A 57671-nucleotide genomic window follows, 5' to 3' on the forward strand; every position below is an offset into this window, starting at 1 on the left:
CAGGGTGAACTCGGATGGCAGCCGGGCGTGTGTGGCGTGAGCCACGATGCGCGCCTGGGGCGTCAAGCCGCGAGACTCCGCTTCGGCGGCGGAAGCCAGCACGAGAGCCGAGGCGCCATCACTGATGGAACTCGAGTTGGCGGCCGTTACAGAACCGTCTTTGGCAAACGCCGGCTTCAGGTGCGGGATTTTGTCCGGTCGGGCATTACCCGGCTGTTCGTCGGTATCGACAACCGTTTCACCACCTCGACCAGAAACAGTGACCGGCGCCATCTCGTTCCGGAACCAGCCGTTCTCGATAGCCGCCAGCGACTTGTTCAGCGAGCTGATGGCGAACTGGTCCATGGTTTCCCGGCTGATGTTCAGCTTGTCTGCCGTGCGCTGGGCGAACACACCCATCAGGCCGCCTTCGTAGGCGTCTTCCAGACCATCCAGTAACATGCTGTCCATCACCTGGCCGTGACCCATGCGCATTCCGGCCCGTGCCTTGGGCAGCAGGTACGGGGCCTGGCTCATGTTTTCCATGCCACCGGCAATCATGATGTTGTTGGTTCCGGCTTTGATCTGGTCGTGGGCCATGATCAACGCCTGCATACCGGAGCCGCACATTTTGTTGATGGTGGTGCAACCGGTGCTGTCGGGAATACCAGAGGCGCGGGAGGCCTGTCGGGCCGGTGCCTGGCCGAGACCACCCGGCAGCACGCAGCCCATGATGACATCCTGTACGTCAGCCGGCTGGAGGCCTGCTTTTTCGATAGCAGCTTTGATGGCTACCGCGCCGAGTTCCGGCGAACGCACGGAGCTGAGGGCACCCATCATGCCGCCCATTGGGGTTCTTGCTGAGCCTGCGATTACTACGTCGTTTTTGTTCATGTTTGATGTCCTCTGATTCCGGAGTTTGAGGACGCGGCGAGGTCATTCAGGGACTCGCTGTGAATACGTCCGTATACGCTCGACCAAAACATCCATGTTTTGGACGGTCCATGAAAGACTTCTCCACGCCCTCGGCAAACTTTGGAGATTGCCGCCTTTATTCTTTGTTGCTCGCTCAGGCCTTACCCAAAACTGAGCGGGCAATAATTTCTTTCATAACTTCAGACGTACCGCCGTATATCCGCTGCACCCGGGCATCCATGAACGCCCGAGAAATCGGGTACTCGGTGGTGTAGCCGTAGCCGCCGAACAGCTGCAGGCAACCATCAGCCACCCGGCACTGCATTTCAGTAGCGCTGTACTTGGCCATGGAGGCGGTTGGGGCGTCTAATTCACCGCGTTCGTAGGCTTCCACGCACTCCCGCACAAAGGCCCGGTTGACCCGGTACTCGGTTTCCATACGGGCAATCTCAAAGCGGGTGTTCTGCAGCTGGGCAAGCTTCTGGCCAAACAGCTCGCGCTCCTGCGCATAAGCAATGGTGAGATCCAGCGCGCCTCGGGCGGCGGCTACGCCAAGGGCGCCAATCACCAGCCGCTCGCGAGGAAGCTCCCGCATCAGGTACATAAAGCCCTGCCCTTCCTCACCCAGCAGGGCGGAGGCAGGAACCCGCATGTCCGAGAAGAACAGCTCCGAGGTATCGCCGGAATGCTGGCCGATCTTGTCCAGATTTCGGCCCTTGCTGTAGCCCGGAAGCGAGGTATCCACCAGGAACAAACTGATGCCTCGGGCACCGGCGCTCGGATCCGTCTTGGCCGCAACGATCACCATATCGGCGTGCTGGCCGTTGGTAATGAAGGTCTTGGAGCCGTTCAGGATGTAGTCGTCGCCGTCCTTCACTGCACTGGTGCGAATGGCCTGCAGATCGCTACCAGCGCCCGGTTCGGTCATAGCGATAGCGCCCACGGCTTCGCCAGACACCATTTTCGGAAGCCACTGCTGTCGCTGTTCGTCGTTACCGATGTGGGTCAGGTAAGGGGCAACGATGTCGGAATGCACCATCACGTTGGTGGACAGCGCGCCAAAGCCCAAGCGTGCCATCTCTTCGCCGACTACCACGGAGTACTGGAACGGTGCTCCGCAGCCCTCGAACTCTTCTGGCACATCCACACACAACATGCCGGCGTTGCCAAGTACGTTCCACAGCTCCCGGGGTACGATGCCGGATTTTTCCCAGGCTTCGTAATGGGGCTTTACTTCGGTTTCCAGCGCCTTGATAACGGAATCCCGAAACAGGGCCAGTTCTTCTTGATCGACAGGGGTTGTCATTGTTCTCTCCCGCAGGGTACTGCTGTTACTTCGGGGCCATGCGCAGGGCACAGTCCAGGCGAATCACCTCACCGTTCAGGATCGGGTTGCGCACCATCTGATCCACCATCATGCCGAATTCTTCCGGGTTACCCAGGCGCCTCGGGAATGGCAGCGTGTTGGCCAGGCTCTGCTGAACTTCCTCAGGCATGCCCGCCATCATCGGAGTCATGAACAAGCCCGGGGCAATGGTGTTGACGCGAATCCCCTCACGGGCAAGCTCGCGAGCCGCCTGCAAGGTCAGCGACACCACGCCACCCTTTGACGCACTGTAGGCAGCCTGGCCGATCTGGCCCTCGTAGGCGGCCACTGAAGCGGTGTTGATGACCACGCCCCGCTCGCCATCGGCATTGGGCTCACGCTGAGCCATCTCAGCTGCAGCCAATCGCATCATGTTGAAGGTGCCAATCAGGTTGACCTCAATCACCTTGCTGAAGTTCTCCAGCGGCATCACACCCTCACGGCCAAGGATCTTGGCGGCCGGGGCAATACCGGCGCAGTTCACCAGAATGCCACAGGGCCCATGGGCTTCACGGGCTGCCGCAAAAGCGGCTTCTGCACTGCTGGTGGAGGCGACATCACATTGGGCAAACACCCCACCGATTTCGGCAGCAACCTGCTCGCCCCGCTCGGCATTCATGTCGAAAATCGCAACTTTACAGCCTACGGCAGCCAGCGTTCGCGCCGCGCCCTCACCCAGGCCGGAAGCACCACCGGTCACAATGGCGGGTACGTTTTTGAATTCCATCATCTTCTCCTGTTTTCGGAATTTGTTTTTGTGCTCAATATGATCAGAAAACACCTTTACGTTTACGTAAACTTTATCTAACCTAGACAAAAAAAGGAACTCAACATGACCACCAAAGACACTTACACCATCAGCGACCTCGCCAAAGAGTTTGACGTTACGACCAGAACAATCCGCTTTTACGAGGCGGAAGATCTGCTCAAGCCCGCCCGCCGAGGTCAGACCCGCATCTTCAGTAAAGGTGACCGGGTTCGGCTGAAGTTGATCCTGCGGGGTAAGCGCATGGGGTTCTCCCTGGCAGAAACAAGAGAACTGTTCGACCTGTACGACAACAGCCTTAAAGGCAGCGAGAAACAGCTTTTGCTCATGCTGGAAACTCTGGCACGCAAGCGTGAACAGATAGAGCAGCAGAAGAAAGACATCGAAATGATGGAGCAGGAAATGGACTCCGCCGAAGCGCGGTGCCGTGATGCGCTGGCCGAACTTCAGAAGAAAGCCGGTCGAAAAGCAAGCTCGTCCAAGGAATCAAAAGCAACAGAGGCCGGGTAAGCCGCACTCCAAGTGCCGCACCCCGCCCAAATCAATACACGATTACTGAACATATAGAACAAGAAGGTAAGCCCAATGAAATCACAGTACTCAGAGCTCAACTTTGGCCTTGGCGAAACCCTCGACATGCTCCGCGAGCAGGTCAACAGCTTTGCCGCCGCCGAAATCGCCCCCCGCGCCGAAGAAATTGACCGCACCAACGAGTTCCCCATGGACCTGTGGCGCAAGTTCGGTGACATGGGCCTGCTGGGCATTACCGTCAAAGAAGAATACGGTGGTTCCGACATGGGCTACCTGGCCCACGTGATCGCCATGGAAGAAATCAGCCGGGCGTCTGCCTCCGTCGGCCTGTCCTACGGCGCCCACTCCAACCTGTGCGTGAACCAGATCCACCGCAACGGCACCGAAGAGCAGAAGCAGAAATACCTGCCCAAGCTGGTGAGCGGTGAGCACGTCGGCGCCTTGGCCATGTCCGAACCCAATGCCGGTTCCGACGTGATCTCCATGAAATTGCACGCCCGGGAAGAAGGCGACCACTACGTGCTGAACGGCAACAAAATGTGGATCACTAACGGCCCGGATGCACACACCTACGTCATCTACGCGAAGACCGACCCGAAGGGCGGTTCCAAAGGTGTGACTGCCTTCATCGTTGAACGTGACTACCCGGGCTTCAGCCGCCACCAGAAGCTGGACAAGCTGGGCATGCGCGGCTCCAACACCTGTGAACTGGTATTCCAGGACTGCAAGGTCCCCAAGGAAAACGTGCTGGGCGGTGTCGGCAACGGTGCCAAAGTCCTGATGAGCGGCCTCGACTACGAGCGACTGGTGCTGTCCGGCGGCCCGTTGGGCCTGATGCAGGCGGCGATGGACGTGGTAGTGCCGTACATCCGCGAGCGCAAACAATTCGGCCAGGCCATCGGCGAGTTCGAACTGGTACAGGGCAAAGTCGCGGACATGTACACCTTCATGAACACCGCCAAGTCCTACGTCTACATGGTCGCCCAGTCTGCCGATCGTGGCGAAACCACCCGCAAAGATGCTGCCGGCGCCATCCTCTACTCCGCCGAAATGGCCACCAAACTGGCACTGGACGCCATCCAGCTGCTGGGCGGCAACGGCTACATCAACGAGTACCCAACAGGCCGCCTGCTGCGGGACGCGAAACTGTACGAAATCGGCGCGGGCACTTCCGAGATTCGCCGCATGCTGATTGGTCGCGAGTTGTTCCTGAATAAATAAGGTTTCAGGACTCCAACTCCCAAGTACGTCGAGGGGGTGGGGGTTCGGCCTTCCGGGAGTGTCTGTGGCCAAGGATGGCCACAGCCAAGCACACAGGGATGTGGCCTTTGGCGCCTCCCGGAAGACGGAACCGCCAGCCCCGGATGCCCGAACAAAAGAAGGCCGGGAAAATGACCATACTCCAGAACAAAATAAACCCAAGATCGGAAGAATTTCAGGCCAACCATGACTCCATGGCGGCCGCCGTCGCAGACCTGCGGGAAAAAGTCGGAAAAATCCAGCAAGGTGGTGGCCCCACCTATCAGGAGCGCCACACTTCCCGGGGCAAACTGCTCCCCCGCGAACGCATTAACCGCCTGCTCGACGACGGCTCCCCGTTCCTCGAAATCGGCCAGTTCGCAGCCTACAACGTTTACAAGGATGAAGTCCCTGCCGCAGGCGCTATCGCCGGCATAGGACGAGTCTCCGGCGTCGAATGCATGATCGTGGCCAACGACGCCACCGTGAAAGGCGGCAGTTACTACCCGCTGACCGTCAAGAAACACCTTCGGGCCCAGGAAATCGCCCAGCAGAACCGCCTGCCTTGCATTTACCTGGTGGACTCTGGCGGCGCCAACCTGCCCCATCAGGACGAAGTCTTCCCGGACCGGGACCACTTTGGCCGCATCTTCTACAACCAGGCCCGCATGTCCGCCGAAGGCATTCCCCAGATTGCCGTGGTCATGGGCCTGTGTACTGCCGGTGGCGCTTACGTGCCGGCCATGGCCGATGAATCCATCATTGTGCGTAACCAGGGCACCATCTTCCTGGCCGGCCCACCATTGGTGAAAGCGGCCACCGGCGAAGTCGTCACTGCCGAAGAACTGGGCGGTGCCGACGTGCACTGCAAAACCTCCGGTGTAGCTGACCACTACGCAGAAAACGACGCCCATGCGCTGGAAATCGCCCGCCGCTGCGTGTCCAACCTGAACCTGCGCAAGCCCGTACCGGTGGAAGTGAAGAAGCCCAGCGAACCGCTGTACGACGCCAACGAACTTTACGGCATCGTCGGCACCGACCTGCGCAAGCCGTTTGACGTGCGCGATGTCATCTCCCGCATCGTCGATGGCTCCGAGTTCGACGAATTCAAACGCTACTACGGCCAGACCCTGGTCACCGGCTTTGCCCACATTCACGGCTACCCGGTGGGCATCATTGCCAACAACGGCATCCTGTTCAGCGAAGCCGCCCAGAAAGGCGCGCACTTCATCGAACTGTGCTGCCAGCGCAACATCCCGCTGCTGTTCCTGCAGAACATCACCGGTTTCATGGTGGGCCAGAAGTACGAGGCCGAAGGCATTGCCAAGCATGGCGCCAAGATGGTGATGGCGGTGGCCTGCGCCAACGTACCGAAGATCACCGTACTGATCGGCGGATCGTTCGGTGCGGGCAACTACGGCATGTGCGGCCGCGCCTACAACCCGGACTTCCTGTGGATGTGGCCGAACGCCCGTATCTCCGTGATGGGTGGCGAACAGGCCGCCGGCGTACTGGCCCAGGTCAAGCGCGAAGGCATGGAACGCAAGGGCCAGGAGTGGAGCGCCGACGAAGAGGCCGAGTTCAAGCAACCCATCGTCGACAAGTACGAGGAACAGGGCCACCCCTACTACGCCAGCGCCCGTCTGTGGGATGACGGTGTGATTGACCCGGCCCAGACCCGGGAAGTGGTCGCCCTGAGTCTGTCGGCCACCATGAACCGTCCCGCCGAGCCAACGCGCTTTGGCGTGTTCCGCATGTAATCGAGGAGACATCGTATGTCAGAACAAGAAACAGCGGTTCTGCTCCGGCGCCGCGATGCGGGTGTCACCGAAGTCGTGTTGAACCGCCCGGACAAGCGCAATGCCTTTGACGATGTGATCATCCAGGAGCTGATCGGTGCACTGGAAGAAGTGAACGCCGACCCGGACACCCGGGTGGTTGTCCTGCGCTCCGAAGGCAAGCATTTCTCCGCTGGTGCGGACCTGGGCTGGATGCGCCGCATGGCGGACAACAGCCATCAGGACAACCTGGACGATTCCCGGGAACTGGCGCGCCTGATGAACGTACTGAACCACCTGTCCAAGCCGGTGATTGGCCTGGTTCAGGGCGCCGCTTTCGGCGGCGCGGTAGGCTTGGCGGCCTGCTGTGACATCGTCATCGCCACCGAGAAATCCAGCTTCTGCCTGAGCGAAGTGAAGCTCGGCCTGATCCCCGCCGTGATCAGCCCCTATGTGGTCAGAACGATTGGCGAGCGACAGGCCCGCCGGTACTTCCTGTCCGCCGAAGTGTTCTCCGCCCGACAGGCACAGGATTTCGGCCTGGTTCATATCGTCTGTGACGACTTGGACGCCATGGATCAACACTGCGATGAACTGATTCAGCAACTCGCCCACAACGGCCCGAAGGCCATGACCGCGGCCAAGGACCTGATCTTCGCTGTCAGCCAGAAACCGATTGACACCGCCGTGATTGAAGACACCGCCCGGCGCATCGCCGACATCCGCGTGAGCGACGAAGGCCAGGAAGGCCTGGGCGCTTTCCTCAACAAGCGCAAGGCCAACTGGGTTCCGGAGGTATAACAACCATGTTCAGTAAAATCCTGATAGCCAACCGGGGCGAAATCGCCTGCCGGATCATCCAGACCGCTCACCGCATGGGTATCCGCTGCGTGGCGGTCTATTCGGACGCCGATGCCAATGCCCGCCATGTGGCCATGGCCGACGAAGCCTTCCACATTGGCCCGGCATCAAGCTCTGACAGCTACCTGCGTGGCGAAAAGATTATCGAAGTCGCCAGGCAGAGCGGCGCCCAGGCCATTCACCCGGGTTACGGCTTCCTGTCGGAAAACACCGAATTTGCCGAAGCCTGCGAAGCCAACGACCTGGTGTTCATCGGCCCGCCCTCCTCCGCCATCGCCGCCATGGGCTCCAAGTCCGCCGCCAAGGCAATCATGGAAAAAGCCGGTGTACCCCTGGTGCCCGGTTACCACGGCGATGATCAGTCTGTGGAAACCCTGCGCAGCGAAGCCGAGAAATGCGGCTTCCCTTTGCTGCTCAAAGCCGTTGCCGGTGGTGGCGGTAAGGGCATGCGGGTGGTCGAGAGCCTGTCTGAATTTGACGATGCCCTGGCCGCCGCCCAGCGGGAAGCCCGCAACGCCTTTGGCAACCCGGACATGCTGATCGAGCGCTACCTGACCCAGCCACGGCACGTGGAGATTCAGGTGTTCTGCGATCAACACGGAAACGGTGTTTACCTGGCGGAGCGGGACTGTTCCGTTCAGCGTCGCCACCAGAAGGTTCTGGAAGAAGCCCCGGCCCCCGGGCTGAGCGAAGAAACCCGCAAGGCCATGGGTGAAGCCGCGGTTCGTGCCGCGCAAGCCATCAACTATGTGGGTGCTGGCACCGTGGAGTTTCTCTACGATGTGGACGGCTCCTTCTTCTTCATGGAGATGAACACCCGCCTGCAGGTGGAGCACCCCGTCACTGAAATGGTCACCGGCCAGGACCTGGTGGAATGGCAGCTGAAAGTGGCCTGGGGCGAGCCTCTGCCCCTGCAGCAGTCTGACGTGAAAACCCGTGGCCATGCCCTGGAAGCGCGCATCTACGCGGAAGACCCGGACCACGATTTCCTGCCCGCCACCGGCCACCTGCGTTACCTGCGCACTCCGGATGAAAACACCCATGTGCGGGTAGACACCGGCGTGACCGAAGGCGACGACATCAGCATCCATTACGACCCCATGATCGCCAAGCTGATCGTTTGGGACGAAAATCGGGACCAAGCCATCAACCGCATGGTGCAGGCCCTGGAGAACTACCGGATTGCCGGCGTCAAGACCAACGTGCGCTTCCTGCACGCACTGGCCGACGCCCAGCCGTTCCGGGAAGCGGACCTGACCACCGGCTTTATCGAAGACCACCGGGCCTTGCTGTTCCCGGAACCAAAGCTGGATGCCCACAAGGCACTGGTGCTGGCCGCTGCGTTCATTCAGGAGCAGCACAAACCTGCTGAGTCTGACTCCACCGATCCATTCTCCCCGTTCAGCCGCCGCAACAGCTGGCGCATGAATTCCGAGTACGCCCAGCCCATGCAGTTGCAGGTCGGTGACGAGATCCACGATCTCAAAATTCTGGAGCGGAACGATGGCTACCAGGTATTTGTCGGCGACAGCGTCTACAGCCTGACCGCCCGCCTGGACGACGACTACCTGCAAGCGGTAATCAACGGCCATCGCATCAGCGTTCACGGGAATCTTCACGACAGCCAGCTGGTTCTGTTCTGTGAAGGAGAAACTTTCCAGTGCACCCTCTACAGGGAAACCTACCAGTCTGAAGACAGCGCTGGTGAAGGCAGCCTGGCAGCACCCATGAACGGCGCCATCGTGGCCGTTCAGGCTGAGGTGGGCGATGCCGTATCGGCCGGCCAGACCCTGGTCATCATGGAAGCCATGAAGATGGAGCACGCCATCAAGGCACCGGCCGATGGCATAGTCAGTGAAATCTTCTTTGCCGAAGGTGATCAGGTGTCCGAAGGCGCCGAACTGATCGCCATCGATATCCAGGAAGAGGACACAGAATAATGGCCCTACCCCAGAAAGTCAGATTGGTGGAAATGAGCCCCCGGGACGGACTCCAGAATGAGCCCGGCCCGGTGATCGCCACCGACATCAAGACTGGCCTGATCGACCGGCTGGCCGACTGCGGCCTGAGCCACATCGAGTCCGCCAGCTTCGTCTCCCCGAAGTGGGTACCGCAGATGGGCGATGCCGCTGAAGTCATGGCCGGCATCCAGCGCAAGCCGGGTGTCTGCTATTCCGCACTGACCCCCAACCTGAGGGGCTTTGAAAATGCCCTGGCGGCCGGGGTAAACGAGGTGGCGGTCTTCGCCGCTGCCTCCGAATCCTTCAGCAAAAAGAACATCAACTGCACCATCGCCGAGAGCCTGGACCGCTTTGTACCGGTGATCGAGCAGGCCCGGAAGCATAACGTTCCCGTGCGCGGCTACGTATCCACCGTGCTGGGCTGTCCCTATGAAGGCGAGATCGCACCGGAGAAAGTGGCAGAGGTTGCCAGGGGATTGTACGAGATGGGCTGCCACGAAGTGTCCCTCGGCGACACCATCGGCGTCGGCACCCCGCTCAAAGCCAAGCGCATGCTGGAAGCCGTAGTCAGACACGTCCCTATCGGGAATCTCGCCGCCCACTTCCACGACACCTACGGCCAGGCACTGGCCAACCTGTATGCGGTGCTGGAAGAAGGCGTCTCGGTGATCGATGCATCGGTCGCCGGCCTGGGTGGTTGCCCCTACGCCAAGGGTGCGTCCGGCAACGTAGCCACGGAAGATGTGCTCTACATGCTGCAGGGGCTTGGCATCGAGACCGGCGTGGATCTGGACCGACTGGTTGCCACCGGCGAGTGGATCTGCGGCCAGCTTGACCGGCACAACGGGTCGAAAGTCGGTCAGGCACTCGCAGGCAAATGCAAACAGCAGGAGGATGCCGAATGAGTCTCGACAAGGATGTGGTCGCCCTGGATCTGCCGATCCCGGAACTTTCCGATCTGCCAGAGGACACCCGGAAGTACTTTGAGATCTGCCAGGAAAAGCTGGGCATGATCCCGAACGTGCTCACCGCCTACAGCCAGAATCTCGCACAGCTAGACGGCTTTAGTCGCCTATACAACGAGCTGATGCTGGGTGAAAGTGAACTCAGCAAGCTGGAGCGGGAAATGGTCGCGGTGGTGGTCTCGTCCGAGAACAAATGCTTCTACTGCCTGGTGGCCCACGGTGCTGCCGTGCGGGTGCTTAGCGGCGATCCGATGTTGGGTGAGCACCTGGTGATGAATTACCGGAGCGCCAGGCTCGACAAGCGCCAGCGGGCGATGCTGGACTTCGCTTCCGAGCTGACCCGCTCACCATCAACCGTTACTCAGGAACATGCCCAGGCCCTGCGAGAGGCCGGTCTGAGCGACCGTGCCATCTGGGACCTGAGCAATCTGATCGGTTTTTACAACATGTCCAATCGCGTTGCGATTGCCAGTGATATGCAACCCAACCCTGAATATCACAGCCAGAGTCGCTAGCAGGTTCTGCCCTGCTTGCCCTCGACTACAAAAACAATGGAGGCAAAGACAATGAGCATGACGTTACCAAGCTACACCAGCGGCACTTCCGAAGCCCCACTGCTGGGCATTACCATCGGCGAGATGCTGGACCGAACCGCCAAGCAATACCCGGACACCGAGGCGCTGGTGTGCCTGCACCAGGACATCCGGTGGACCTACAAAGAATTCGTTGAAAAAGTAGATGAGGCTGCCCGGGCTTTCATCGCCATCGGCGTAAAACGTGGTGACCGGGTGGGCATCTGGTCGCCCAACCGCTACGAGTGGACCGTGACCCAGTTCGCCACCGCCAAGGTCGGGGCTATTCTGGTCAACATCAACCCCGCCTACGGTATGCACGAGCTTGAATATGCCATGAACCTGGCGGGCATCAGCGTGCTGGTCACGGCCGACAGCTTCAAAGCATCCGATTACCGGAAGACCCTCTATGAACTGGCACCGGAGCTGAAATCCAGCCAGCCCGGCAAACTGAAGTCCGATCGCCTGAAGGATCTGCGGGCGGTGGTCAACCTGGATACCGACAAGCACGAGGGCATGTGGACCTGGAACGAATTCGTTCAGCTTGCCAGCGACGTCAGCCAGGACGAGCTGGACAAGGTCCAGAGCCAACTCCAGTTCGACGATCCGATCAACATCCAGTTCACCTCCGGTACCACTGGCAACCCCAAAGGCGCCACCCTGACCCACCACAACATCCTGAACAACGGTTACTTCGTGGCCGAAAGCCAGCGCTTTACCCACGAGGATCGACTGGTGATTCCGGTGCCCCTGTATCACTGTTTCGGCATGGTGATGGGCAACCTGGGCTGTATTACTCACGGTGCGACGATGATCTACCCGGGCGAAGCCTTCGAGCCCAAGACCGTGCTGCAGGCAGTGCACCAGGAAAAGGCCACCGCCCTGTACGGTGTGCCCACCATGTTCATCGCCGAACTGGCGGAGCCGGAATTCGAAACCTATGACCTGTCCACCCTGCGCACCGGCGTCATGGCAGGTTCCATCTGCCCGGCCGAGGTCATGAAGCAGGTCAATGGCAAGATGAACATGAAAGAGGTTCAGATTGCCTACGGCATGACAGAGACCAGCCCGGTGTCGACCCAGACCAGTTCCCTCGACCCGTTCGAGAAGCAGGTCACCACCGTGGGACGGACCCAGCCGCACTTGGAAAGCAAGATTGTCGACCCTGCGACCGGCAACGTGGTGCCTCGCGGCGAAATCGGTGAGCTGTGCACCCGGGGCTACAGCGTGATGCTGAAGTACTGGAACAACGAGGAGAAGACCCGCGAAGCCATCGACGATGCAGGCTGGATGCACACTGGCGACCTGGCCACCATGGACGAGGACGGCTACATCCAGATTGTCGGCCGGATCAAGGACATGGTCATCCGTGGCGGTGAAAACATCTACCCGAAGGAAATCGAAGAGTTCCTGTACACCCACCCCTCCATCGAGGAAGTCCAGGTGACCGGTATTCCCGATGACAAATACGGTGAGGAGCTGATTGCCTGGGTGAAGCTGCGCCCCGAGGCTGAGCAAGTCAGCGCAGACGACCTGATCGCCTTCTGCAAGGGCCAGATCGCCCACTTCAAGATCCCCAGGAACTACAAGTTCGTGGATGAATTCCCGATGACCGTCACGGGTAAGATCCAGAAGTTCAAAATGCGGGAAATCTCGATCGAGGAAATGGGCCTGAAAAAGTAACACCCCCTTCCCACGCAACAAACCCCGGCCCAGTCCGGGGTTTGTTTCTTTCTGAATCCGTCAAATCACAATGAGGCCGGATATTGGCACTCACGCTTGCAGCGCTTAAGCATGGACATCCAGCACTATTTCTTTGAAAAAGCGCTCAAAAACAACAAACGCCTCAGTTAGAGGCGTAACCCAAGTTCCAAAATTTGGTATAAAACGGCGCGGCAAATCGATATTTGCCTTCAAAAGAGACATATCTGGCGGCCGAAATGTTGAGTGTTATGTCGCCCCAGAGGAACTTCCGGCAAGGAGCCCAAATGAAGTCTGCCAACAAACGTTTTGCATTAACATTCATAGCACTGACTCTTCTTTCCACCAATACACAGGCTGTATCGCCTTCTTATAGCTTCGTCTCGGTTGACTACCTGAGGACCGAACTACAGGATGTGCCACTCAATATCGGGACGTTTGTCTCGATACCGGACAAAGATGTGACGTTTGATGGCTTTCAGCTAACGGCCAGCTTCGATTTCGGAAACAACTGGTTTGGGCAAGCCCGTTTCCAGGAAATCACCGGTGACGCCGATCACATCATTGAAACGCCGCTCAGCAGTTTCGCTCCGGGCTCTCTACCTCCGGGGGCGACATTAATGCAACAAGTTATTGACTTTGATCTTAGCGGCTCGTTGGTGACGATATCCGCAGGCTACCGTTTCTTCCACGATGACCTGAGCAGCGCCTACCTTGCGGGCGGCTACGCACACACAGAAGTCGAAACCGAACTTACATACACCATTGTGTACCGGGATGCGAACGGCGACAGGGTTCCCAATCCGCCCGGCCGTTGGGATTCAGGCGCAGGATCTGAAAGTGGCGATGATTCCGGCGCAATTCTATCAATTGGATACCGACGAAACCTCACTGACACGCTTGAGCTGGATTTGCGTGCAGACCATTACACGGTAGGAGATTCTTCCACCGAGTTCACCATGCAAGGTGTCTATTCCCTAACCACAAGCCTGGGGCTCCAGATTGGCGGTAACTTCTATGATGATGGCAGTCAATATAATCTCGGCGTTCGCTACACGTTCTGAATGAAAAAGCTCTCGGTGCCTTTTGCGCCGGGAGTGTGCCGACCACGTTGCACTGCATTTGCTCACATCAGCCTTATCCACGACCGAAAGGGGACGTAGCGAGCGTATCCGTGATTCTGCCAGAGATGAACTTTCTTCATTTTACCGGATGCCCAACAGGCCTATCCTCTTTTCTCCGCTCTGCTCCAGCCTGTACCAGACCTCATCAATAAATCCACCTTTAAAGCGACCAACCTACCAATTCATCCTCTCTCCGCCTGCTTGGAAGATCATGCGGTTAAAGGGCGGACGAAAAAGGCCGCTACGAATAGCGGCCTTTTCAGCTTTGGGCAGTGTGGCATCTAGCCCATATTCCTCTTAAGGAACTTCTGGATCTCACCCACGATACCACTCCGGAAGGCCAGTACGGTCAGGATGAAGATCCCGCCCAGAATCGGATCCACCCAGTCGCGCAGGGACCCCTGGGACAGCTGGTACTCCACGTTCACCACAAAGGTGGCGCCGACGACGGGGCCGAGCAAGGTGCCCATGCCGCCCACCAGGGTCATCAGGATCACCTCGCCCGACATGTGCCAGTGGGCGTCGTTGAGCGAGACCAACTGGAACACCACCGACTTCATCGAGCCAGCCAGGCCGGCCAGCGCCGCGGAGATGACGAACGCCAGTACCTTGTAGCGGTCCACGTTGTAGCCCAGCGATACCGCACGGGGCTCGTTCTGCTTGATGGACTTGAGCACTTCGCCGTAGGGACTGGTAACGATCCGCTGAACCAGCAGGTAGCACGCCAGGAACACCGCCAGCACGAAGTAGTACATGTTCAGGTTATTCTCGAGGTTGATCACCCCGAACAGGTGGCCCCGGGGGATGCCGTGCATGCCGTCTTCGCCGCCTGTGAATTCCGACTGAACGAAGAAAAAGAACACCAGCTGCGCCAGCGCCAGGGTCACCATGGCGAAATAGATGCCCTGACGGCGGATCGAGAGTAACGCAAAGGCCAGGCCCATCAGGGTGGCCAGGGCGGTCCCCGCAAGAATACCCACTTCAGTGGTCAGGCCCGAATAATTGCTGAGCAAGTACCCGGTGGTATAGCCACCGGTGGCCAGAAAGGCCGCATGGCCAAAGGACAGCAGGCCGGTAAAACCGAACAGCAGGTTAAAGGCCACCGCGAACAGGGCAAAGCACAGGATCTTCATCAGGAAGACCGGGTACATGACAAACGGCGCGGCCATCAGCAGCAGAACCAGCACACCATTAAGCAGCATTTTTTTGCGGCCCTCGGCTTTCTGATCTTTCAGGATGGCGGTATGAATGTCGGTCGCATCGAATGACTGGCTCATGATTAAGCCTCCTTACCAAACAGACCCGCGGGCCGGAACATCAGAACCACCACCATGACCAGGAAGATCACCGCGGATGAAGCAGGCGGATAGAAGGTTTTGGTGAGACCTTCAATCACCCCCATCAGAATACCGGTAATGATCGCCCCCCCAATCGAGCCCATACCGCCAATAACGACCACCGCAAACACGGTAATCAGAATGTGGGAACCCATCACCGGCGTCACGGAGTAGATGGGGGCCGCAAGTACCCCGGCGAATGCGGCCAGCATCACACCGAAGCCATAGGTAAGACTGACCAGCAGAGGCACGTTGATACCAAAGCCCTGCATCAGCTGGGCATCCTCGGTGCCAGCACGCAGGTAAGAACCGAGCTTGGTCTTTTCAATCATGAACCAGGTGCCGAAGCAGACCAGCAGGGCTATCACGATGACCCAGGCGCGGTAATACGGCAGGAACATGAAGCCGAGGTTGACGCCGCCCTTGAACAGATCCGGCATCGAGTAGCGCATACCCGACACACCGTAGATGTTGGTCAGTACCCCCTGAAGCAACAGGGCAATACCGAAGGTCAGCAACAAGCTGTAGATATGGTCCTGGCCGGCGATTCGGCGAAGCAGGAAGTATTCGATCGTCACCCCGACAACACCAACCAGCAGCGGCGCCATAAACAGTGCAACCCAGTAGTTGACACCCAGAACGTCGAACAGGATGACGGTCGCCATGGCACCGAGCATGTACATCGCCCCGTGGGCGAAGTTGATAATCTTGAGCAGCCCGAAAATAACGGCCAGCCCGAGACTCAGTAGCGCGTAGAAAGCGCCGTTAATGACCCCGATCAGCAGCTGGCCGGACAGCACAGCTAAAGGGACACCGAAAATCATGGACATGTTGCTAGCTCCAAAAGCAGCGCAGAGGCATTAGCTGAGAACGTCATTGCAGATTCCTCAGGCTCCCCGGCCAGGGTGGTCGGGGAGCCCCGGAAGGTAGCTGTTACTCGCCGGCTACCAGCGGGCACTTGCTTTCAGACAGCGGACGGTAGGCTTCATCGGCCGGGATGGTCCGCAGGATCTTGTACAGATCCCACTCGTTTTCAGACTCATCCGGCGTCTTCACCTCAGCCAGGTACATGTCGTGCACCATACGGCCGTCTTCACGGATCTTGCCGTTCTTGGCGAACATGTCGTTGATCGGCGTTTCCATCATCTGCTTGCGAACGGTCTGGGCATCGTCGGAACCGGTGGCTTCAACCGCGTTCAGATACTGCATGGTGCTGGAGTAGATACCGGCGTGAACCATGGTTGGACGCACACCTGTTTCTTCCATGAAGCGATCGGACCATTCACGGGTCTCATCGTTCATGTCCCAGTACCAGCCGGTGGTCAGCTGGATGCCCTGTGCAGCTTCGGCACCCAAGGCATTGACGTCGGTCAGGAACAGCAACAGTGCTGCCAGGGTCTGGCCGGACTGGGTCACGCCGAACTCACTGGCGGTATTGATGGCGTTGGTGGTGTCTGCGCCGGCATTGGCCAGAGCCACTACGTCAGCGCCAGAAGCCTGGGCCTGCAGAATGAAGGAAGAAAAGTCCGGTGTCGGGAACGGGTGGCGCAGCGTGCTGACGATCTCGCCACCGTTTTCCTCAACCACCCGTGATACATCGCCCTCAAGGGCATGGCCGAAGGCATAATCAGCGGTCAGGATATACCAGGATTTGCCACCCTCTTTGACCACCGCACTGGCGGTACCGTTGGCCAGCGGATAGGTGTCGTACACGTAGTGAATGTGGTTCGGGGTGCAGTGCTCGTTCGTGATGCTGGAAGCCGCGGAACCGGAGATGATGCCCAGCTTGTCGTTCTCTTCGAGGATGTCGCTCACGGCAATGGAAACGGAGGAGGCTACCAGCCCCGCCACCAGATCAACATCTTCATTTTCAACCCAGCGGCGTACGGTGCTGGAGGCGACGTCGGCACTGTTTCGGTCGTCGGCGCTGACCACTTCAATCTTGGCGCCGTTCACCTTGCCACCGAAGTCGGCGATAGCCATTTCCATCGCTTTCAGGCCATTGGGACCGGCCAGATCCCGGTAGGTCCCTGACATGTCCGCCAGATAACCGATTTTCACGGTATCACCTGAGATGGCGGCCTGTGCGCCACCGGCCATCATGGCTGAGGCGACGGCTGAAGTCAGAAGCTTTTTCATCATTGTCATTGTTTTGTCTCCGCTACTGTTTTTACGTGGGTTCGTTCTTGTTGTTGGTCTTTTCTCTGGTTTCAGGCAATTCGGGATCACACACCCAAATAGCTGTCCAGCACCGACTGCTTGGCACTCAGTTCACCGGCACTGATTTCTTCCACAATCTGACCGTGCTCCATGACGTAATGGCGGTCAGCCAGCGGGGCTGCAAAGTGGAAATTCTGCTCGACCAGTACGATGGTCAAACCTTTTTCCTTAAGCTTCACCAACACCTCGCCCAGCTTCTCGACAATCACCGGGGCCAGGCCTTCGGTGATTTCGTCCAGCAAGAGCATATTGGCGCCGGTGCGAAGGATGCGGGCCATGGCCAGCATCTGCTGCTCACCACCGGACAACTTGGTGCCCTGACTGAAGCGGCGCTCGTAGAGGTTGGGGAACATCTCGTAGATTTCTTCGAGATCCATGCCACCACTTCGAACCACCGGCGGCAGGGTGAGGTTTTCCTGCACATTCAGCGCGGAAAAAATGCCCCGATGTTCGGGGCAATACCCAACACCCAGTCTGGCAATGTGGTGGGGAGCACGAGACATGGTCTCTTCCCCGTTGACCATGATGGAGCCGGTGCGGCGGCCCACCATGTTCATGATCGATTTGAGCGTGGTGCTGCGCCCTGCACCGTTGCGGCCCAGCAGCGTGACCAGCTCACCCCGGTTCACCACAAGATCAATACCATGGAGGATGTGGGACTCACCATAGAACGCGTGCAGTCCTGAAACCCGGAGTTGTTCGTATTCCCGGTCTGTATGCTGATTCATCGGGCCACCTCCGTCTGGTTTTCGCTACCGGCTGCACCGCGCTCGCCGCTGTCGCTGGTCCCCATGTAGACTTCCCGTACCCGCGGATCGGCAGACACTGTGTCGTAGTCACCCTCTGTGAGTACGGCCCCCTGTGCCAGCACGGTAATCCGGTCACACAGCTTCCTGACCACGCTGAGGTTGTGCTCAACCATCAGTACGGTGCGTCCCTTAGCAGCCGTGCGAACTAACTCGACGACACGATCGACATCCTCGGCGCCCATGCCCTGGGTTGGCTCATCAAGCAGCAACAGCTCCGGCTCCATGGCCAGGGTAGTCGCCAGTTCGAGCGCCCGCTTGCGACCGTAGGCAAGCTCCACCGTGGTGGTGTTGGCGTATTCAGCCAGGCCCACGGACGCCAGCAGTTCCATACAGCGCTCGTTCAGCTTGTTCAGAGAATTGCCTGACTTCCAGAAGCTGAAAGAGGTGCCCTCAAATCGCTGCAAAGCAACACGGATGTTCTCCAGAGCGGTCATGTGGGGAAAAACCGCCGAGATCTGGAAGGAGCGCACCACCCCTTTGCGGGCAATCGCAGCCGACTTCATGGACGTAATATCCTGGCCGTTGAAAAGGATCTGGCCACGGGTGGGAATCAGGAACTTGGTAAGCAAATTAAAGACGGTGGTCTTACCGGCCCCGTTGGGACCAATCAAGGCATGGATATGGCCTTTTTGAATCTTCAGATTCACGTCGTCGACCGCGACAAAGCCCTTGAACTCTTTGACAAGGTTGTGTGTCTCCAGAACGTACGGTTCACTCATGAGCCAGTTCACCTTTGTTATTGTTTTAAATTTAAACTACTTGAGAGGGTAGTTTTACGTACACGTAAACGTCAACTAATAACTGCGCTTTTAACACCCAGTTCTCTTGGCAAAAAGTCGCATAGCAAATTGAGAATCTGCTCTGGCCGTTCCAGATGAGGCGAATGGCCAGTGTCTGGCAAAAACACGGCGCGTGCTGTTTCCCCAATACCATCGACAATGTCAGTCACCTGCTCGGGCACCCCGTACCCGTCATCCTCTCCCTGAATAATCAGGGATGGGCATTCGATTGCATCCAGTGATTGCCTGAAGTCGAGGGAGGCCAGAAAACCTTCATCCAGCCACACGGTGTGCCAGGCCCTGAACAGGTCATCAGTGCGGGCACCGTGGTAGCGCTTCAGCTTTTCACGCAGGTCGGTTTCCCGGTATCTCGCTTTCATGTCCTGGATGCCCTTGATGGTCAGGTGGTCTGCGTAGGTATGGGCCGCCATTGTCACCAACGCACGGACACGCACTCCCATCGCCGCCGCTGCATGCAGAGCAATGGACCCACCGTCACTATGCCCCACCAGCACGACGTCCTCGATCGAGAGCGCATCCAGCAGCCTCGGTAGCCAGACCACACCATGCTGCTCCAGGTAATCGTATGGGCGCGCCAGAACCTCATCCGACGACTCGCCATAACCCAGTCGGTTGTAGACGAGCGCATCAAAGCCCGTGGCCTCGGCCAAACGCTCCGGAAACTTTCGCCACAGGGTGATGTTGCCCAGAGATTCATGGAGGAATACCAGTGTCGGCCCCGTTGGCTGCTCGTGCCGGATACGCCGCACCTCGATAGAAGTGTCGTTTCCGACTGAAACCATCGTGTCTTGAATCTGCATGAAGCTACCGTTCGGGTGGGATCGAATAGGTCATGGTCGAATGGGCAACCGGCTCTTCGGCGCCCTCGGAATAGACGAACACCTCGCCCACGCCCAGGGTCCGACCTACTTTCAGCATCTTCGCCCTCGCCCATATGGGCCGGTGAGCGACCGGTTTGCGCAGAAAGCTGATATTCAGGTTGGTGGTGACTGCCAGGGGCACGAGGCCAATTCGAGTCAACAGCGCAGCGTAAACAGTCACGTCTGCCAGACCCATCATTGCAGGCCCCGACACTGTTCCGCCCGGCCTGAGGTGCTCCTCATCCACCGCCAGTTTCATTTCTGCCCAGCCGTCTCCGAGCTTCTGCAGGGAGCCGAACGCGGCCCCCTGCGGAAACTGCTCGTCAAGAAATGCCCGGAGCTCCTCAAGCGTGACTTTCATGAGCCTTTTCGTCCTGTGCCCGGTTACGGAGAACAAAACGCTGGATCTTGCCGCTCGGCGTTTTGGGCAACTCGTCGACAAACTCGATCTCACGGGGGAAGGCGTGAGTCGATAAACGGCGGCGGACCAGATCCTGGAGCTCGTCTTTCAGGGTCTCGTCATTTGCCGGCGCCTGATCGCCCTTGATCACCACATAAGCCTTGATGATGGAACCACGCTTTTCGTCAGGCTTGCCCACCACACCGGATTCAGCCACAGCGGCATGCTCCAGCAGCGTGCTTTCAACATCCGCGGGCCCTACGCGGTAGCCCGCGGTGGTGATGATGTCGTCATCCCGGCCGCTGAAGGAGAAGCTGCCATCACCATGGCAGATCACCATATCTCCGGTGAGGTAATAGCCGTTCACGAAGGGGTCCTTTTCACCCCAGGTGTAACCATCGAAATGGAACAGGGGCGACGCCGCTACGTCGACCGCCAACTGGCCAACTTCGCCGGCACCAACCTCTTCATTCTTTTCATTCAGTGCAACTACCCTGTGGCCCGGGACGGGGTAACCCATGGAACCCTCACGGACGGGATGTGCAAGACCGTGAAAGTTGCAGCAGGTCATGCCCGTTTCTGTCTGGCCATAGTGGTCTTTAACCGGGCAGAAGTGACGGAGCTTGATCCAGTTAACCACCTCCGGGTTCAGCGGCTCACCCGCACTGCTGGCCACCCTCAAACCGAGGTTTTCGCCTTCAGGCAGGACATGGTCGTTGGCCTTGAGCAGACGGTAAGCCGTGGGCGCCGCCGCCAGGTTGGTGATCTTGTACTTCCGGATCATGTCGTAGGTAGATTCAGGAGTGAAACCGCCCGGATTAAAGTGGGTGGCATGCCCCATCAACAGCGGCCCCACCACGGCGTAGTACAAGCCATAGGCCCAGCCTGGGTCGGCGACATTCCAGTATCTGTCATCTTCACGCAGATCAATTGCCTGCTTCATGTAGATGTAGAACGGCGACACCCTTCGACTTGCCAACGGTGCCCGAGGTAAACATCTGCAGGAAAGGATCATCACCGGTGACCATCACCGGCTCGAATTCGCTGGGCTGCCCGGCAAGAACGGTCTCGAAATCGGCAATCTCCGCATTGATTTCTCCGGCATTCACTCCAACAACAGGAGGACATTCCTTAACGTCGTTCAGCTTGGGGTAATTTTCCGGATTGGTAACAACCAGCTTGGTGCTCGCGCGTTCAAAACGATATTCAATAGCACCGGAACCGAAGGCAGTAAAAAGCGGCTGGTAAACGGCACCAGCGCGCAGTGTACCGGCGATCACAATCAGCAATTCGGGCGTACGAGGCAACAGAGCGGCAACCCGATCTCCTTTTTTGATCCCCTTGGATTTCAGGTAATTGGCGAAGCGGGCAGACGCATCTTTCAGTTGAGCAAAGGTCAGTGCGCCTTCCCCACCGCCTTCTTTTTCATAATAGAGCGCGACCCTCTGCGGGTCGGTTGCCCACTTGTCACAGATTTCGTGACACACGTTCAGACCGCTATCAAGACGGCCATCCAAGACCTGCGCTTCCAGTGCGGCTGGGTCGAAATTGTTGTACACGGCAGTGTGTTCCGGAAGGCTCATTTTCAACTCCTGTTGTTGTTCTTGCTGAAAGTACCCTTGCATGATTAGCACAGGATTTCAGCTTACGTAAAGGTAAACTTTAGGCCAAGAAGACAAGAATCAGCATGTTGCGCCCTCCGTAAAATGACGACCGGTCGCATAACCACAGCAACGCAAAAGAAAGGGTCACAACTGATCTGGCATCGTTGACTACTGGGAGTGCGCGAGATTTCACGCCCTCAAAGAGTGCAGCCTAGACTGATCGTCTTCTGCAGAGGCCAGATAGCCCGCTTCAAGATTTCGAGGTACTACAAATTCGTGGCAGCTTACCCGATGACCGTGACCGGCAAGGTCCAGAAATTCAGGATGTGGAGATTTCGATTGAGGAGATGGGATGAAGAAATAAACCCTGCGGGAAGCATCTCAAAAAAAATCCCGGCAGTAGCCGGGGTTTTTGTTTTTTTTCACAGGAATCAGGATTCAAATTACGCCTTCCGACGCAACCGCCGCCATATGGCCAACGGGGCCAGCAATCCCAGGACAACCCCGAAGGAGCCACCGCCGCCGCTGCCACTGCCGGAAGAACTTTCCGCTACTTTGAGCGCAAACGTTGTGCTCGCAGAGGCTCCATAGGTGTCTGACGCAGTTACGGTGATCGTATACTCTCCTGCCAACTGAGCGGTACCGGAAATCACACCGCTCGTCGCGTCAACCACGGCGCCATCCGGCTCACCGTCGATCGCGTAACTCAGCAGGTCACCATCCGGGTCACTGAAGGCCTCGCTCGCATCTGCAGTGAAAGGTACACCCTCGGTTACTTCAAGAGCGACTATAGCGGAGGCAACCGGCGACCGATTCCCCGACTCCACAGCACCAATATCGATTACGCCGTTGAGAACACGTGCACTGCCTCGCTGATCCGTTTCTGGCTCACCCATAATATTAGGGTTCCCCGCCTCAAGCAGCGGGGAATCCACCATGGGAAAACGAGTCTTTGTTAGACCACCGTTGTCAGCCAGCCCTCCCAAACCCGGATCTACCTCATCCAGAATGTTGGAGGTATCAGCAACCGGAGGGGTACAGCTAGTATCGTAATTGGTCGTGTTGTCCCAAAAGCTGTAATCCAGGACCGCCTGAACCACCGTCGAGGATTCCCCGACACAGATGTTGCCAGTACCTTCCCCACCTTGGGTATTACCGGCAATGACCGTATGACTGATTTCAATACTGGCCGCACCGTCCGCGGTCAAAGCACCCGCGCTATAACCGGCTGTTCCCGCCGACTGATTGTCTGTAATGGTGCTATGGTTGATGGCAATATCGGGAGGGGAGACGTACCCGATGACAAAAATGCCGCCCCCGGTAGTCTGAGCCGCATTCCCATGAATTGTAGAGCTTTCAACGACCAAGCCGGGTTGCGGTATGCGCGCGTACACCCCCCCGCCGTCGGCACCAGCGCTGTTGTTAGCAAGCGTGGTCTTACTTATAGACACGGGCGAGCCTAGGCTGCCATTGTTGACGTAGACTGCGCCTCCGTTCGCGGCAGCCTGGTTCTGCTCGAACACGCTGTCTTGAATACCCAAATCAACAGAGGAGCTTTGATAAATGGCTCCGCCTGACAAGGCCGACTGGTTACCCCGAAATTCACTTCGCAAGACAGCCAAGGTTCCGGAACTCTCTCCCACCTGATTGATTGCGCCTCCTGAGCCCACCTGCGACTGGTTGCCATCAAACACAGAGTCTTCGATATTCAGCTCAACCGTATTTGCGCTAATAGCACCGCCGCTTGAATCTGCGAGATTGCTACGAAATTCACTACTGGCAATCTTCACCGAACCAGTTGTCGTTGATATCGCGCCCCCAACGCCGGTAGACGAGTTGGCCTCAAAAACACTGTCTTCGATGGTCAATTGAACCGTATTGCCGCTAATGGCACCGCCACTTGCAGATGCGACGCTTGAAGCTGCGACGTTGCCACGGAATTCACTACCAGTAATAGTCACCTGACCAGTCGGCACCGATATCGCGCCCCCAGCACCGTTAGACGAGTTGTCCTCAAAAACGCTGTCTGCAATGTTCAATGTTCCTGATGAGCTAATGACGCCTCCAGACGAACTGCTGGCATCAAATCCCACAAACTCCGCACGATCAAGGGAAAGTGAACTGGCACTATCCACAAAGACCAAGGTGCTTACTCGAAGGCTGTCGGGGTTCGGTACGAATTTCAGGTCGGTGATGGCGAGCGACGAATTCTCTGAAAATGCTGAGACTGTTGGACTGACCGCAATGGTTGCTGCTCCAACCGAAGGGCCAGTGATCGTTACCGTCCTTCCGCTCAGGCCAAGGCTAGTACTTGCCCAATCTAACGTCTGCCCAGCCAGCGAGTTGTCAACCCTAATCGAGCCACAGTTATCCGGACCGGCAAGTACGGTGCTAATCGCCTCATCGAAGGTCACTGTCTGGTCTGTATCGCTCGATGCGTTAGCCGCCGTCACCACCACATCCGCACACCCGAACGCCATCTGCGCATTCGCCAATGCAATCATTGCGACCAGTGGCTTCAGTACCGGCTTGGCCTTGCTGAGGTTAGTCATTTCTATGTCCCTACTGCTATTGGTGTTTCGTCCTGATTCCCGACCGGCCTCTTCGGTAAATTGCCTGTTCCACTGGCATTCGTGAGAAAGGAAGGCTTAGAATCCTTTATTCGCTGGGCAAATATTACCCCGCTTCTTTATTCCCGCTTTGTAAATTAATGTGAAATAGTCATGAAAGCTGAGAACCGTCACCATTTCGGTGTCCCCATTCTTGAAGTCCAGCTTCCCGAAGTGCGGGCCCGGTCTGAAGAGATTCGACAGTACCTGGAGAAATTGCGGGATGAAGATACCGATGGTATCCAGCGCTCTAACCAGCGCGGGTGGCATTCCGGCGATTCCCTGCATCAATCGAAAGAGCCGGTGATGCAATGGCTGACGGAGCAGATCTTCCAGGTGGGCAGTCGGCTGGCATTGCACGCCGAGCGTAAGCCACCGGAAACCGAGATTTTCCTGTCGTCACTCTGGGCGAACATCAACGATTTCGGTGCCTGGAACGCGCCCCACGCCCACCTGCCCTGCGAGTGGAGCGGCTGCCTGTATATTGATGTCGATGAGAATCCGACCGAAGAGAATGCGGGCATATGCCCGGGCGATATCATGTTCTTTGACCCGATCCCGGTGGGTGCGCCCTACCGGCCAGCACCCACGGTGAGCTATACCCCGAAGATCGGCACCATGTATGTGTTTCCGGGCTACCTGCTGCACATGGTGGCGCCCCACTACAACGAGCGTCCGCGCATCAGCCTGGCGTTCAACTTTCGGTTTGGAGAGAACCTGACCCGCATCGCCCGCTGACCCGGCGCCAGAGAACGGCCACCAGTGCCCCCATAATGAAACCAAGTTGGTGGGCCTGGTGGACCACCCGGAAGTCGTGTATCGGCTCGCTGCCCACAACGGGCCACCCCGCCGCATCGCCCACCAGTTTGATCACCACGAGCGCCAGCCCAGCCAGAGCGAGCCATCGGTGAGTGCTGATCATAAACACCGAGCCGGCCGCAAACAGGCCGCACAAAACGCCGGAAAAGCCTTTGTACCAGAGGATATCGGGGTAAAAGAGAAACAGCCCGCCGGTCACGGCCAGACCACAAGCCAGCGTCACCACCAGCCACTTGAGTTGAGACAACGCACCGCCGAACCACCAGGCCATCAGCCACAGCCCGGCCAGGTTGAACAGCAAGTGGGGGCCATCAATGTGAGTCAGGTTGGCAGTCAGTAGCCGCCACAGTTGCCCCTGTCCGACAAGCGCCCGGTGGTATTGAAGCCACTCGCCAACAGGCAACAACCAGATCAGTACCATCAAGGCGCTGATTGCGATGGGAACCAGAGGCAGGTTTCGAAACGTCGACGGCAAAACAACACCCTTGAATGCGTTAAGGGGCCATCATATACCGATTACTGGCTACTGGTCAGGCATGCCTTGAATGAACGCTAAGACGTGGGCACCAGCGCCGCATCGAAGCCGTTCTGTGCCAGTCGCCGGGCCTGATCGTCCGTCATGCCCAGATCCTTCCGCAAGGCCTCGAAGTTTTCCGTCATGTAGCCACCGAAGTAAGCCGGATCGTCCGAATTGACGGTCACCCTCAGGCCGTCTTCCAGCAACTTTAGAATCGGATGCTGACTCATGTGATCAAACACCTTGAGCCGGATATTGGACAGCGGACACACCGTCAGCGGAATCTGGTCCTTGCGCAGCCGCTCCATCAAGGCCGGATCTTCGGTTGCCCGAACCCCATGATCGACCCGCACCACGCCCAGCTCATCCAGTGCCTCCCAGATGTACTCGGGTGGCCCCTCTTCGCCTGCGTGGGCAACAGCATGCAGCCCCATTCCCCGGGCCCGATCGAATACCCGCTTGAACTTGGTGGGCGGATGCCCCTTCTCACTGCTATCTAGTCCTACTCCGATGAAGTGATCGCGAAACGGCAGCGCGGCATCCAGGGTCTTCTGGGCCTCCTCTTCGGAAAGATGACGCAGGAAGCACAGAATCAATCCATAGCTCAGCCCCCAGTCCGCTTTGGCGTCACTCAGGGCCCGGGTAATACCTTTGATCACCGTAGCCATGTCCACGTCCCGGTCGGTGTGGGTCTGGGGATCGAAGAAGGGCTCCACGTGGGTGACATTCTGAGCCCTGCACTGGTCGAGGTAGGCTTTGGTCAGGTCGTAGAAGTCCTCTTCGTGCAACAGCACCTGGGCACCCCGGTAGTAGAGGTCCAGGAAGTCCTGAAGATTTCCGAAGTCGTAGGCCTTTCGAAGAGCGTCCACGCTGTCATAGGGCAAGGTGATGCGATTGCGTTCGGCCAGGCGAAACATCAGTTCCGGCTCAAGGCTGCCTTCAATATGAATGTGCAATTCAGCCTTCTTCAGGGCGTTCAGATCGAGGGACATGATGAATTCTCTTCAATGCAGGATTGGCTTTCGAAACACGGCCAGCAGACTGACGCTGCGGATCGTCAAGCCGGATGGACGGCATAGTCGAACCAGTAAACAGCATCCGTTACCACGGGGGTAAGGTCACTATAGTCGATACGGGAAATGAGCGAGGAATCGGGAGCCCGGCGAACGCCGGACTCCCGGACTGGCTTAGAAGTGGAACTTCACCAGTGCGCTGACAGCATTCTCGGTACCGTCAACAAAGACCAGGTCTTGATCCAGGCCGAACTTGTTCCGCCAGTAGGAGTATTCAACACCGGCGTAGAGCACGCCCGGGTTGTTGGAGAAAGCACCCAGGTCCAGCTTGAACTGCGGGTTGATGTGCATCTCTGCCTTGTGATCGCTGGCCGCAGAAGAGTAGTCCATGAAGCCATCGAACAGGAAGCTGGCGGCGCCAACGTTGAAGGGCAGGCCCCAGGTCACGGTAAGCTGCCAGTCGTCAGCAGACTCATCGTTGTTGGCGTAGTAAACGTTGGTATCAACGTACTGGAAGCCCGGTACATCCCAGCTCAGGCCAATACCGGTCAGGTGGTTATCGAACGCCGGCACAAACGGGTCGTCGTTGGTACCAAACTCGTAGGTGTAGGCAACGAGTACATCTTTGACTGGGCCGAAGGCCATCGGCTGGCCAGTCAGCCAGCTCAGGCTCGCGCGCGGTGAGAACTCACCGTAGGTTTCATTGAACTCAGCGGTATCGCCGCGGGACTGCAGGCGGTCGATGAAGAAGAAGGTGTCACCCCAGTTGTGGGCAGTCACGTTTTCATAGGTAAAGGTCACCAGCTCTTCCGGAGTTACCTTGTAGTTGGTGCCGTAAAGCGCCGAAACGCTGGAACTGCTGAAAAACTTTTCTGCGTGGGCAGCCGGGGCCATTGCGCCAGCGAAACAAACGGCGGCAACCGCCTTACCAAATGTATTCAAAACAAGTCCTCACAAAGTTCATTGTCAGGCAGTGACGCTCCTGATTCGATCCGCTCCATCCCGGTCCTGCGAGCCGGTCCGTCGACCAAAGCCAGCCATGCTGTCACCGGACTCACGGCGGCTGGCGACGTGTTTCAACGGAAAAAGCAAAGCCACAGCGCTCAACCGAGAACTGGATCAGAATCTGTCGGGGGAAAATTCAACTGCCTGGGGTATCAGTACCGCGTGGTTTATCGGGGTTTAATCCGACACCGCCCCGGATGGGACGACGCTCACTACGTTCCGGTCGGAAGCCCCATCCGCTGGGGATGGCGCACCGGCCGGCCGGCGCGGATTCTAGCACACCCGATCTGCGAATCGCGAGGCTGACAGGCCCCTCCCGGCCGCCAGCAGCGGTTGCCGCTGGCATACAGATTCAGCATAAAAATCCTCTCAAAACTGAATCTCTCTCACGTTTCAAGAAGTTCCGGCTCGCCAGCCACCGACCGACGGCTAGATTTAAAGTCATCAATCAGACGCAACAACGTCATGGAAAACCAGACCAGGGATGTCTTTATGGAGGAATTTCCGCCCCAATTTGCGTCGACGCAACGTTCCCTCACATCCGCCAGCCCCGGGGTACAACTCTCCCCGGCTGCCACATCGCAACGGATTCGGGCGGGGATATTTCCGGCCGCCATTGATGCGTCGCGGCTGGATGAGGCCCCTTTCAAGGCTCGGCACGGTCTCATGGGGTGTAAGGCCCTCGAACTGGAATCGCTGACCCAAACACTACTCCGGCTTCCCGAGAACCAGGTCTACACAATCAATCGACCGCTGAATGCGGGCGATCACTTTGAAGAAAACGTCAGACGAGCGCGCGGGAGCAAGGCTCTGGCATCCACCCTGCACAACCTGATGGACTCCAACTCCCTGATCGTCGTGAACTCTCCGGAAGTGGACCCGAGCTTCCAGCCCATTTACCAGGAAATCCTGGCAAGCATTTCGGAGCTGGCTGCATTTCGTGACCCCAGACGACCGGTTCTGATGCCAACCCTGTATCTGTTCATCGCCTCCCCCAACAGCGTCACGCCATTCCATCTTGACCGGTACTCCACGTTTCTTTTCCAGTTCCGCGGCTCCAAGAAGGTCGCCGTCGCGAGCCCATGGGATTCCCAGGTCATTTCCGATCCGGATCGGGAAGCCTATGTCTCCTATGCCGATACCACCCTGCCGTGGAGTGACGAACGGGAACGGCGGATGACCCACTTCAATTTCCATCCCGGCGAGGCGCTGCACATTCCGTTCGTTTCTGGCCACTATGTAAAAAACGGGCCAGACGACATTTCCATCTCCATGTCTGTCATTTTCAACACCCAGAGAACCATGATGTGGCGGCAGGCTCTTAACTTTAATCACCGGGCGAGAAGGCTTCTCCGACCCCTGAATATCACTCCGTCCCCGGTGGGACAGAATGCCCTGAGGGACGCCGGTAAGGCCCGCCTCTGGCAGGCGTGGCTATCCGCCCGGGCCAGAGCAAACTTCTGAACCGGGTATTACCCCTGTTCTGATCTCTCCGCAGATTCCATGCTGAGCCCCCAAGAGCTTTGTGCTCAACACAAACCCATTCATTGACACACCGTCCCAACCGTGATGTTATCACCGTAAACATTGTTATCGTCGTTAACTTATGAAGACTGAATCCTCGGCCCGAGTCGCCACCTATCATCATGGGAATCTGCCCGAACAGGCGCTGGAACTGGGCCTGGCCGTTGTACGGGAGCACGGCGATGCCGCCATTGCCCTCAGAGGTCTGGCCAAGCAGCTGGGCGTCAGTGCACCGGCGCTCTATCGACATTTTTCCGACCGTGACAGCCTGCTCGCCGAACTGGCCATTTACGGTTTCCGGGCACTCCGCCAGCGCCTGCAGAGCGTAGAACAAGCAGAGCCTGGCCAGGCCCTGGTGGATATCGGACTGGTTTATGTGGCGTTTGCCCAGGACGAGCCCAACCTGTACCGGCTCATGTTCGGAGGACGGGTATTGCCCAAGGGCATTCATCCGCAGCTGGACCAGGCCGGGCGGGAAGCCTTCCAGGTTCTGGAGGAATCCGTCGCTCGGGCCCAGGCCGTCGGAACACTCAAACCCCTGCCTCTGTCGCTCGTGACGGCAGCGGCCTGGTCACTGGTTCATGGGCTTTCCCAACTGACCATCGACGGCCATTTGCCAATGGCCGAAGCCGAACCCCAGTTAGCGGAGGGCGTTCTCACCCTCCTGCTGGACGGTTCCCGAAACAGACACCAACAATAACCACGCAAGGACCTGTTGATATGAGCAGCCCCAAACCCAGCACCATCCGCGTCGGCCGACGTTACCGCGCCAACCGTCTTGAAGGCCCTTACGATGCCATCGTCATAGGCTCCGGGATCGGCGGTCTGACAGCCGCCGCCTGCCTGAGCAAAATGGGCAAGAAAGTGGTGGTGTTCGAACAGCACTACACCGCCGGCGGTTTCACCCACAGTTACGATCGCAACGGCTACGAGTGGGACGTGGGCGTTCACTACATCGGCGACATGGGTGCGGACCACACCCTCGGCAAGCGCCTGTTTGACTACATCACCGACGGGCAACTGCACTGGGCGCCCATGGACGATCACTATGACCGTATCTTCCTGGGAGACCGCCACGTGGACCTTGTCGCTGGCCCCGACAATTTCAAGGCCGAACTGAACAAAGCGTTCCCCGGCGAAGAAGCTGCCATTGATACCTATCTGGACTACCTCCGCACCGTGTCCAAAGCCATGCCTGGGCTGGTGCTGGGTAAAGTACTACCGGACATTGCCTCGGGCCCACTGCGCAAGCTGGTCAACAAAGCTGCCCCGGATTACCTGAACAAGCCCACCCGGGAGGTGCTTGAAAGCCTGACCGATAATCAGGAACTGATTGCCGTGCTCACCGGCCAATGGGGCGACAACGGCCTGCCACCGGCAGAATCGAGCTTTATCATCCACGCCCTGATCGCCCGGCATTACCTGTACGGGGGTTACTACCCCATCGGCGGCGCATCGGAAATGGCCAAGACCATCATTCCGGTGGTTCAGGAAAGCGGCGGTGAAGTCTTCACCTACGCCGATGTGAAAGAGATCCTGATCGAGAAGGACAAAGCCGTGGGTGTGCGCATGGCGGACGGCGCAGAAGTGCGGGCGCCGCTGGTGATCAGCAACGCCGGTGTGTTCAATACCTTCGGCCCGCTGCTGCCTGACTCGGCGAAAGAAAAGCCCTATTACCTGGATAAGCTGCAGACCGTCCAGCGTTCCATGGCCAGCAACTGCCTGTACATCGGCCTGAAGGACACCGCCGAAAACCTGCAACTGCCGAAGACCAACTACTGGATCTACCCAGGCGCAGATTCTGAGAAGCACCTGGCCGATTTCATGGCGGATCCGGCGAATACCGACATCCCCCTGACCTACATCTCCTTCCCGGCAGCCAAGGATCCCAGCTTCGCCGAGCGCTACCCCAACCGGGCCACCATCGAGATCGTCGCCCCCGGCCCCTACGAGTGGTATGCGGACTGGGCCGACAAGCCCTGGGGCAAGCGCGGTGAAGAGTATGAGGCAGAAAAGGAAGCCTACGCCCAGCGCCTGCTGGCCAAGCTGTACGAGAAGTTCCCGCATCTGGAAGGCAAGGTGGATTACTACGAGCTGTCCACGCCCCTGTCCACGGATTACTTCTGCCGCTACACCAAAGGGGAAATCTACGGTCTGAACCACACCCCTGACCGGTTCGAACAGGACTGGCTGAAACCGAAGACCCGCATCCCGGGGCTCTACCTGACAGGCCAGGATGTCATGACCTGTGGTGTGGTGGGTGCAATGATCGGCGGCCTGCTGACCACCATTGCCGTCAGCGGATTCAAGGGGCTGCCACTGGCCAAGAAGATGTTTGTCGGCTAATCAGACTGGCTGAAAACCGGTGGGACGGGGATGGTTTACACTGATTCAAACCTGTCGACGATCCCTGACCACCGGCTGCCTATGCAATTCACGCTCGATTTTCTGAAGGTCTTCCTGAACGGAATCTGGCTGACCCTGCCGTTACTGAGTTCGTTCACCGTGACTGTCGCGGTGCTCGGTCTTATCGTGGGCAGAATTGAGAAATGGACGCCCTTCAACGCCATATACTGGTCCTTTATCACGGCATCCACCGTAGGCTATGGCGATATCCGGCCAAGCAAAAAACGGTCGAAAGCGCTCGCCATCGCCATTGCACTGATCGGCCTGATGTTTACCGGCATCATCGTGGCAATCACTGTCGCCTCTGCCACCCATGCCTTCGAAGTGAATGTTGGTATGGAGGCACTTACCCCGTCCGACGATCCCTGACCGCCTGAATCCAGCGGTAGAACACCGGCACCAGCAACGTCCCCAGAATGGTGGCGGTTATCATGCCACTGAGCACCGTGATACCCAGGCTGATCCTGCTGGCCGCGCCCGCACCGCTGGCGAATACCAGGGGCAAAACGCCCAACACAAAGGAAAACGCCGTCATCAGGACGGCCCGGAAACGCATCACCGCCGCTTTGTGGGCAGCATCAACCGCAGCCAGGCCTGATGCCCGGAGCTGCATGGCGAACTCCACGATCAGAATCGCGGTTTTGGTGGACAGCCCGACCAGCAGCACGAGACCCACCTGCGCATAGATGTTGTTCGCCAGCCCCACCAGCCAGAGCCCGCCCATCGCGCCCAGCAACGCCAGGGGGACCGCACCAATCACGGCAAAGGGCAAGCTCCAGCTTTCGTACTGGGCTACCAGGAATAGGTAAACGAACACGATCGCCAGCAGAAAAATGGCGGTGGCAAGATTGCCAGCCTGAAGCTCCTGAAGACTCTGCCCAGCCCAACTGAACTCGTACCCCTGAGGCAAGGTTTCAGATAATTCCTCCATGGCTCCCAGGGCATCCCCACTGGCAAATCCGGCAGCGGCCTCACCGGTGATGGTCACCGACCGCTTTAGATTGAAATGCTGAATGCTGGACGGCCCCAGCACCGGCCGCAGCGTAGCCAGTGTCGTGAGAGGCACCATTTCTCCGTCCCGGTTACGGACGAAATAATGAGACAGGTCTTCGGGCCGCTGACGGAACTCACCTTCGGCCTGCAACAGCACGCGGTAGTTACGGCCAAACCGGGTGAACTCGTTGACGAACAGAGAGCCCAGCTGGGTCTGAAGCGTCGAGAAGATATCCGACAACTCGATACCCAGTACCTTGGCCTTGTTCCGATCTACCTCCAACAGGTACTGGGGAATATTGGCGCGATAGGTACTGTAGACGCGTGCGAGCTCCGGGCGCTGGTTCGCTTCGAAGATCACGCCATTCATGACCTGCGCCAGCTCCGACACGTCACGCCCCAGGTTGTCCTGAAGGCGGTAATCAAAGCCAGCGGAGGTTCCCAGGCCCGGAATGGGCGGCGGGTTGAACACCATAATCTGAGCTTCGGGAATCGACCATAACCCGCCATACAGCCGTGTCAGCACCTCGCGAAGCCCTAAGCCGGGCTCGGTTCGTTCCTCCCAATCCTTCAACATGGCGATGCCCAACCCGTTGTTCGAGGCCGCACCTCCAAGCAGGGAGAAACCAGACACAGTAATAATATCCGTGACCGCCTCATCCTCCAGAATCCGCTCGGTCACCTTGGCCAATACGGCATCGGTGCGCTCCAGAGACGACGCATCCGGCAACTGAACATCCACGAACAGGAATCCCTGATCCTCCGGCGGCACGAACGCATTGGGAACCGCCCGAAAAAGTCCGAAAATGGCAGCGAACACCAGTGCCAGTAACAGTGCGACCACCAGGCTCTTACGCAGAAGACGTCCCACCACATTGGCATAGCCGCCGGTGCTGGCATCAATGGCTTTTTCGAAGGGCCTCAACCAACCGATCGTGGTACTGCCCTTGCCGAGCAAAGAGACACACAACGCGGGGCTCAGGGTCAGCGCGTTGATGGAAGAGATGATGACGGCAACGGAAATCGTCACTGAAAACTGCTGGTACAGAGTGCCGGTAATGCCCGGCATGAAGCCCACCGGCACAAACACCGCCAGCAACACCAGTGTGGTGGCAATCACCGGCCCGGACACCTCCTCCATGGCTTTGGTCACCGCCTCCTGAATAGACAGCTGCTCCTCCTTCAGGATCCGCTCCACGTTCTCGATGACCACAATGGCATCATCCACCACGATGCCGATGGCCAGTACCAAACCAAACAGCGTGATGGTATTGATGGAATATCCCAGCAGCGCCATAACCGCGAATGTGCCGATCAGGGACACCGGAATGGCGATGGAGGGAATCAGCGTCGCCCGCCAGTTCTGCAGGAACAGAAACACCACCAGGATGACCAGCCCGATCGCCTGGTAAAGTGTGATGATCACTTCATCAATAGACCGGGTGATGAACTCGGTGGTGTCGTACAGGATCGCGTGGGAAACGCCGTCAGGGAAGCTCTCGGCCGCAGCGTCCACCACACGTTTTACCTCGGCGGCCACATCAAGCGCGTTGGCATCCGGCAACTGGTAAATAACCACAAAGGCGGTATCGCGATTGTTGAGCTTGGCGGTGGACGTGTAGGAGCGGGACCCCAGTTCAATGCGTCCAACATCTCTCAACCGCAGGAAACCACCGTCCGGTGTCGCTCGGAGAATCGTGTCGGCAAATTCCTCCGGATCGGACAGCCGCTCCCGGCTCTGGATGGTGTAAACAAACTGCTGCCCCCTGGGCACCGGCGCCTGCCCCAGCTTGCCCGCCGCCACAATCTGGTTTTGCTCCCGAATGGCGGCCGCCACCTCGGATACCGTCACGCCCAGTGACGCCATACGCCGGGGGTCCAGCCACACCCGCATACTGTAGTCCTTGGCGCCCATCACCTCGGCAGACGCTACGCCGGGCACCCGGCCAAGGGTGTCCACAAGATTGTTGGAGGCATAGTTGCTCAGGAAAATACCGTCCAGATCATCCCGCTCGGAGATGAGGTTAATGCCCATCAGCATGTTGCCGGACTGCTTGCTGACCACCACGCCCTGTCGCCGAACCTCATCGGGCAGGAAGGGCTCGGCCAGAGCCACCCGGTTCTGGACATTCACCTGAGCGATATCGGTATCGGTGCCGCTCTCAAAGGTCAGCGTTATGTTGGCCGTGCCATCACTGGAGGCCGTGGACTCGATATAAATCATGTCCTCGACACCATTGAGCTGCTGCTCAATGGGTCGGGTTACCGCTTCTTCCACCACCTCGGCACTGGCGCCGGGCAGCGTCGCCGTTACCTGAACCTGTGGTGGAGCCATGTCCGGGTACATATTGACCGGCAGTATCCGCAACGCCAGCAGGCCCGCCAGGGTGATCAGAATGGAAATAACAAAGGCGAATTTGGGGCGGTAAATGAAGACCCGACTGATCATTGAGCCGCCTCTTCCGGATCCATCAGAGCGCCGGTCTGGATATCAATCTGCTTCTGTACCGGGCTAACCTTTGTTCCGGTCCGAACCTTCTGAAGCCCTTCAACAATCACCTGATCACCAGCGTCCAGACCTGCCTCCACAGCGACCATCGCACCTTTTGGAGCACCCACCTGCACGAATCGCTGTACGACTTCCTGATCCTCATTCACCACCAGTACAAACTTGCCCTCCAGGGTTTCCTGCAAGGCCATTTGAGGGACCAGAACCTGCATATCACCAGACTGACCCTCAATCCTGAGCGTCACGTACAGCCCAGGCAGAAGCAGTGCATCCGGATTGGGAAAAACAGCCCGGATGGCTACCGTGCCCGTGTTGCCCTCGGTTCGCACATCGGCAAAATCCAGGCTTCCATCGTGCGAGTAGGTTTCGCCGTCGGGCAGGGTCAGAGCAAGGTCCAGCTGATCGGATGCCACTTGGGGGGATGTTCGATACGTTCGCCGAAATGCCACGTAATCGGCCTCATTGACCTCGAACTGCACGTAGATCGGGTCGGTAACAAGGACTTCGGCAATTGGGCCGCTGCCCGGCTTGACCACCGCCCCCACGTCGAAATTGAGCTTGCCAATCCAGCCATCGAAGGGTGCCTTTATCTCGGCGTAAGCCAGATTGGTCGACGCCTTGTCAACGGCCGCCTCGGCCGTTTTCAGTCGCCCCTCTGCGGCACTGAAACGGTCCTTCAGCCGGTCGAGATCCGCATCCGACAAAAAGCCCTTGCTGGCGACTTCCTCTCCCCGACGCAGGTTCTTGCGAGCAGACTCCATTTCAGCCCTGGCAGCGGCCAGTTCCGCCTGCGCCTGGTCAAGGTTGGCCTTTACGGTGGTGTCTTCCAGGCGCACCAGTACATCGCCCTTCTCTACTCGCGCCCCCTCCTGGAACAGTACTTCCTGAATCTCCGCCTCGATTCGCGCCGTCAGATCCGCCGTGGCCGACGCTTCTGTTCTGGCGACGAATTGCCGTCCGGGCCGAACCTCGGCTTCCTCAACCGCGATCACCGACACGGATGCAGGTTCAGCGGGCGCGGATTGTTCGGGCTCGGAACAGGCCGACAGGAATGGCATCACAATCAGACAAAAGACCGGGAGCCATCCCGGCAGTGCAGCAAGTTTAACGGGCACCCTATTCGTCCTTTTGGCGGCGTTAAGGAAGCCAACCCTCACGGCTGGGCAGGTGCTATAAGACTAGACGAGCCTACTTAACGTGCCACGAACAGGCGCATTATTGCGGAGAAATCTGGCTTCCTCGGCTGACGAAATGGCCCGGCTCGAAAAATAATCCGTAATGTCTATTTGCACTACAGAGAGTGTCTATACTTCGAGGAGTTTCCGTTCAGAGGCTGCTCAGATGCAGGTCCAGGCGCTGCTAGATTCGATCCCACTCTCGATACTTTTCCTGCTTTTTGTCTTCTCGGCAATGGTCATTTCTGAGCTTGGTTACCGTGTTGGCCACTGGTGGCAGGCGAAAACACCCGAAGAAAAGGAAGGGCCAACCAACATGATTGTTGGCTCACTTCTCGGTCTCCTGGCCTTTTTACTGGCGGTGACCATGGGCATGTCATCGGACCGGTTTGACACTCGTCGTGCTCTGACCCTGGCGGAGGCTAACAGCATCGGAACTACCTACCTGCGTGCTGGCTATCTGTCTGAACCGGCTGCCACCCAATCCCGGCTGTTGATTTCGGAATACGCTCCTTTACGGGTCATACCGGCAAACCCTGAACCCACAGAAATCCAGCAGGGAATCACCCGCTCACTGGAAATCCATACCGAGCTCTGGTCCATCGCCGAAGAACTGGCGCGGGAAACCCCCGACTCGCCATTGCTTGCCCTGTACGTTGAGTCCCTGAACGAAACCATCGATCTGCACGAAACCCGGGTCACTGCGGGCATCTATGCCCGCCTGCCCATCACGGTATTCATCCTGCTGCTGACCACCTTTGTCCTGACCCTGGGCATGGTGGGCTACAGCGCGGGTCTCACAGGCCGCCGCAGCCCACCCACGGCGGTGGTGCTGATTGTCGTGCTGGGCGGAGTCATCAGCCTTCTGGTGGATCTCGATCGCCCCGCCCAAGGGCTGGTCACCGTGAGCCAGCAACCGTTGATCGATTTGCTCGAGCAGATTAATGCCGAGACTGTCAGCGAATGACAGGTCTTCCTGGCAGAACAGAAGGAGAGAACCGGCCAAATTACGCAGCTGTAACACCCTGACAAATAACATTAATTTACCAATTAGCGCTTATCCTTTAATCCCACGACCTTTAGAATTCCGCACTTCAGTTCAGGAGTGTCTGACATTCAATAACGAAGGGTCGTACCATGAAAAAAGTTCTGATCGCATCCGCCATTGCCTCTGCACTGGCCGCAGCCCCCGTCTCCGCGCAGGAAGGGCAAAACACCGTCGATTACCTGAAGCAGGACGGGTATTTCAAAGCGTTGATTGGATTTGCCGATCTGGGACTGGACGACGCCGCCCTCGCGGTAACCGGCACCTATGGCAAGCGACTGCCCCAGGTCCACCCTAACTTCCGGTTTGAAGCAGACCTCGGCTTGAGCCTGAGCGACGCGGAAAGCTCCTACAACGATGGCTTTGGCAACAGGGTCAAAACCTCTGCCAGCTACTTCCTGCTGGGTGGCTATGGCGTTTACGAGCACCCGCTGGATAACAAGCTCTCTGTTTATGGCCGCGGCGGCCTTGTCTATGTATCGTCTGACGTCGAAGTCAAATCCGCCGGCCTGAGCAGGAGCGGATCTGACTCCTCCATTGAGTTGGGTATCGGTGCGGGTGGCAAGTACCAGTACACCCCGAAAACCGCCTTCATTGTCGACCTGTCCAAAATCGATGATTACGAGGCCTTTTCTGTTGGCGCACAGTTTGAATTTTAAGGCCTTCTCCACCACGTCATCGATTGAAAAAAGGAGCCTTTCTGGCTCCTTCTTTGTCAATCGCGCGACGCGGATAGCGTATTCAGAATGCACTATTATCCCGCCAGAACGACCATTAAATCCCCACACTCCACCATCGGATCCTCGCAGTTCACCACGATATCGGATTTTGCGATCACATAGCTTTTTCCAGTGATCGTGTTCTTCACCACCGAATAGTCACCTTGCGTCTCCACGCTGGTGAACTTTCCGACAAAGCTGGTTTTTCGAAGCGAGACGGTTTCCAGCTGGTCGCCGGGCTGAATCCGGCCTTCATAGTTCATCAAAGCAAGGCGAGCGGAGGTACCGGTGCCAGTCGTGCTGCGGCAAATGACGCCGGGGTGCACGTAGGTAGCTGACCGAGAGCGGTAATGGCCGGGGGCTGCTTGTTCCACCGGCCCCATGAAGTGAAGGAACGGGAGTGGGCCGACATCGCCGAGTGAATAGTGGGTGTAGTTGTTCTGGGCCCGAATGGCCTCAACGATGGCGTGAGCAGTTTCTGCCAGCCGCCGCTCTTCGGCGAGATTAAGCTCGAAGCCCAGCTCCTGGGCATCCACCAGCGCGTAAAAACCGCCACTGTAGGCAATGCTGTAATCAACGTCACCCAGTCCCGGGACGTGTACTTTGGCCCGGTAGGTATCGATGTAGCTGGGCAGGCCCTCACAGGTGATGCTCTCCACCACATCATCACGGACCTCGGCGTCGATCTGCACGAGTCCGGCGGGGGATTCCAGCAGGAAGGTCTGGTGGCCCTCCTGCTTGGGAACAATACCGCTTTCCAGAACCGCAGTGGCGGTGCAAAGGGTGTTGGAGCCGGAGTAAATGGGGTAGCCCATGACTTCCATGATGATGTAACCGGCTGCAGCCTTCGGGTCGGTGGGAGGAACCAGCAAATCCACGGACATCTCCGGTATGCCGTAAGGTTCCTCCAGCAATAGCCGGCGCAGCCCGTCAGCCTGATCCCGTAGGTATTCCATCTGGGCACGAACGGTATCGCCGGGTAGCGGTGCGATGCCGCCGGTCACTATCCGGCTCACATCGCCTCCGGCGTGAGTGTCCATCAACTGGATGATTGGCGCTTTGCTCATGCGACCCCCTTGATCTCATACGGCTGACCGTGCGCTTCCCACTGGGCATCGGGAACGATGACGATCTTCCCGAGGTAATTGCTGCCGCGATTCACGAAATAGTGTTCGGCGGCATGCAGATCGGACAACCGGAAAGCACCATGGAGCACGGGCCTCAGCTGACCGTTTCGGATCCAGGCCACCAGCTGGTCGGCTTCTTCCCGGGTACCGTGGGAGACCCCGAAAATCTGCACCTGGTACAAGTAAATGCGGGTCCACAGGATTTCACTGATGTTGCCGCCACTGGCGCCGGCGATACTCAGGCGTGGATAGGTGGACCGGGCGTTCATGTCGAAGATCATGGTGTCGATGAACTGGTCGGTCATCTCGCCCCCCACCAGATCCATCACCGCATCGATGGGTTTACCACCGGTCACTTCGCGCACCCGTTCCTGAAAACTGTCCATATCGGAACGGTCCAGCACCGCTTCGGCGCCCAATGCCAGCAAGGCATCGGCTTTGTCGGGCTGGCTCAGTGCATAGGGAACGGCGCCGATAATCCGGCACAGCTGGATCAGGGCGGTGCCCACGCCGCCGCTGGCTCCGGTGACCAGTACCCTCTCGCCGGCAGCGAGGTTAGCCGAGGTGACCATGTGCATGGCGGTCTGGTAGGAACACATCCCCATGGACGCCACTTCGGCATCGCTCAGCTCCGGATTGGGGATATGATGAAACTGGTCTGAAGGCAACGCCACGTACTCGGCAAAGCCACCATCGGCACCGTGGCCGTAGTAGTCCGGTGTCAGGTTGATGTCACGCCGGTCGTTGGCGTACAGGTTAAAATCCAGCAGCCCCCGCTGGCCTACCCGCGCCGGATCAACCCCCTCCCCGACCGCAACCACCCGGCCGGCAATGTCGGCGCCCTGGATTCGGGGAAAGGTCAACGTGGGCTTGCCGCCCATCATGAACGATTTCACCTCGCCTTTCTTGGTGGGGTACAAGCCCTCCCGCGCCTTGCGATCGGTGTTGTTCTTGGCTGTCGCCGTTACCTGCACCAGCACCTCACCCGGTCCTGGCCTGGGTGTGGCAACCTCCTGATACTCGAGCATGTCCACACCACCGTGGCCGGTCAGGACCATGGCTTTCATGGTATCTGGAATCATCGCTGGCTTACCTCCCTTTGGCACTTGGATCCCTGCACTCAGGATAGGTCAGATTCATCGCTTTCAAAGGCCAGGCAGGATTGCTCCGCTATATCGAACCGCCTTGGCGAAGCGGCAGTCCGCCTGCTATACCTTTTAGGATCTTTTCTCGCCTCTGATAAAACCCATGAGGCAACGAGTCCAGGCCAGGGAACGGTGCGTGAAATCAGCCCCCCCCGGGAAGCCCGGTGCATTCCGTCACGTATCAACAGTCGCCTTCAACGGCGAGACTTAACCCAGGGAAGCGGAGTCACTTATGAGCACCCATCACCCTCTCTACCTCGCCATTCTGGCCTCAGTCGTTGGGCTGACAGCCCACGCCAGCTCCCACTCAGACATGGAATCTGGCACCGATTACCCGCGCCAGGCCCTGTTCGGGGATACCCACGTTCATACCGGCTGGTCAGCCGATGCCGGCATGGATGGTGCCATCACCGCGCCGGAAGATGCCTACCGCTTTGCCCTAGGTCAGGAGGTGGAATCCAATTCCGGACTGAAGGCACAGCTGAGCAGGCCATTCGACTGGTTCATGGTGACCGACCACTCCGATGGCATGGGCACCATCAATGAAATCGTCGCCGGCAATCCGGAAATGATGGAAAACGAGATTTTGAAGCGCTTTAAAGCCGCAATCGAAGAAGGGGGCGAAGCCGCTGCGTCCGCCAAGAGCGAACTGATCCGTATGCAATCCAACGGTGAGTTGCCGGAAGAGATCATGGACCCGAAGTGGATGGAGTCGGCGTGGGAGAAGACCATCGACGCCGCCGAGAAATACAACGATCCCGGAACCTTCACCACCTTCATTGCCTACGAATGGACGGTGAATTCCGACGGTGGAGACAACCTGCATCGTAACGTGATTTTCCGGGATGGTGCCGATAAAACCAGGCAAATACTGCCACTCACCACCTTTGTGACCCAGGATTCCTACAAGCTCTGGCAGTGGATGGCGGATTACGAGAAGAAAACCGGTGGCCGGGTGCTGGCGATACCCCACAACGGCAATATGTCTAACGGCCGCATGTTTGAGCTTCAGCAGTTCGACGGCGCCCCCATGACCAAAGAATGGGCTGAAATGCGGGTTAAATACGAGCCACTGTACGAGCTCACCCAGATAAAGGGCCAGAGTGAATCCCACCCAAGCCTGTCCCCTAATGATGAGTTTGCCGACTGGGACCTGTGGGATCGGGGCAATCTGATTCTCAAGCCCAAACCTGAAGACGCCATTCAGTATGAGTACTGGCGTGAAGCGCTGAAAAACGGGCTTCGACTCAAGGAAGAGCTGGGCGTTAACCCCTTCCAGCATGGCGCGAATGCGGCAAGCGACACCCATACAGGCCTGTCCACCCCCGACGAGGACAACTTTTACGGCAAGTTCAAGACTGTGGAACCCCGCCCCGAGCGCTGGGATTTTCCGCTGCTTGAGGGTATCGAAAGCAACTACATGAGTTGGGAGCAAGCCGCATCTGGCGTGATGGGCGTCTGGGCGACGGAAAACACCCGGGAAGCCATCTGGGATGCCATGGCCCGCAAGGAAACCTTTGCCACCACCGGCCCGCGCATGGAAGTCCGCTTCTTCGGCGGGTTTGATTATTCCGAGGAAGATCTCACCGGTGATCTGGTGGCTGCCGGCTACGACAAGGGCGTGCCTATGGGCGCCAGCCTCTCTGGAAATGGCAACGACCAGGCCCCAACCTTCCTGGTTGCGGCCAGGAAAGATCCCGAAAGCGCCAACCTGGACAGGGTCCAGGTTATCAAGGGCTGGGTCGACGACAACGGCGACACCCATGAGCAGGTGTTCGATGTGGTCTGGTCCGGAGAACGCCAGATCGGCGACGACGGCAAGCTGCCTGCGGTAGGCAATACCGTTAACATGGAAACCGCCGAATACAGTAACTCCATTGGTGCCGCAGAACTGATGGGCTACTTCACCGACCCGTCGTTCGATCCGGAACAATCCGCCTTCTACTACGTACGGGTACTGGAAATTCCGACACCGCGCTGGACTCTTTACGACAAGGTCCGGTTCAACGAGACCATGCCGGATGAGGTTCCCCTGGTTCACCAGGAGCGGGCGTTCTCCTCCCCCATCTGGTACACCCCGGAAGGTTAACTGACACAAAGGATGGTGAAACATGGCCATGCCCCATCGGCTGATGACTCTGGCGAAGGAACCGCTGATCCACATCCTGCTCATTGGCGCGCTGTTGTTTGCCCTGTACAGCGCGCTCAACCCCCAGGCGATGGAGGACAACAAGCGAATTCTGATTGACCAGGGGCAAATCAACAGCCTGCAGCAGCAGTTCGCCCGGGCCTGGAACCGACAGCCCACGGAAGAGGAACTGCAGGGGCTCATCGAAAACTTCGTGATTGAAGAGATTTACTACCGGGAAGCCCTGGCGCTGGGTATCGATAAGAATGATCCCGTTATCCGGCGCCGGTTGCGCCAGAAAATGGAGATTTACACGGACAATCTCGCAAACGCGCTGGCACCCAGTGACGAACAGCTGACCCAATATCTGGAAGAACACCCCGACAAGTTCCGCACCGATGACCGGTATTCGTTTGAGCACATCTACCTGAACACGGACCAGCCGACGGCCGAACTCCGCAAACGGGTGGCCGAGGCAGAACGAGCCATCGGCTCTGGCCAACCCATTACCGGCGATCCCTCCCTGCTGCCCTCGGTGTTTGACGATGTCAGCGGCCGCATGCTGGACAAGACCTTCGGGCAGGGGTTTGCATTGCAGCTGGAAGGTCTGGACAAACATGCCTGGCAGGGGCCTATTCGCTCGAGCATGGGCATTCACTTTGTGCGGCTGACCGAACATGCACCGGGGGGCCTGCCGGAACTCGCCAGCGTCCGTGACAAGGTGGAACGGGAATGGCGCTTTGACCGGGCACAGGCGCTGGATCAGTCTTTCCGCGAGCGTCTACTGGCCAACTACGACGTCACCGTTGTGACCAAAGACGACCAATAGGCCGCTGTCATGATGCAACTCTGCCTGTTATTGCTCGTCCTGTTCACCACCTCGTTCACCCAGGCCGATGAGCTGCGCCCGGCCTACCTGCAACTGACTGAGCAGGCCGAGGGCGCCTACACCGTATTATGGAAAGTCCCGGCAAAAGGCCAGCAACGGCTGGCCCTGCAGGTTCGCTTCGAACCGGAACCGGCAGCGGTGTCACAACCCGTCGAAGGCTTTCTGAACGGGTCACACCTGCAGCAGTGGTCCATCAGGGCCGATGAGGGGCTGGCTGGCATGAACGTCGCCATTGAAGGACTGGCCCGCACCACCACCGAGGCCTTGCTTCGGGTCGAATACATCGATGGCACCAGCGTCACGCACCGGCTCACGCCGGCAGCACCGTCAATCACCCTGGCCGGCCAGCCTACCTTGCTGGAAACGGCCCGAACCTATCTGGTTCTGGGCATCGAACACATTCTGCTGGGCATCGACCACCTGCTGTTCGTGCTCGCCCTGCTGCTTCTTATCAGCAACACCCGCAAGCTGGTCCTGACGATCACCGCCTTCACCATCGCCCACAGCATCACTCTGTCGCTGGCGTCGCTGGGCGTCATTCGGATTCCGGTGCCACCGGTAGAAGCGGTGATTGCCCTGAGCATTGTGTTCGTCGCCGCGGAAATTCTCCGGGCCCAGCGAGGCGAACCGGGCATGACTCATCAGCACCCCTGGCTGGTCGCCTTCAGTTTTGGTCTGTTGCATGGGCTGGGATTTGCTGCGGCCTTGGGCGAAATCGGCCTGCCACAGAACGCGGTGGCGCTGGCACTGGTGTTTTTCAACGTGGGTGTCGAGGTGGGGAACTTGCTGTTCGTGTTCGCCTTTCTGCTGTTGGTATCGCTGGCGCGGAAAGCTTCTTTCAAGGCCGGTCCTATTCTGCAGAAGGTTCCGGCCTATGCCATTGGATCGTTGGCTTCATTCTGGCTGTTCGAACGGGTAGCGGCGTTTTAGGCGGGCACCGCTCCCCTTGCAAAACCATTCAATCAGCCGGCTTCCGCCGTCTGCTCTTCCTGTAGTTTGGCACGCACGTTCATCAGCACCTTGCCGTAGCGGTTTTCACCGCGACGATCCCGGCCGCAGCCCCAGAAATAGTCGTAGTTGCTGTTTTCCATGATGATCTGGTCACCGGTGGTGAGCAGCGCCTGGGCCAGTTCGTCGTGGGTGCGGGCACGGATGTAAACGCCCCGGGTCATCACGGTTTCACGGACTTTTTTCCAGTCTTTCCGGAAACTCTTGTGGCGCTTGCGGCCCAGTTTTCGCGCTTTTTCCGGCGAGGGGGCGTTACGCACCTCTTCCTGTTTCGCATCGTCGGTGAATTTCATTCCCTGAAAGTAATGCTCCACGGTGGGCCAGTGCTTGCCCTCCAGCTCGAAACCATACGGAGCGTGGGTGCCCAGCAGGTTATCCAGATCGGAACGGGTTACGTAGAGGTTGCTTTCACCATTGTCATCCGGGAATAAAGCCATGGTCACCTTAAAAATAGAGGGTTTATCTGGCACCAATGTACCACGAATCTGTCGATCTGAATGTTGGGTGGTTCTGGCAAATCAGAAACTGGCCAGGGCAATTTTGAGCCCTGCTGGACCCCGTAGATCAACGACACTTGTCGCAAAACTTCGTTAACCAGGCGTCGCGAGGCTTACAACCCTATGAAAGTTATGGAATAGTGCTGTGAGGTGATTGGGGATAAGCGAACCGTCAGTTTGCGTGAAAAGCGACAAACTGCGCATATCCCCATGCAACGCGTTCAAAGATTCGATCGTAGATCTCTGATTATTAACAATAAGATGGCGAATGATGCCTTTTCCCGCTGAGGGATATACGCATGTGGGATATACGTCATTTGTCGTTGAATTAGCTGTTATGCGCCTTCGGGAGTAAGCATTGAAGAAACTAGCGATCACTAAGATTTTATGCACTTCGGAGGTTTCTCAGGCTGAATTTGAGTCTGATGTTTTGGATGATCGCTACGAAGCGCTAAGGGAAGACTTGGTAGCTCTTCTCGATAAACATGGCTTTGAGTATCAATCCGCCGAAACTTCATTTCTCGGCTTTTCAAAGTATTCACTAGTTCGCTGTCAACAATGCGGTAACTACATGACCGATCGGCATGAGAATCCTGCAGGGCTTGAAGGCGTCAGTGAACACGAGGAGTTGGTCTATCAAGGTGCGACTCATGAGGGAAATCAGCTTTGCGAAATGTGCTTGCCGGAAGGGCATCGATGGGCGCTTGCATAACAAGTCGCTTAAGTTTGTTCCGGCCTGTGGCCTCCACCGGACGGCCTTGTCAGGCCGCCGCTTAGCTTGGCGTTAAATTCTATGATTGATCTCATTCGCCGATACCAACTGAGAAGAGCTTTTCGAAGTTACATCCATACTCTTGGGCCGGAACTTCGGAAGCGGTATGGTGGTTCCGACCAATATACCGTCCTCCAAATCAAGAAGACTGCGCTGCACCTTAAGCTCAATATTCAATACCTTCCATACGCGGTAGCTTTGTATCGGCATGAGCAGTCGAAAAACACAGTTGATTTGTTACGCCTGGACCAGGCCTTTTTGGATCGGTTGCGCCGAGAAGTGGCTGACGCTCTGTTTGATGGAAGTACCAACTACACAGCTAGGAACGTGCTAGCTTTAGCCAAGGCTAACGATTGGAGGGGAGGTCCGTCACCGGATTGGTGGTCCAATAATCTAGGTAAGACGAGTCTTTGAGAATTTAACAAGGTGGTCAACGGGACGCCAACTACGCGTTGCTCCGTTGGTGCCCATTAGCACGGCGCTATGCCGCAAAGCAGGGCTACAACTGCCATCAACTATAAGCACCAAAGGGAATTATGGAATTCGTCAGAAGGAACTTTAAGTGGGTAATGCTGGTCTCTGGCATCCTCACCGCTACCATGTTTTATGGCCTCGTCGCACCTCAATCCGCACTTGAATCAATGTTCGGCACATCATTTGATGGCGACCTAGAGTCCATAATTGTCCGCAGTTGGTCAGCCCTCGTTGGCCTTGTAGGTATAATTTTAATATACGGTGCTCTAGTCGAACGGCACAGAGTGTTTTCCGCTGCAATGGGTGCACTGAGTAAAGCGATATTCGTGTCACTGGTCATGATCTATGGCCAGGAATTTTTGGGCCAAGCAGCACCGGCAATCATTATGGATGTAGTGGTTGTCCTGGCCACACTAATTTTCTTTGCAGCGGTCAGGGTTCAGCGTTCGGCGGCATAACCAGGCGGTCGACTGGACGCCAAAAGCGTGGCGCTTCGGCGCCGGTTACCGTGGCGTCATGTGTCATTACCAAGAGGTCAATTTCTTTGCCTGAACTGAAAACAGTCGGTCTTTTTCTCGTCACCGCATTGGCAGAGATTGTTGGTTGTTACTTGCCTTACCTCTGGCTTCGAGAGGGCAAAACCATCTGGCTTCTGGTGCCTGGTGCGCTGAGTCTTGCAGCATTTGCGTGGTTACTGTCGCTACATCCCACGGCTGCTGGCAGGGTCTATGCTGCGTATGGTGGTGTGTATATTTTTATGGCTATTGTGTGGCTTTGGGCGGTCGATGGTATTCGGCCAACCGCTTGGGATTTGGTTGGCTCAGCCGTTGCCCTGTTAGGTATGGCAATCATCATGTTTGCGCCGCGCACCACATAACCAACTGGTGTGGCCCGTTCCGGGCGTCTGCTTTACGACCCAGGGTTCTACCCAGTTACCAGAAAAGCCTCGACGAGGGGCCGCTACCTTCTCCGCCAAGCACTGGAGCTTGCCCTCTCGAATGACTCATTGATACGTCAGGAGCAGGGGGAACTGGAAATTCCATGCCTCAAGATTTAATTTTAAGGCTGGGAGGGGCGCACTATGCGTCAGAACAATATCCAGAAAATGAACAGCGGTTTGCCCGAACACAGTGCTGATATCCGGGTAGGCCGAGAGCTGCTTCAAGCCACCAAACCCTACGTTGAAGAGTCTTATGCTCAAAGTTGGTGGCAGGTCGGCCCGACTTTCGGGTTAATGATCGCAGCCCTGATCGCCGCCGGAACGCTTCCGTGGTGGCAGCTTCGGCTTGTGTGTTCCCTGCTGGGCGCACTTTTGATGGTACGGGCCTTTATCACCTTCCACGATTACCTTCACGGGGCCATTCTCAAAGACTCACGCGCTGCTTACTGGCTTTTTCATACCTATGGCGCTTTTGTCCTAACGCCAACCCGCTCCTGGAGAGCAAGCCACAACTATCATCATGGCCATGTGGGGCAGATCTCAGACGCCAGTGTGGGGGCGTTTCCGCTTTTGACCACCCGGATCTGGCGGGCTTCAACACGGTGGCAGCGCTTCGCCTATCGCGTTCAGCGTCACCCTTTGGTGGTGCTGCTGAGTTATCCGATCGTTTTCGGCCTCAACATCACGCTCATACCGTTGATTCGGTCCCCGGCCCAACATCTTGACTCCCTTATTGCGCTGATCGCTCACTTCGGGCTGATAGGACTGCTTTGGTGGCTGGGCGGCTTCAGCCTGGCATTTTTTGTCGTCCTGCTGCCTATGTTTGTTGCCTCCGCGTTGGGGTGCTACCTGTTTTTTGCCCAGCACAGTTTCCGGCGTATGCAGATTGCGTCGCCAGAAGCCTGGACCTATTACCGGGGAGCCCTGGAGTCTTCAAGTTTCATGCGGATGAATCGGGTCATGCAGTGGTTTAGCGGGAACATTGGCTTTCATCATATCCATCATCTCAACGTCCGAATTCCTTTTTATCGCCTTCCCGAGGTGATGGCGGCGATTCCGGAGCTACAATCGCCGTTGACCACCACCCTCGCGCCGAGGGATATAGCAGACTGCTTTCGTTATGCCCTTTGGGACGAAGACAAGCAGCGCATGGTTTCCTATCAGGAGGCTCGCTAACAGCAGCTACCTAATCGGTGAGCGCTGAAACCCGCTGCGTGGACTCCATCGCGAAATTGCCGGGTCAGGCATCGGATATACACCCTGCACTTCTCCGCGGCTTTCTCACCGTTCTGCACAGACGTTATCAGCCAATCTGAATATCCGCTTTACGACCGTCTGGCATGATCACCTGGCGATCGGACGCCTAATCCCTTTCTCTCACCACAGCAACACCGCGGATCAATCCTGTGAACCAGGTTTAGCCGTAAGGCGGCTCTTTCGGTTTAATGCAAACTCAAGTTAGTAAGCTGTAAAAACGTGCCACCCAACCTGAGGGAATAGGATATGGATATAGGGAAAAACTGGTCTGAAATCCTGGAAGTTCTTGCCAATGCCAAGCGGTCTAACCGCTTTTTCTCCATCGCAACGGTCGATTGTGATGGGAACCCTCACGTCACGCCCATAGGCCATGTGTTCTTCCGAGATGATATGACGGGCTATTACTTCGATGCGTACTCGCAAGCCATGCCGAAAAACTTTGAGCACAATAAGCGAGTCTGCCTCATGGGTGTAAACAGCAGCACCAAATTTTGGTTAAAGTCCCTTTTTAAAGGGCAGTTTAAATCGGCGCCGGCTGTGCGTTTGTTTGGAGAAGTGAGTGAGCCCCGGAAAGCCACCCAGGAAGAAATTGAAAAGCTCCAAAACGCTATCCGGATCACCAGCAAATTGAAGGGGCACAAATTACTCTGGAGTGATTTGACTCGGGTGCGTGATATTAAGTTCGATGCCTTTTCTCCTGCAACCTATCCTGCAATGTGCGATGGGCTCTGGAAGTGAGCCAATGCGAGAATGATTTTAACCAAACGGGTTACCGTGACAATTACTGCATAGCGGCCGCGCCGAGCGGCGTAAAAAACAAGGCTGAAAGGGAGTTCAAGTGGTTACCTGTTATCTCAGATACACGATAGATCCCTACAAGGTCGACGAGTTCGAGTGCTACGCCAAAATGTGGATACCTCTGGTCCATAAATTTGGCGGCCAGCATCATGGGTATTTCCTGCCGTCCGAAGGCGCAAATAACATTGCTATCGCCTTATTCAGTTTCGACTCGCTTGCCTCCTACGAGCGGTATCGAGTGGCCTCTTTCGACGATGCGGATTGCCAGGCGGCATTTCACTATGCAGAGCAGACTCGATGCGTAGTCAGTAGCGAGCGTAGCTTTATGAGGCCGGTTTTTGAGTGATTCCTAAACTAGCGCATGCGCTGAAGGTGGTAACCAACGTTTCGAAACAGGGAATGGTTGTTAATGATTAGGGATATTGTGTTCCCCGCGGACAGCAATGAATTAAGAGCACTGATGTTTGAACATGCAGAGTGACTCGATATTGATCTGTCGTATCAAAATTTTGAAGGGGAAATCGAGCCATATTTTTTCAATCCCACTCCCGGGACGAAGTTCTATGAATTTGATCTCCAGAGGTATGCTCTTGAGAAAAATGCTTAAAACGATCTTATGAAGTGCATCGTTTTCAGGCTCAACTTTACGGCGTATCGACCCTCAATTCTGTATGTCCGCTTGGCGACCAGGGACTCCCAAAATTCCTAATGACGACTGCAAGTCACGGTTGTCCAGGGTCTGCCGACCCACATTTACCACCGTTATTCGAATTGAACGAGGCCTCCTCATGGCAAAAGACGTCTCTAAGCTGGAGCGCGATCGGCATCCCATGCCTTCCTTTGTGAAGGCGGCGTTAGAAGAGCAGTCGCTGATGCAGGATTATCTTAATCGGCCCGCTTATCAGCAGAATGACTACATAGGCTGGATTAACCTAGCAAAGCGCGATGCGACAAAAGAGAAGAGGTTAAATCAGATGCTGGCAGAGCTTAAACAAGGTGGTGTCTATATGAACATGCCTCACCCTGCATCGGCCAAAAAGCAGTGACCGGCAACCACCAGAAATCATACTGCACAGCACCCTGAATTGTTTTGTATGTCTCCTGATTAATCGTTCTCCCTTCCCACGGGCGTAGCACTTCCACAGGATCGGATAACAAACAGTGGCCAGGCATGCAGGTACCGGCACAGCCATCAGGGCGATACAAAAACCAAACAACACACCCCAGGTGCTCGCTGTCTGCGGTAAACCAGCCCGGTTAATCCAGGGGAAAGCGGTGTGTCTCTGGTCTCGCCTGCATTTGCCGGGAATTGAAAAAATGGGTCGGTGACGGTCAAAAGAGGGAACTTTCAGTTCGAATATTTCTCCCTTGGAATAAGGGCTCTGAAGAATACAGGGGCGAAATCGTGTATTTGGATTACGACCAGATTCTATCAATCTATAACGTGCGTCAGAGCCAACAAAGCCGCCCTATGCAGCAGTCAGCTAGATGCGACGGCAAATAGCCGAATAGCAGCTATGAACTGGAAATTTTCGTACACCGTCGGTTTTCACCCTTGGGAGGATACCGACCAGGAGTTTTTCCAATCCCTGTCATCGCTCCTAGAACAGGAGGAGCAGGGTCGGAATTCACCCTACGGGCGCGCTCTGGATATTGGCACGGGCAGCGCAATCTGGGCCATCGAACTGGCCAAAAGGGGCTGGGATGTCACCGGCGTAGATTTCGTGGAGAAAGCCCTGGAGCGCGGACAAGAGCGAGTTCGCGCAGCCGGTGTGGAGGTGACGCTCGTGCAGGGGGACGTTACCCGGCTTTCCGAGGATCAAGTGGGTTCAGGTTTTCGGCTCATCCTGGACACCGGCACCTTCCATGACTTCGACACCCGGCAGCAGCGAGCCATGGCTCGTAGCGTGGACGCGTTGGCCACCCAGGATGCCACAGTGATCCTGCTTTGCTGGCCGCGGCGCATTCGCCCGTTGATCCGGGGCGTTAGCAGAGATGAAATAGAAACAGCCTTTGCAGGGTGGCAAATTGCCGATGTAAAACCATCTTTCTTCAAGCTGCCCCCACCCCTGGAATGGCTGCTGCGCCCGGACGAGCACTGGTATCGCCTGCGCCGGGCCTGACCGTGACGCGCCATCTAACCCGTGCGGATGTTGAACATCTCCCGCGAAAACACTCATCCGGTCACTCTGTGATGGGCTGTGAGAGGATCCACAAGCTCAGCACGGTTAGGCAAACCATGGCAATGGTCATCGGGATCTGCGAAATCGCTGCGCGCCGGGCGTCTTCGAACAGCTGGAGCGCGCGCCTATGCGCGACCAGCACGGAAAGCGCGTGCCCGACAATCAATGCCGTAAAAGCTATCCACCAGATGTGCCTTGTCCCGATGACACTGATGTCGATAGACCAGTTCCGGGTACCAAAGACGTCCCATCCCAGGCCAAAAGGATCGGACGCGGCGGGAAAGATCAGCTGGCCTGCGAGCAGAAGGTAAGAGACATAGTGAGAGAGATGGTAGGCCACCGCAATCGGCAGGAGCGTACCGACGAAGCTGTGCGCAAGCTGACTGATCGTGAACGTGCCGCCGGCCAATGCCCTCATCAGAATCATCAACAGCCAGTAGGCACCGTAGAAGCCGGCAATGGTCACCAGGAGGCCGATGGTGCGAATTACCTGGATCAAATCCGCCCCTTGATCGCGCAGCCAGAGCAGCGGCACTCGCAAGGACGGTGAGGTGCTCACGAACTCCAGCACCGCGGCCCAAACCGGGGTCTCGGACACACCGTCGAAGAGCACAATGCCAATGAGCCCGATAACCAGAGCCACCTCGCCGCGTAGGGGCTCTGACTCAGTCAACAGACCTTCGCCCGGCAGCCGCAAGCGCAAGGTGGGGCCGCTGCGTATCGAGAGCGGCGCGACCCGGCCGAGCACCGCAAAAATGCGGCTAATGGGGTCCGCCACACCGAACCACTGTTGCCCGAAGGCGAGCCCGCCTGAGAGAGCGACCAGGAGGTAGGCAGTCACCAGCAGGCCAACCATTCGCGGATCTTCCGACCAGTCCGATGCCAACTCAATCGAGGCGATCACCAGCAGACCTGCCGGAGCCAGCAGGCCAGCTCCCGACGGCAGTTTGGCCGCACCACCCCGCCACGGCCGGCCGGTCGCCCACGCTGTAAAAGCCGCCAGTCTGCGGAACGGGTCAATCTGCGGCCACAGGGAAATCACCAGGCCCGAGAACAACAGGAATCCTACCCACCAGATCACCCAGACCCAGACCGTCGTGAAATTGTGCATGGCCTCTTGCGGTCCGAAGAACGCAGAACCGAGCAGGACGCCCAGCACAATCAGGCCGACAGTTCCCAGCAACGTAGAAAGCGCGTGGCCAGCTTTGGCGGGCACCGGGATGTCCAGATGCAGAGGACGCGTCCGCCCGGTACGGAGGAAAAGCAGAGCAGCAAGAAACGAAGCCGCCACCGCCAACCCCGCTGCGACAAGATACAGGCCAAGCGGCAACGGCAGGTCGTAGCGGGCACCGAAAGCATGGGCCTGGGCCTGCGACGCGCCCAGGCTCATCGTTATCGCCGGTGCGACCTGCCAGTACCCCACGGAGGCCGAACCTCAAGGTAGACGCGTGCGGAGTCGTACGCCTAGCACTTCCAGCGCCGCGGTACCCACCTAGTGTCCGGCCAGGTGGTTCCACTCCGGCAGGAGCGTGATCGAATTCGGATTGAACCCGCCATTCTTGAGGGTGTCCATGGAGGCAACCACCTCCCCACTCTCAAGATCCACCACCGACACCGAACCGTCACTCATGTCCGGCAGGTTGATGAACGAGTTCTGGACGAATCCGTACCGGAAGTCCGGCGTGAACCCGACATGGTGTGCACCTTCGGCTGTGGCAATCTGCTTCAGCAGTTTCGGCTTGGTTGGGCCTTCCGAAATGTCGAAGACGTGCAGGTATCCCGGCTTCATCGCTGTCGTCACGTACATGCGGTCGGGGTTGTTGTCGTCGTTAAAGTAGATCTCAAGCGGTACGGTGGCGCCATGCTCGGCGAAATTGAAGATCGTTTCACGACCGAACTCCTGCGCGTCCTCATTCCAGACCAGCGCTTCGAGCGTATGCCCGAACATGTTGGTCACCAGCGCCGTCGCAGGCTCGGCACCCGGCACAAAGAACACCTCAACGGGCGCAACCTTGGAGGGTGACTCGGCGTCTGACATCTTAATTTTGCCCAGGGGCTCCAGATCCGAGGCACGCACCACCGAGACGAACTCGTCCGGGCTCGTCAGATCCGGCGTGATGGTCGAGGTGACCAGGATGCGATCGATCTCACTGTTGACAGCCAGTCCGTGCGGGTAAGTGCCTGGCAGCTTAATCTCGCCCACCACTTCGTCGCTCGCGACATCGCCGACAATCACGTTGGCGGAACCCATACAGGTCAGGTACCAACGCTCGTTTGCTTCGTCCAGAATGACGTCTTCGGCCACATTACACGGTGGCGTTTCGACCGTGGACAGTCGGTAGGGATTCTTTGTCAGATCAAGAACCTGAAGTGCAGGCTTTTGCAGGCCGGTAATGTAGGCCTTGCTCATCGTTCGGTCGTAGAAAATGTGGTGTGCAATGGTTTCGGCATCGACCGGAATATCGGATACGATTTGTCCGAAATTCGGGCTCTCCGGATCGACATCAACGATCGCCAGACCCTCACGCCGAGCTGTTTCTCCGGATAACTTCAGGCTTTTGAGCTGGTCCGCGGGCTTACTTTCGTAGTTCATGACGGCCAGAATTTCTGCCGTAGCTGGGGGGATGAGGACGATGGCTGCCAAGGCAGAGAACGTCCAGGGGATTGCGGTTTTCATGAGATGCCCTCCTCGGGGCACGACCAACCTGAGACAACCCCAGGCAGTCTCCTATAAATATATAGCTCTCGCAGGACCTCAAAGCAAAGCGATCCGTGGCGGGGTCGATCAGGCATGATGTGCGATTGCTTCAACGTTACTATTGGAAGCCTATCCCCAGAAAAAAAACCGGCTAACCGGGGCTTTTCAATCTTAGTCAGGGAGGAAACGGTGAGTAAGTATCAGCTAGCCCAACTCAACATTGCCACACTCATGGCTCCAATTGATTCACCTCAGCTTTCAGATTTTGTCGCTAATTTGGACAGAATAAATGCGCTGGCTGAAGATTCCCCTGGTTTCGTCTGGCGCTTGCAAACCGATGCAGGTGATGCCACCGGCATTGATTATTTCGGCTCTGATAAAATCGTGAATCTTTCTCTCTGGGATTCCGTCGAAGCTTTGCATAACTACGTTTACCGGTCTGCACACGTTGAGATCATGCGTCGCAAGAAAGAGTGGTTCCACAGAATGGGTGAAGCACACATGGTTCTTTGGTGGGTGCCAGCCGGTCACGTTCCGTCAGTCGAAGAGGCTGCGCAAAAGCTGAACACCCTGAGAGAGCAAGGACCAACCGAAGAGGCTTTCACGTTCAAAACAGTCTTCTCGCCTCCCTGCGTCGGTGCCGAAGCGCCAATCGATACTTTGGGTGGTGAATATCCAGCCACTTAACGAATCCATTAAGTCCGTTCAGGTCGCGTCGGGCCGCACATTAAAGGCGTCAGGAAAAAGGGAAATTGCGATGAAGGAATCGATCCGAAAACAGGATCTTTCAAGTGAGTTCTATACTTCTGAAAGATGCTTCATCGTGGAGCAATCCAATTCTACCGATGACGAAACATTGTCAATTGCCCGTGCGCGAGTTGAACCGGGCGTAACAACCCGATGGCATCGACTCAGAAAATCTGCAGAACGCTACTATATTCTCAGCGGTATTGGTCGAGTGGAAATTGGCGATTTGCTGGCTGAGGATGTGACGCCAGGCGACGTGGTAATAATTCCGCCAATGAGCCGCCAGCGAATCGCGAATACAGGCCAGGAAGATCTGGTGTTCTTGGCCCTCTGTACGCCACCGTTCACCAAAGATGATTACGAAGATATTGATGAACCACCGGTTTGCTAGATGTTCCCCAGGCAAGCCCCGATCAATTCACGCCATCCGACGCGGGTGCTAATCCCAATTGGTTTGCGGTGATCTGGAGGTCCCAGTGCGCGAGAATGCGCCTGAGAGATATGGGGGCGTTTGTCGTGGAGTAATCTGGTGCAGCTCTGGGTTACCGAACATATTTAAGAATATGTCCTTTAAAGTTCTGGCCAATATTATGGGGATCGTGTGGTTTGAACTGAGAGGCACTGAAGCCAAACTCTACCAGCCTTTTATTCAGTTTATTTTTTCTCCCTCGCCCCGGATCGACCAGAATCACTTCACAGTTTGTCTTCGAATGCCTTTGAATAAAATTGGCCAGCAACTCGATATGATCATCTTCATAGAGCAGATCACTGCCAATAATCAGATCAAAAAGTCCCAGGTTATCCTTGCTATTCGCCCAGTCGGTTCGCTCATACGCAATGGATTTATCCCCATTGAGCTGAACGTTCTTTTCCAGGAAATATTGAACTTCCGGGTGATAATCGGTTGCCGTAATATCGCTATTCAGCTTGTTCAAAAGCAAACTGGATAAGGCCATACCACAGCCTACCTCCAGCACTCTCTTGGACGTCGTGTCGTAGCCCAACATAAATTGGGCCAGAACCAGACTTGATGGCCAGACAACCCCGAATATGGGCCATGACGCAGAGCAGATACCCAGCTCTTCGGCTCTTCCTTTCGGGTCATAAAATTCATTGGTGTTGCGCAGAGAGCAAAGATGAACGTCTATCTCTCCAAACTCGATGGTTTGGTAGCGTAATCGCAGGGGTGCCATTTATAAGCCTCGGAAAATGAGCGCAGAGCCAGCTATCGAGGATAAATGACAAAACGAAGGTAGCGGGCAGAGTATAGTATTTGACCGAAAAGGCAACTTCCTTTTACAACCCCGCTGATCTGACGCTTGTCGCCGTGACCCACCACCCCAAACACCCAATTGCAAAACAATGTCAAACGAGCGGATTCTGTGCCCCGGTTCTCTCGGCATTGCCAGAAAGTCGTGCAAGGTAGGTGGAAACAATCATAAAAGCTGGTACCAGGCGGGATGGCTATGAACAAGGCACGGCATTCAGACAGCTGCATGAACCCGGCCGTAGTGCATGGTGATATAAGAGTCAGGACATGCATGGGGCCCAGAAACTCGAAAGAAGCGGCAGCAGCGGCGCGTCAGTATTACGCCTGGATTGAGTACCAGGACCCTTCGAAACTTCCTGATTTCATGAACGATCCACGCCTGGAAGTCGGCCTCCCCCGCATGCTTCCGGGCGTGGTACTGCACGCTTCGCTGTCACTTATTGGCGTAATCTGCCAGAAAGCGAGGCTATGGGCGCTCCTGGGGCCTCTGGCCCGCCTTCGTATCCGCACCGATTGGCTTTCCTATGAGCCCCGCCAATGTGGGTACAACGCGGCTTATACAAGGTTGGGATTGGCAGAACTGAAGCGTGGTAACACAAACGCAGCCATTGCTTGTCTGCAGGAATCCGCGAGAGTCTGGCCCTGTCCGCACAGCACGTCGTTTGGTCTTCGAACTGCTTTGGCCCAGAAACTGGAGAAAGTGCCAGAGGCCAATGCAGCGGCTCAGGAATATTTGCAGCTCGCAAAAGAGTTCAGGGTCTGAGACGTTCGCTGCTCACCCAAGCCCCACCCCAGAATAAAAAACCCCGGGAACCGGGGTTTTGTAATGCCTCAAGCGGGATTGAAACGCTGCTTACTTGTCGTCTGAACGGTAGAACCGCTGGATGCTGGAAAAATCCAGGTCGCTGTTGCCCTGCCCGGCGTGCAGCTCGAACAGGTTACGAGCCAGGGCACCCATGGGAATCGGGGCGTGGTTCTTGACCGCGTTGTCGAACGCCAGGCCCAGGTCCTTGTTCATCAGTTTGACCAGGAAGCCGCCTTCGTAATCCCGGGAAGCCGGCACACCATCCATCACTCCCGGCCAGGGGTTGTAGACGTTCAGTGCCCAGTTGCCACCGGAGCTCTGCTTCATGATTTCCGACAGCACGGCCGGATCCAGTCCATTTTTTACGCCCAGTGCCAGAGCCTCGCTGGTGCCGGCCATGAGGATCGCCAGCATCATGTTGTTGCAGATCTTGGCGACCTGTCCGGAGCCATGATCGCCGGCGTGGAAGATGTTCTTGCCCATGGCCTCGAGGATCGGCTTCGCCTGGTTAAAGGCCTCCTCAGCGCCACCGCAAATGAACGTCAGGATGCCGGCTTTGGCACCACCCACACCACCTGAAACCGGTGCATCCAGGAAGGGAATGTTCCGGGCGCGGGCCGCTTCGGCCACAGCTCGGGCGGTTTCCGGCGCAATGGTCGAGGAATCAATCACCAGGGTGCCTTCCGGCAGATGCGCCAGCAACCCGTCCTCACCCAGATAAACAGATTCCACATGCTGGCCGGCGGGCAGCATGGTAATGACGCACTCCGCACCCTCGGCCGCTGCTTTGGCGGTGCCAGCGGACTGGGCA

Annotated in this window: 55 protein-coding genes and 1 pseudogene (2 of these 56 only partly in view); 31 read left to right on the forward strand and 25 right to left on the reverse strand. The window is 57.2% G+C overall.

All coding sequences use genetic code 11. The features are described 5' to 3' along the window. The 3 genes from QVZ43_RS13785 to QVZ43_RS13795 all read right to left on the reverse strand — a co-directional run. Positions 1-873 carry the 5' portion of an acetyl-CoA C-acyltransferase gene (locus tag QVZ43_RS13785; protein ID WP_302910389.1) on the reverse strand. It extends 309 nt beyond the left edge of the window, so 873 of the gene's 1182 nt are visible here — the first part of the coding sequence; its start codon is at positions 871-873; its stop codon lies beyond the left edge, outside the window. A 175-nt stretch (positions 874-1048) separates the two neighbouring features. After that, entirely contained in the window at positions 1049-2200 is a 1152-nt protein-coding gene (locus tag QVZ43_RS13790) for an acyl-CoA dehydrogenase family protein (RefSeq protein ID WP_302910390.1), read from the reverse strand. Between the two features lie 25 nt (positions 2201-2225). Continuing rightward, complete coding sequence (locus QVZ43_RS13795) at positions 2226-2987, reverse strand: SDR family NAD(P)-dependent oxidoreductase (RefSeq protein WP_302910662.1); 762 nt, start codon at positions 2985-2987, stop codon at positions 2226-2228. 105 nt (positions 2988-3092) lie between these two features. Here QVZ43_RS13795 and QVZ43_RS13800 point away from each other — a divergent pair, with 105 nt between their 5' ends. The 9 genes from QVZ43_RS13800 (at position 3093) to QVZ43_RS13840 (ending at position 13698) form a co-directional block, all read left to right on the forward strand. After that, the gene (locus tag QVZ43_RS13800) at positions 3093-3536 is read left to right on the forward strand and encodes a MerR family transcriptional regulator (protein WP_223792996.1); all 444 of its coding nucleotides are present in this window, start codon (positions 3093-3095) and stop codon (positions 3534-3536) included. 75 nt (positions 3537-3611) lie between these two features. Next, complete coding sequence (locus QVZ43_RS13805) at positions 3612-4778, forward strand: isovaleryl-CoA dehydrogenase (protein WP_223792995.1); 1167 nt, start codon at positions 3612-3614, stop codon at positions 4776-4778. A 170-nt stretch (positions 4779-4948) separates the two neighbouring features. After that, on the forward strand, positions 4949-6556 hold the full coding sequence (locus QVZ43_RS13810; RefSeq protein ID WP_302910663.1) for a carboxyl transferase domain-containing protein: 1608 nt from the start codon (positions 4949-4951) through the stop codon (positions 6554-6556). Between the two features lie 15 nt (positions 6557-6571). After that, complete coding sequence (locus QVZ43_RS13815) at positions 6572-7375, forward strand: enoyl-CoA hydratase/isomerase family protein (protein WP_302910391.1); 804 nt, start codon at positions 6572-6574, stop codon at positions 7373-7375. A gap of 5 nt (positions 7376-7380) precedes the next feature. Continuing rightward, positions 7381-9375, forward strand: a complete 1995-nt coding sequence (locus QVZ43_RS13820) for an acetyl/propionyl/methylcrotonyl-CoA carboxylase subunit alpha (protein WP_302910392.1) — start codon at positions 7381-7383, stop codon at positions 9373-9375. Further along, positions 9375-10301: a hydroxymethylglutaryl-CoA lyase gene (locus QVZ43_RS13825; RefSeq protein ID WP_302910393.1), complete on the forward strand. Its 927-nt coding sequence runs from the start codon at positions 9375-9377 to the stop codon at positions 10299-10301. Before QVZ43_RS13820 ends, QVZ43_RS13825 begins: the two co-directional genes overlap by 1 nt. Continuing rightward, entirely contained in the window at positions 10298-10876 is a 579-nt protein-coding gene (locus QVZ43_RS13830; protein WP_302910394.1) for a peroxidase-related enzyme, read from the forward strand. The genes QVZ43_RS13825 and QVZ43_RS13830 overlap by 4 nt, the downstream gene beginning before the upstream one ends. 57 nt (positions 10877-10933) lie before the next feature. Further along, on the forward strand, positions 10934-12616 hold the full coding sequence (locus tag QVZ43_RS13835; RefSeq protein ID WP_302910664.1) for an AMP-binding protein: 1683 nt from the start codon (positions 10934-10936) through the stop codon (positions 12614-12616). 305 nt (positions 12617-12921) lie between these two features. Next, positions 12922-13698, forward strand: a complete 777-nt coding sequence (locus QVZ43_RS13840; RefSeq protein ID WP_302910395.1) for an outer membrane beta-barrel protein — start codon at positions 12922-12924, stop codon at positions 13696-13698. Positions 13699-14039: 341 nt separating this feature from the next. Here the strand turns inward: QVZ43_RS13840 and QVZ43_RS13845 are convergent, their stop codons facing one another. The 9 genes and pseudogenes from QVZ43_RS13845 to QVZ43_RS13885 form a co-directional block, all read right to left on the reverse strand. Continuing rightward, positions 14040-15035 (reverse strand): branched-chain amino acid ABC transporter permease, encoded by a 996-nt coding sequence (locus QVZ43_RS13845; RefSeq protein WP_302910396.1) that lies wholly within the window; start codon positions 15033-15035, stop codon positions 14040-14042. Positions 15036-15037: 2 nt separating this feature from the next. Beyond that, a complete protein-coding gene (locus tag QVZ43_RS13850; RefSeq protein ID WP_302910397.1) occupies positions 15038-15925 on the reverse strand; it encodes a branched-chain amino acid ABC transporter permease in 888 nt (295 codons plus the stop codon). A 103-nt stretch (positions 15926-16028) separates the two neighbouring features. Next, positions 16029-17243, reverse strand: coding sequence for an ABC transporter substrate-binding protein (locus tag QVZ43_RS13855; RefSeq protein WP_302910398.1), 1215 nt, complete (start codon positions 17241-17243; stop codon positions 16029-16031). 77 nt (positions 17244-17320) lie between these two features. Then, positions 17321-18043, reverse strand: coding sequence for an ABC transporter ATP-binding protein (locus QVZ43_RS13860; protein WP_302910399.1), 723 nt, complete (start codon positions 18041-18043; stop codon positions 17321-17323). Further along, positions 18040-18843 carry an ABC transporter ATP-binding protein gene (locus QVZ43_RS13865; RefSeq protein WP_302910400.1) on the reverse strand — a complete coding sequence of 268 codons (804 nt, stop codon included), beginning with the start codon at positions 18841-18843 and terminating at the stop codon, positions 18040-18042. The genes QVZ43_RS13860 and QVZ43_RS13865 overlap by 4 nt, the downstream gene beginning before the upstream one ends. A 71-nt stretch (positions 18844-18914) precedes the next feature. Further along, positions 18915-19724 (reverse strand): alpha/beta fold hydrolase, encoded by an 810-nt coding sequence (locus tag QVZ43_RS13870; protein WP_302910401.1) that lies wholly within the window; start codon positions 19722-19724, stop codon positions 18915-18917. Positions 19725-19728: 4 nt separating this feature from the next. Next, a complete protein-coding gene (locus QVZ43_RS13875) occupies positions 19729-20145 on the reverse strand; it encodes a PaaI family thioesterase (RefSeq protein WP_302910402.1) in 417 nt (138 codons plus the stop codon). Then, positions 20129-21767, reverse strand: a pseudogene (locus tag QVZ43_RS13880) (AMP-binding protein). The gene QVZ43_RS13875 and the pseudogene QVZ43_RS13880 overlap by 17 nt, the downstream one beginning before the upstream one ends. A gap of 464 nt (positions 21768-22231) precedes the next feature. Further along, positions 22232-24340, reverse strand: coding sequence for a choice-of-anchor Q domain-containing protein (locus QVZ43_RS13885; RefSeq protein WP_302910403.1), 2109 nt, complete (start codon positions 24338-24340; stop codon positions 22232-22234). A gap of 171 nt (positions 24341-24511) precedes the next feature. On the opposite strand from QVZ43_RS13885, the gene QVZ43_RS13890 reads away from it, so the two are divergent. Beyond that, entirely contained in the window at positions 24512-25135 is a 624-nt protein-coding gene (locus tag QVZ43_RS13890; protein WP_302910404.1) for a TIGR02466 family protein, read from the forward strand. Here the strand turns inward: QVZ43_RS13890 and rrtA are convergent. The 3 genes from rrtA to QVZ43_RS13905 form a co-directional block, all read right to left on the reverse strand. Next, a complete protein-coding gene (gene rrtA / locus QVZ43_RS13895; RefSeq protein WP_302910405.1) occupies positions 25092-25691 on the reverse strand; it encodes a rhombosortase in 600 nt (199 codons plus the stop codon). The genes QVZ43_RS13890 and rrtA overlap by 44 nt on opposite strands. 77 nt (positions 25692-25768) lie before the next feature. Beyond that, entirely contained in the window at positions 25769-26725 is a 957-nt protein-coding gene (locus QVZ43_RS13900; protein ID WP_302910406.1) for an adenosine deaminase, read from the reverse strand. A gap of 195 nt (positions 26726-26920) precedes the next feature. Beyond that, entirely contained in the window at positions 26921-27688 is a 768-nt protein-coding gene (locus tag QVZ43_RS13905) for an outer membrane protein OmpK (protein WP_302910407.1), read from the reverse strand. Positions 27689-28216: 528 nt separating this feature from the next. Here QVZ43_RS13905 and QVZ43_RS13910 point away from each other — a divergent pair. The 4 genes from QVZ43_RS13910 (at position 28217) to QVZ43_RS13925 (ending at position 32050) form a co-directional block, all read left to right on the forward strand. Next, positions 28217-29215, forward strand: coding sequence for a cupin-like domain-containing protein (locus QVZ43_RS13910; RefSeq protein WP_302910408.1), 999 nt, complete (start codon positions 28217-28219; stop codon positions 29213-29215). Between the two features lie 142 nt (positions 29216-29357). Next, on the forward strand, positions 29358-29975 hold the full coding sequence (locus tag QVZ43_RS13915; protein ID WP_302910409.1) for a TetR/AcrR family transcriptional regulator: 618 nt from the start codon (positions 29358-29360) through the stop codon (positions 29973-29975). Positions 29976-29995: 20 nt separating this feature from the next. Then, positions 29996-31621 carry a phytoene desaturase family protein gene (locus QVZ43_RS13920; RefSeq protein ID WP_302910410.1) on the forward strand — a complete coding sequence of 542 codons (1626 nt, stop codon included), beginning with the start codon at positions 29996-29998 and terminating at the stop codon, positions 31619-31621. 81 nt (positions 31622-31702) lie between these two features. Further along, a complete protein-coding gene (locus tag QVZ43_RS13925) occupies positions 31703-32050 on the forward strand; it encodes a potassium channel family protein (protein WP_302910411.1) in 348 nt (115 codons plus the stop codon). Here QVZ43_RS13925 and QVZ43_RS13930 read toward each other — a convergent pair. Together QVZ43_RS13930 and QVZ43_RS13935 are read right to left on the reverse strand one after the other, a co-directional pair. Beyond that, entirely contained in the window at positions 32028-35123 is a 3096-nt protein-coding gene (locus QVZ43_RS13930; protein ID WP_302910412.1) for an efflux RND transporter permease subunit, read from the reverse strand. The two genes, QVZ43_RS13925 and QVZ43_RS13930, sit on opposite strands and share 23 nt — an antisense overlap. After that, positions 35120-36298, reverse strand: coding sequence for an efflux RND transporter periplasmic adaptor subunit (locus QVZ43_RS13935; RefSeq protein WP_302910413.1), 1179 nt, complete (start codon positions 36296-36298; stop codon positions 35120-35122). Before QVZ43_RS13935 ends, QVZ43_RS13930 begins: the two co-directional genes overlap by 4 nt. Positions 36299-36524: 226 nt before the next feature. Between QVZ43_RS13935 and QVZ43_RS13940 the strand changes: the two genes are divergently transcribed. Both QVZ43_RS13940 and QVZ43_RS13945 read left to right on the forward strand, forming a co-directional pair. Further along, positions 36525-37325, forward strand: coding sequence for a bestrophin-like domain (locus QVZ43_RS13940; RefSeq protein ID WP_302910414.1), 801 nt, complete (start codon positions 36525-36527; stop codon positions 37323-37325). A gap of 170 nt (positions 37326-37495) precedes the next feature. Next, on the forward strand, positions 37496-38062 hold the full coding sequence (locus QVZ43_RS13945; RefSeq protein WP_302910415.1) for an outer membrane protein: 567 nt from the start codon (positions 37496-37498) through the stop codon (positions 38060-38062). Between the two features lie 95 nt (positions 38063-38157). Here QVZ43_RS13945 and QVZ43_RS13950 read toward each other — a convergent pair whose 3' ends face one another. Together QVZ43_RS13950 and QVZ43_RS13955 are read right to left on the reverse strand one after the other, a co-directional pair. Beyond that, positions 38158-39189: a proline racemase family protein gene (locus tag QVZ43_RS13950; RefSeq protein WP_302910416.1), complete on the reverse strand. Its 1032-nt coding sequence runs from the start codon at positions 39187-39189 to the stop codon at positions 38158-38160. After that, positions 39186-40331: an alcohol dehydrogenase catalytic domain-containing protein gene (locus QVZ43_RS13955; RefSeq protein WP_302910417.1), complete on the reverse strand. Its 1146-nt coding sequence runs from the start codon at positions 40329-40331 to the stop codon at positions 39186-39188. The genes QVZ43_RS13950 and QVZ43_RS13955 overlap by 4 nt, the downstream gene beginning before the upstream one ends. Before the next feature lie 295 nt (positions 40332-40626). On the opposite strand from QVZ43_RS13955, the gene QVZ43_RS13960 reads away from it, so the two are divergent. The 3 genes from QVZ43_RS13960 to QVZ43_RS13970 are packed head-to-tail and all read left to right on the forward strand — an operon-like array spanning position 40627 to position 44341. Beyond that, entirely contained in the window at positions 40627-42483 is a 1857-nt protein-coding gene (locus QVZ43_RS13960; protein ID WP_302910418.1) for a DUF3604 domain-containing protein, read from the forward strand. 22 nt (positions 42484-42505) lie between these two features. Continuing rightward, complete coding sequence (locus QVZ43_RS13965) at positions 42506-43351, forward strand: peptidyl-prolyl cis-trans isomerase (protein ID WP_302910419.1); 846 nt, start codon at positions 42506-42508, stop codon at positions 43349-43351. Positions 43352-43360: 9 nt separating this feature from the next. Beyond that, positions 43361-44341: a HupE/UreJ family protein gene (locus QVZ43_RS13970; RefSeq protein ID WP_302910420.1), complete on the forward strand. Its 981-nt coding sequence runs from the start codon at positions 43361-43363 to the stop codon at positions 44339-44341. A gap of 32 nt (positions 44342-44373) precedes the next feature. Here the strand turns inward: QVZ43_RS13970 and QVZ43_RS13975 are convergent, their stop codons facing one another. Further along, positions 44374-44856 carry an NADAR family protein gene (locus QVZ43_RS13975; RefSeq protein WP_302910421.1) on the reverse strand — a complete coding sequence of 161 codons (483 nt, stop codon included), beginning with the start codon at positions 44854-44856 and terminating at the stop codon, positions 44374-44376. 418 nt (positions 44857-45274) lie between these two features. Here QVZ43_RS13975 and QVZ43_RS13980 point away from each other — a divergent pair, with 418 nt between their 5' ends. The 6 genes from QVZ43_RS13980 (at position 45275) to QVZ43_RS14000 (ending at position 49097) form a co-directional block, all read left to right on the forward strand. Next, positions 45275-45628, forward strand: a complete 354-nt coding sequence (locus QVZ43_RS13980) for a hypothetical protein (protein ID WP_302910422.1) — start codon at positions 45275-45277, stop codon at positions 45626-45628. An 81-nt stretch (positions 45629-45709) separates the two neighbouring features. Beyond that, complete coding sequence (locus tag QVZ43_RS16505; protein ID WP_420890919.1) at positions 45710-46102, forward strand: DUF6559 family protein; 393 nt, start codon at positions 45710-45712, stop codon at positions 46100-46102. Between the two features lie 122 nt (positions 46103-46224). After that, positions 46225-46620 (forward strand): hypothetical protein, encoded by a 396-nt coding sequence (locus QVZ43_RS13985; protein WP_302910423.1) that lies wholly within the window; start codon positions 46225-46227, stop codon positions 46618-46620. A gap of 86 nt (positions 46621-46706) precedes the next feature. Then, positions 46707-47039, forward strand: a complete 333-nt coding sequence (locus QVZ43_RS13990; RefSeq protein ID WP_302910424.1) for a YnfA family protein — start codon at positions 46707-46709, stop codon at positions 47037-47039. 204 nt (positions 47040-47243) lie between these two features. Beyond that, positions 47244-48278 (forward strand): fatty acid desaturase family protein, encoded by a 1035-nt coding sequence (locus tag QVZ43_RS13995; protein ID WP_302910425.1) that lies wholly within the window; start codon positions 47244-47246, stop codon positions 48276-48278. Positions 48279-48605: 327 nt separating this feature from the next. Continuing rightward, the gene (locus QVZ43_RS14000) at positions 48606-49097 is read left to right on the forward strand and encodes a pyridoxamine 5'-phosphate oxidase family protein (RefSeq protein ID WP_302910426.1); all 492 of its coding nucleotides are present in this window, start codon (positions 48606-48608) and stop codon (positions 49095-49097) included. 43 nt (positions 49098-49140) lie between these two features. Here the strand turns inward: QVZ43_RS14000 and QVZ43_RS14005 are convergent, their stop codons facing one another. Beyond that, the gene (locus QVZ43_RS14005; RefSeq protein WP_302910676.1) at positions 49141-49308 is read right to left on the reverse strand and encodes a hypothetical protein; all 168 of its coding nucleotides are present in this window, start codon (positions 49306-49308) and stop codon (positions 49141-49143) included. Here QVZ43_RS14005 and QVZ43_RS14010 point away from each other — a divergent pair. The 3 genes from QVZ43_RS14010 (at position 49225) to QVZ43_RS14020 (ending at position 51280) form a co-directional block, all read left to right on the forward strand. Next, positions 49225-49503, forward strand: coding sequence for an NIPSNAP family protein (locus tag QVZ43_RS14010; RefSeq protein ID WP_302910665.1), 279 nt, complete (start codon positions 49225-49227; stop codon positions 49501-49503). The two genes, QVZ43_RS14005 and QVZ43_RS14010, sit on opposite strands and share 84 nt — an antisense overlap. A 442-nt stretch (positions 49504-49945) precedes the next feature. Then, positions 49946-50203, forward strand: a complete 258-nt coding sequence (locus QVZ43_RS14015) for a YdeI/OmpD-associated family protein (RefSeq protein ID WP_302910427.1) — start codon at positions 49946-49948, stop codon at positions 50201-50203. 471 nt (positions 50204-50674) lie between these two features. Continuing rightward, the gene (locus tag QVZ43_RS14020) at positions 50675-51280 is read left to right on the forward strand and encodes a class I SAM-dependent methyltransferase (protein ID WP_302910428.1); all 606 of its coding nucleotides are present in this window, start codon (positions 50675-50677) and stop codon (positions 51278-51280) included. A 61-nt stretch (positions 51281-51341) separates the two neighbouring features. Here the strand turns inward: QVZ43_RS14020 and QVZ43_RS14025 are convergent, their stop codons facing one another. Next, positions 51342-52730: a hypothetical protein gene (locus QVZ43_RS14025; RefSeq protein ID WP_302910429.1), complete on the reverse strand. Its 1389-nt coding sequence runs from the start codon at positions 52728-52730 to the stop codon at positions 51342-51344. A gap of 102 nt (positions 52731-52832) precedes the next feature. Next, complete coding sequence (locus QVZ43_RS14030) at positions 52833-54017, reverse strand: YncE family protein (protein WP_302910430.1); 1185 nt, start codon at positions 54015-54017, stop codon at positions 52833-52835. Positions 54018-54227: 210 nt separating this feature from the next. On the opposite strand from QVZ43_RS14030, the gene QVZ43_RS14035 reads away from it, so the two are divergent. Together QVZ43_RS14035 and QVZ43_RS14040 are read left to right on the forward strand one after the other, a co-directional pair. Then, positions 54228-54725, forward strand: coding sequence for a DUF3291 domain-containing protein (locus QVZ43_RS14035; RefSeq protein WP_302910431.1), 498 nt, complete (start codon positions 54228-54230; stop codon positions 54723-54725). A gap of 70 nt (positions 54726-54795) precedes the next feature. Next, on the forward strand, positions 54796-55176 hold the full coding sequence (locus QVZ43_RS14040) for a cupin domain-containing protein (RefSeq protein WP_302910432.1): 381 nt from the start codon (positions 54796-54798) through the stop codon (positions 55174-55176). A 151-nt stretch (positions 55177-55327) separates the two neighbouring features. Here QVZ43_RS14040 and QVZ43_RS14045 read toward each other — a convergent pair whose 3' ends face one another. After that, the gene (locus QVZ43_RS14045) at positions 55328-55978 is read right to left on the reverse strand and encodes a class I SAM-dependent methyltransferase (protein ID WP_302910433.1); all 651 of its coding nucleotides are present in this window, start codon (positions 55976-55978) and stop codon (positions 55328-55330) included. A 348-nt stretch (positions 55979-56326) separates the two neighbouring features. Between QVZ43_RS14045 and QVZ43_RS14050 the strand changes: the two genes are divergently transcribed. Next, entirely contained in the window at positions 56327-56818 is a 492-nt protein-coding gene (locus tag QVZ43_RS14050) for a hypothetical protein (protein WP_302910434.1), read from the forward strand. A gap of 90 nt (positions 56819-56908) precedes the next feature. On the opposite strand, the gene mmsB is transcribed toward QVZ43_RS14050, so the two are convergent. Further along, positions 56909-57671: the 3' portion of a 3-hydroxyisobutyrate dehydrogenase gene (mmsB, locus tag QVZ43_RS14055; RefSeq protein WP_302910435.1), read on the reverse strand. Its footprint extends 131 nt past the window's final position; the window shows 763 of its 894 coding nt (coding positions 132-894); its start codon lies beyond the right edge, outside the window; it ends in the stop codon at positions 56909-56911.

Origin of the sequence: Marinobacter suaedae (assembly GCF_030519635.1) — a bacterium.
Lineage (GTDB): Bacteria > Pseudomonadota > Gammaproteobacteria > Pseudomonadales > Oleiphilaceae > Marinobacter > Marinobacter suaedae.

Excerpts from the sequence above, each read along its gene's own strand:
- QVZ43_RS13790 (WP_302910390.1), bottom strand. The coding sequence starts at position 2,200 with ATGACAACCCCTGTCGATCAAGAAGAACTGGCCCTGTTTCGGGATTCC.
- QVZ43_RS13795 (WP_302910662.1), bottom strand. The coding sequence starts at position 2,987 with ATGGAATTCAAAAACGTACCCGCCATTGTGACCGGTGGTGCTTCCGGC.
- QVZ43_RS13800 (WP_223792996.1), top strand. The coding sequence starts at position 3,093 with ATGACCACCAAAGACACTTACACCATCAGCGACCTCGCCAAAGAGTTT.
- QVZ43_RS13805 (WP_223792995.1), top strand. The coding sequence starts at position 3,612 with ATGAAATCACAGTACTCAGAGCTCAACTTTGGCCTTGGCGAAACCCTC.
- QVZ43_RS13810 (WP_302910663.1), top strand. The coding sequence starts at position 4,949 with ATGACCATACTCCAGAACAAAATAAACCCAAGATCGGAAGAATTTCAG.
- QVZ43_RS13815 (WP_302910391.1), top strand. The coding sequence starts at position 6,572 with ATGTCAGAACAAGAAACAGCGGTTCTGCTCCGGCGCCGCGATGCGGGT.
- QVZ43_RS13820 (WP_302910392.1), top strand. The coding sequence starts at position 7,381 with ATGTTCAGTAAAATCCTGATAGCCAACCGGGGCGAAATCGCCTGCCGG.
- QVZ43_RS13825 (WP_302910393.1), top strand. The coding sequence starts at position 9,375 with ATGGCCCTACCCCAGAAAGTCAGATTGGTGGAAATGAGCCCCCGGGAC.
- QVZ43_RS13830 (WP_302910394.1), top strand. The coding sequence starts at position 10,298 with ATGAGTCTCGACAAGGATGTGGTCGCCCTGGATCTGCCGATCCCGGAA.
- QVZ43_RS13835 (WP_302910664.1), top strand. The coding sequence starts at position 10,934 with ATGACGTTACCAAGCTACACCAGCGGCACTTCCGAAGCCCCACTGCTG.
- QVZ43_RS13840 (WP_302910395.1), top strand. The coding sequence starts at position 12,922 with ATGAAGTCTGCCAACAAACGTTTTGCATTAACATTCATAGCACTGACT.
- QVZ43_RS13845 (WP_302910396.1), bottom strand. The coding sequence starts at position 15,035 with ATGAGCCAGTCATTCGATGCGACCGACATTCATACCGCCATCCTGAAA.
- QVZ43_RS13850 (WP_302910397.1), bottom strand. The coding sequence starts at position 15,925 with ATGTCCATGATTTTCGGTGTCCCTTTAGCTGTGCTGTCCGGCCAGCTG.
- QVZ43_RS13855 (WP_302910398.1), bottom strand. The coding sequence starts at position 17,243 with ATGACAATGATGAAAAAGCTTCTGACTTCAGCCGTCGCCTCAGCCATG.
- QVZ43_RS13860 (WP_302910399.1), bottom strand. The coding sequence starts at position 18,043 with ATGAATCAGCATACAGACCGGGAATACGAACAACTCCGGGTTTCAGGA.
- QVZ43_RS13865 (WP_302910400.1), bottom strand. The coding sequence starts at position 18,843 with ATGAGTGAACCGTACGTTCTGGAGACACACAACCTTGTCAAAGAGTTC.
- QVZ43_RS13870 (WP_302910401.1), bottom strand. The coding sequence starts at position 19,724 with ATGCAGATTCAAGACACGATGGTTTCAGTCGGAAACGACACTTCTATC.
- QVZ43_RS13875 (WP_302910402.1), bottom strand. The coding sequence starts at position 20,145 with ATGAAAGTCACGCTTGAGGAGCTCCGGGCATTTCTTGACGAGCAGTTT.
- QVZ43_RS13885 (WP_302910403.1), bottom strand. The coding sequence starts at position 24,340 with ATGACTAACCTCAGCAAGGCCAAGCCGGTACTGAAGCCACTGGTCGCA.
- QVZ43_RS13890 (WP_302910404.1), top strand. The coding sequence starts at position 24,512 with ATGAAAGCTGAGAACCGTCACCATTTCGGTGTCCCCATTCTTGAAGTC.
- QVZ43_RS13900 (WP_302910406.1), bottom strand. The coding sequence starts at position 26,725 with ATGTCCCTCGATCTGAACGCCCTGAAGAAGGCTGAATTGCACATTCAT.
- QVZ43_RS13910 (WP_302910408.1), top strand. The coding sequence starts at position 28,217 with ATGGAAAACCAGACCAGGGATGTCTTTATGGAGGAATTTCCGCCCCAA.
- QVZ43_RS13915 (WP_302910409.1), top strand. The coding sequence starts at position 29,358 with ATGAAGACTGAATCCTCGGCCCGAGTCGCCACCTATCATCATGGGAAT.
- QVZ43_RS13920 (WP_302910410.1), top strand. The coding sequence starts at position 29,996 with ATGAGCAGCCCCAAACCCAGCACCATCCGCGTCGGCCGACGTTACCGC.
- QVZ43_RS13925 (WP_302910411.1), top strand. The coding sequence starts at position 31,703 with ATGCAATTCACGCTCGATTTTCTGAAGGTCTTCCTGAACGGAATCTGG.
- QVZ43_RS13930 (WP_302910412.1), bottom strand. The coding sequence starts at position 35,123 with ATGATCAGTCGGGTCTTCATTTACCGCCCCAAATTCGCCTTTGTTATT.
- QVZ43_RS13940 (WP_302910414.1), top strand. The coding sequence starts at position 36,525 with ATGCAGGTCCAGGCGCTGCTAGATTCGATCCCACTCTCGATACTTTTC.
- QVZ43_RS13945 (WP_302910415.1), top strand. The coding sequence starts at position 37,496 with ATGAAAAAAGTTCTGATCGCATCCGCCATTGCCTCTGCACTGGCCGCA.
- QVZ43_RS13950 (WP_302910416.1), bottom strand. The coding sequence starts at position 39,189 with ATGAGCAAAGCGCCAATCATCCAGTTGATGGACACTCACGCCGGAGGC.
- QVZ43_RS13955 (WP_302910417.1), bottom strand. The coding sequence starts at position 40,331 with ATGATTCCAGATACCATGAAAGCCATGGTCCTGACCGGCCACGGTGGT.
- QVZ43_RS13960 (WP_302910418.1), top strand. The coding sequence starts at position 40,627 with ATGAGCACCCATCACCCTCTCTACCTCGCCATTCTGGCCTCAGTCGTT.
- QVZ43_RS13965 (WP_302910419.1), top strand. The coding sequence starts at position 42,506 with ATGGCCATGCCCCATCGGCTGATGACTCTGGCGAAGGAACCGCTGATC.
- QVZ43_RS13970 (WP_302910420.1), top strand. The coding sequence starts at position 43,361 with ATGATGCAACTCTGCCTGTTATTGCTCGTCCTGTTCACCACCTCGTTC.
- QVZ43_RS13975 (WP_302910421.1), bottom strand. The coding sequence starts at position 44,856 with ATGGCTTTATTCCCGGATGACAATGGTGAAAGCAACCTCTACGTAACC.
- QVZ43_RS16505 (WP_420890919.1), top strand. The coding sequence starts at position 45,710 with ATGATTGATCTCATTCGCCGATACCAACTGAGAAGAGCTTTTCGAAGT.
- QVZ43_RS13985 (WP_302910423.1), top strand. The coding sequence starts at position 46,225 with ATGGAATTCGTCAGAAGGAACTTTAAGTGGGTAATGCTGGTCTCTGGC.
- QVZ43_RS13995 (WP_302910425.1), top strand. The coding sequence starts at position 47,244 with ATGCGTCAGAACAATATCCAGAAAATGAACAGCGGTTTGCCCGAACAC.
- QVZ43_RS14000 (WP_302910426.1), top strand. The coding sequence starts at position 48,606 with ATGGATATAGGGAAAAACTGGTCTGAAATCCTGGAAGTTCTTGCCAAT.
- QVZ43_RS14005 (WP_302910676.1), bottom strand. The coding sequence starts at position 49,308 with ATGATGCTGGCCGCCAAATTTATGGACCAGAGGTATCCACATTTTGGC.
- QVZ43_RS14015 (WP_302910427.1), top strand. The coding sequence starts at position 49,946 with ATGGCAAAAGACGTCTCTAAGCTGGAGCGCGATCGGCATCCCATGCCT.
- QVZ43_RS14020 (WP_302910428.1), top strand. The coding sequence starts at position 50,675 with ATGAACTGGAAATTTTCGTACACCGTCGGTTTTCACCCTTGGGAGGAT.
- QVZ43_RS14025 (WP_302910429.1), bottom strand. The coding sequence starts at position 52,730 with ATGAGCCTGGGCGCGTCGCAGGCCCAGGCCCATGCTTTCGGTGCCCGC.
- QVZ43_RS14030 (WP_302910430.1), bottom strand. The coding sequence starts at position 54,017 with ATGAAAACCGCAATCCCCTGGACGTTCTCTGCCTTGGCAGCCATCGTC.
- QVZ43_RS14040 (WP_302910432.1), top strand. The coding sequence starts at position 54,796 with ATGAAGGAATCGATCCGAAAACAGGATCTTTCAAGTGAGTTCTATACT.
- QVZ43_RS14045 (WP_302910433.1), bottom strand. The coding sequence starts at position 55,978 with ATGGCACCCCTGCGATTACGCTACCAAACCATCGAGTTTGGAGAGATA.
- QVZ43_RS14050 (WP_302910434.1), top strand. The coding sequence starts at position 56,327 with ATGGGGCCCAGAAACTCGAAAGAAGCGGCAGCAGCGGCGCGTCAGTAT.